The organism is Xenophilus azovorans DSM 13620, from assembly GCF_000745855.1.
Classification (GTDB): Bacteria; Pseudomonadota; Gammaproteobacteria; order Burkholderiales; family Burkholderiaceae_C; genus Xenophilus; species Xenophilus azovorans.
The window spans coordinates 1-53,740 of the sequence record NZ_JQKD01000036.1; the positions used below are offsets into that span (position 1 = coordinate 1).

Genomic DNA, 53,740 nt, shown 5'->3' on the forward strand with positions numbered 1-53,740 from the left:
GGCGTGTTCGGTGATGCGGTGGTCGCCACAGCGATCCTGGACCGGCTGCTGCACCACAGCCACGTGATCACGATCCGCGGCGACAGCTACCGCCTCAGAACGAAGCGCCGCGCTGGCCTGGTTAACCAGGCCAGCGCGAATACCGAAGCGACAACGAACTGATCATCAACCGGGGGGCAGAACTCAATGTCGTCAGGGGGCCAGATCTGGATGGCGCTTGACACTTTCCGAGCGTGGCATTCAGCCTTTCCCTCTCGCTCAGTTTCAATTGCTCGATTCCCTTGTCCAGCGTCCTGACTTCGTCATCGATTCTCTTCAGGGCATCCGACAGCTTCGCGGCATCCGAACGGGCCCGCTCCTGTTCCTGCGCCATGCCCGCCATGAGAACAGCCAGTCCGTTCAATTGCTTCCGGTTGCCCTCGATCTTGTTCTTGAGATAGTTCGCGACCATCAGCAGCAGAAGCGCGATCAACGAATAGCCGATCCAGCGGAGCCATGTGTTCTTCTTGTTCATCTCTTGGTGGGGAAGCGGTCGTTGCTCATCAAGGAGCCCGGTCAGCGGGGCGCGGCGGCAGCGCCGCCGGGGGAGTGTGCCGCCGCTCAGGTGTCCTTGCTGACCGTGATGGTCGGAAATTTTGCCGAGAAGTCCTTGGCCTTGAGCGCGATGCCCACCGCCACCTGGCGCGCCACCTCGCGGTACAGGGCGGCGATCTCGCCCTCGGGCTCGGCGACCACGGTGGGCCGGCCGCCGTCGGCCTGCTCGCGGATCGACAGGGCCAGCGGCAGCGCCCCCAGGTAGGGCATGCCGTAGTCGGCCGCCATCTTCCTGCCGCCCTCGGCGCCGAAGATGTGCTCCACATGGCCGCAGTTCGTGCACACGTGCACCGCCATGTTCTCCACGATGCCGAGGATGGGCACGCCCACCTTCTCGAACATCTTGATCCCCTTGCGCGCGTCCAGCAGCGCGATGTCCTGCGGCGTGGTGACGATGACGGCGCCCGTCACCGGCACGCGCTGGCTCAGCGTGAGCTGGATGTCGCCGGTGCCGGGTGGCATGTCGACGATCAGATAGTCCAGGTCCTTCCAGTTCGTCTGGCGGAGCATCTGCTCCAGCGCCTGGGTGGCCATGGGGCCGCGCCAGATCATGGCCTGGTCGGGCTCGACCAGGAAGCCGATGGACATGAGCTGCAGGCCGTGCGCCCGGATGGGCTCCATGGTCTTGCCGTCGGTGCTCTCGGGCTTGCCGCCGGCGCCCATCATCATGGTCTGGCTGGGGCCGTAGATGTCGGCGTCCAGCAGGCCGACGCTGGCGCCCTCGGCGGCCAGCGCCAGCGCCAGGTTGGCGGCGGTGGTGCTCTTGCCCACGCCGCCCTTGCCGGAGGCCACGGCCACGATGTTCTTCACGCCCGGCAGCAGCTGCACGCCGCGCTGCACGGCATGGCTGACGACGTTGAGCGTGAAGCCGACCGACACGTTGCCCACGCCGGGCACGGCCCTGGCGACATCGACCAGCGCGCGGCGCAGCGCGTCGTGCTGGCTCCTGGCCGGATAGCCCAGCTCGACCTCGAAGGCGACGTCGTCGCCGTCGATGCGGATGTTCTGGAGGGACTTGCCGGCCGCCAGAGGCTTGCCGGTGTTCGGGTCCGCGACGGCCTGAAGCGCGTCCGCAAGGACCCCTGGGGTGACTGCCATTGATGAAACTCCTCGTGGGCGCTTAGTCTACGGGTCCTCTCCATGTCCTCGGCCTCACCCTCCACAAGCCCCTCATCCCCTGTCGCCGGCCTGCTGCTCACGGGCGGCGGCGCGCGCGCCGCCTACCAGGTGGGCGTGCTGGAGGCGCTGGCCGAACTGCGGCGCGGCGCCCGGCGCAGCGGCAACCCCTTTCCCGTCATCACCGGCACCTCGGCCGGCGCCATCAACGCCGCCGCGCTGGCCTGCGGCACGGCGGACTTCGACCGGGCGGTGAGCCACATCGCCGAGGTGTGGCGCGACTTCCGGCCCGAGCAGGTCTACCGCACCGACCCGCTGACGCTGCTGGACGCACCCGGCCGCTGGCGCATGCTGATGGGCCTGGCGCGCCTGCTGGCGCGCTGGCGGCGGCGCCAGCCGCGCTCGCTGCTGGACAACGCGCCGCTGGCCGAGCTGCTGGCGCGCCTGGTGCCGCTGGAGCGGCTGCCGGCGCTGATGGCGGCCGGCCACCTGCGCGCGCTGGCGGTCACCGCCTCCAGCTACAACACCGGCGAGCATGTCACCTTCTACCAGTCGGCCCGGCCGATGCAGCCCTGGGTGCGCTCGCAGCGGCTGGCCGTGCCGGGGCCGATCACGCACGCCCACCTGCTGGCTTCCTCGGCGATCCCCTTCGTCTTCCCGGCCACCGCCATCGCGCGCGGCGACCATGTGGAGTACTTCGGCGACGGCTCGATGCGCCAGTCGGCCCCCATCGCGGCGGCCATCCATCTGGGCGCCGAGCGCATCCTGGTGGTGGGCGCCGGCCGCATGCGCGAGCCGGTGGACGCGGCCGGCCCCAACACCTTCGGCGGCGAGCCCAGCCTGGCGCAGATCGCCGGCCATGCGCTGTCGAGCATCTTCCTGGACGCGCTGGCGGTGGACGTGGAGCGCGCCGAGCGCATCAACCAGACGCTGGCGCTGATCCCGGAGGAGGCGCGGCGCCACACCCAGCTGCGGCCGGTGCAGCTGCTGGTGATCTCGCCCTCGGAGCGCGTCGACGTGATCGCCTCGCGCCACGTGGGCGCGCTGCCCGGCGTGGTGCGCCGCGCCTTCGGGCATCACAACGGCGGCAACGGCACCAGCGCGGCGCAGTCGGCCGCGCTGGCCAGCTACCTGCTCTTCGACAGCGGCTTCACGCGCGAGCTGATGGCCCTGGGCCGCGCCGACACGCTGGCCCGCCGCGACGAGGTGCTGCGCTTCTTCGGCTGGTGCGGCGCCGCGCCGCAGGGCTGACGGCAGCCCCTGTCCTCAGCCGGCGCCGCCCTGGCGCGCCTGCAGCATCGCGGCCATCTTCTGGTGGATGAGCTGGATCGCCTTGAGCGGGCGGATCATCACCTTGAACTCGGTGATGCGGCCCGCGGCGTTCCAACTGATGATGTCCACGCCGTTCACCTCGACGCCGTCGAGGGTGACGGCGAACTCCAGCACCGCATGGTCGGCCGCGACCGTCTCGCGCACGTAGCGGAAGCTGTCGTCGAAGAAGACCTGGAAGGCCGCACCCAGGTACGCGGCCGCCAGCGCCCTGCCGCGCTGCGGCGTGTGCACCACGGGCGAATGGAACACGGCATCGTCGTCGAGCAGCGCGGGCAGGCCGGCGGCATCGCGTTCGCGCACCAGGCGGTGCCATTCGGCGAGGGCGGTCGGGGTGGTCATCGGAGCGCCTCCTGCGGGCAGTGAAAGGCCGCACGGTAGCGCAGCCGGCGAGGCAGCGGCGTCCTGCAGGAGACGCCCGCCGCCGTCACGCCTTCAGCATCGCGACGGTGCGCCAGGCAGTGAAGACGATCGCCGCCACCAGCACGAGGGTGGCCACCAGCATGGGCCGGCTGCGGCGGCCGGTCGCCAGCTGCCATGTGCCGTTGGCCATGCTGAGCGCCCCGAACAGGCCGACCAGCACCAGCAGCCACAGCACCTGCCGCCCCTGGGGCGCCGTGCCGGTGAAGCGCGTGCCGCCCGCATCCGCCATGCCGGGATTCAGCAGGCCCGGCGCGAGGAGCCAGACGAGGACGGCCATGCCGGCCGCCAGCAGCAGGCCGAGCCCCAGCATCAGGCAGCCGAGCACGGCCACCCGGCGCGCGGACCAGGTGGGCCGGCCGCAGGCAGGGCATCGGTCGGCCGGCTCGGCCAGGGCGTGGCCGCAGCGCAGCGAGGAACAGACGGCAGCGGGCTTGGTCATGACGAGGACCTCCGGTGCGCCGTATTGAAGCGGCCGGCGGCGGCGCCGGCCATCCGACGGGCGCCATAGCCCGACCGGCAGCGCTCAGCCGGCCTCGATGCCCAGTTCGCCGCAGACCTTCGCCAGCGCGCCGCGCAGGGCGGCCACCTCGGCTTCCAGCCGGTCCACGCGCTCGCGCAGCGCCGCGAGTTCGCCCGCATCGGTGGCGCCGGCCGGCAGCGCCGCCGGCGCGGCGGCCAGTACCTCGGCCGCGACCGGGCCGCCCAGCAGGTGCGCCCAGCGGCTCTCGCGCGCGCCGGGCAGGCGCGGCAGCTTCACCACCAGCGCGCCGGCGGCGCGTTCGGCCATCTCGTCGAGGAAGGCCTCCACCGAGGAGATGTCGGCGAAGTTGTGCATGCGGTCGCTGGCGATGCGCAGCTCGCCCGCCGTCTGTGGGCCGCGCAGCATCAGCACTGTCAGCAGGATCAGCGACTGCGAGGGGATGCGCAGCACGCGGTCGGCGTTGTGGCCATAGCGCAGCACGCGGCCGCCGCTGGTCTCGTCGACCAGGCTGCGGCGGCGCAGGCTCTCCAGCGCATCCTGCACCTCGGCCTCGGACAGTTCCATCACCGGCTGCCGGCTGGTCTTCTGGTTGCAGCCGGCGAGCAGGCTGTTGAGCGTGAGCGGGTAGCTGTCGGGCACGGTGCGCTGCTTTTCCACCAGCACGCCGAGCACGCGGGCCTCGACGGGCGAGAGGATGGGCAGCGCCGGGTCCGTTGTCATCTCAGGCGCCGCCCTTGATGCGTGCGACCAGCGCCTTGGTGAAGGCCAGCGTGCCGGCACTGCCACCCAGGTCGCCGGTGCGCACCTGGTCCACGTTCAGTGTCTCGTCGATGGCGGTGCGCAGGCGCCCGGCCAGGTCGGCGCGCTTCACGTGGTCGAGCATCTGCGCCGCCGCCAGCATCAGCGCGATCGGGTTGGCGATGCCCTTGCCGGCGATGTCGGGCGCCGAGCCGTGCACCGCCTCGAAGATGGCCGCGTCGTTGCCGATGTTGGCGCCCGGGGCCATGCCCAGCCCGCCCACCAGGCCGGCCACCAGGTCGGACAGGATGTCGCCGAACAGGTTGGTCGTCACCAGCATGTCGAACTGCCACGGGTCGAGCACCAGCTTCATCGCGCAGGCGTCGACGATCATGGTCTGGAACTCGAACTTGCCCTGGTACTCGGCCGCGTACAGCCGCTCGGCCGTCTCCAGGAAGATGCCGGTCAGCGCCTTCATGATGTTGGCCTTGTGCACCACGGTGACCTTGCGCCGCCCCTGGGCGATGGCCGTGTCGAAGGCGTAGCGCAGGATGTGCAGGCAGCCCTGGCGGGTGTTGATGCCTGTGGCCATGGCCACGGCGTGCGGGTCGTCGTCGATGCGGATGTAGTGCTCGTGGCCGATGTACAGGCCCTCCAGGTTCTCGCGCACCACCAGCAGGTCGATGTTGTCGAAGCGGCCGCCGGGGACGATGGTGCGCGCCGGGCGCACGTTGGCGAAGAGCTGGAATTCCTCGCGCAGCCGCACGTTGGAGCTGCGGTAGCCGCCGCCGGAGGGCGTCTCCAGCGGGCCCTTGAGGGCCAGGCGGGTCTTGCGGATGGAGTCGAGCGTGGCCTGGGGCAGCGGATCGCCGGCGGCCTTCACGCCGCCCAGGCCGGCGATCTGGGCGTCCCACTCGAAGGGCGAGCCCAGGGCGTCGAGCGCGGCCAGGGTCGCCTCCATGATTTCGGGGCCGATGCCGTCGCCGGAGATCAGGGTGGCGGGGATGCGGGAGGTGGTCATGAGCGCGGTCCTTGTGTCGATGCGGCGCGGGCAGGAGTACCCCCGGCCGAGGCGCGGAGCATACGCCGTGCCGACGGACGCCCGGCAAAGCCCCCGCCTAAAATGACGGCCCCCGGCGCCCTGCCCCGCGGCACCTCGGCCGCCCCTGCCCGCCCGCCAGACAGCCTTCCTTCCCGCCCCATGCCCGCTCCGCGCAAGCTCTTCGTCACCACCGCCCTGCCGTACGCCAACGGCAAGTTCCACATCGGCCACATCATGGAATACATCCAGGCCGACATCTGGGTGCGCTTCCAGCGGATGACGGGCGCGGAAGTCAACTTCGTCGGCGCCGACGACGCGCACGGCGCGCCGATCATGATCGCGGCCGAGAAGGCCGGCAAGACGCCGCAGCAGTTCGTGGCCGACATCGCCGCCGGCCGCAAGCCGTACCTCGACGGCTTCCACATCGCCTTCGACAACTGGCACTCGACCGACGCGCCCGAGAACCACGAGCTGGCGCAGCAGATCTACCTGGACCTGAAAGCCAACGGCCTGATCGAGACGCGCACCATCGAGCAGTTCTTCGACCCCGAGAAGAACATGTTCCTGCCCGACCGCTTCATCAAGGGCGAGTGCCCGCGCTGCCACAGCAAGGACCAGTACGGCGACAACTGCGAGGTGTGCGGCGCCGTCTACGCGCCGACGGACCTGATCGAGCCCTACTCGGCTCTGTCCGGCGCCAAGCCGGTGCTCAGGAGTTCGGAGCACTTCTTCTTCAAGCTGTCGGACCCGCGCTGCGTCGCCTTCCTGGAGGAGTGGACGCAGAACGGCAAGCACGTGCAGCCGGAGGTGGCGCGCAAGGTGAAGGAGTGGTTCAGCGTGCGCGAGAACCCCGACGGCACCACCAGCGAGGGCCTGGGCGACTGGGACATCAGCCGCGACGCGCCCTACTTCGGCATCGAGATCCCCGACGCGCCGGGCAAGTACTTCTACGTGTGGCTCGATGCGCCGGTGGGCTACCTCGCCTCGCTCAAGAACCTGCTGGACAAGGCCCGCATCGAGACCGACATCGACGACGACACGCCCGCGCCGGCCGCCATCACCTACGAGCAGTACATGGCCCAGCCCGAGCTGGAGCAGGTGCACTTCATCGGCAAGGACATCGTCACCTTCCACACGCTGTTCTGGCCGGCGATGCTGAAGTTCAGCGGACGCAAGACGCCCGACCGCATCTGCGTGCACGGCTTCCTCACCGTCAACAACGGCGAGAAGATGAGCAAGAGCCGCGGCACCGGCCTGGACCCGCTCAAGTACCTCAGTCTCGGCATGAACCCCGAATGGCTGCGCTACTACCTGGCCGCCAAGCTCAACGGCCGCAACGAGGACATCGACTTCAACCCCGACGACTTCGTCGCCCGCGTCAACGCCGACCTGGTGGGCAAGTACGTCAACATCGCCAGCCGGGCGGCCGGCTTCATCGGCAAGCGCTTCGGCGGCGCGCTGGGCGAGCCGACGGCCGACGGCCGGGCGCTGCTGGTCGCGCTGCGCGCCGAGGCCGACGGCATCCGCGCCCTGTACGACGGCCGCGACTACGCCCGCGCGCTGCGCGAGACCATGGCGCTGGCCGACAAGGTCAACGAGTACGTGGACGCCAACAAGCCCTGGGAGCTGGCCAAGCAACCGGATTCCGAGGCGCGCCTGCACGACGTGTGCACGGTGTGCATCGAGGCCTTCCGCCTGCTCACGCTCTACCTCAAGCCGGTGCTGCCGGCGCTGGCGGCGAACGTCGAGGCCTTCCTGAAGATCGCGCCGCTGCAGTGGGCCGACGTGGACGCGCCGCTGCCCGCCGGCCACGCCATCGGCGAATACAGGCACCTGATGCAGCGGGTGGACGCCAAGCTGCTCGACCAGCTCTTCGAGCCGCCGGCGGCCGAACAGCCGGCTGCCGCCGCGGCAGCGCCGAAGAAGGCGGCCAAGGCGGCCGCACCGGCCGCCGACCCCGGCGCCCCCGGCGGCGAGGCGCTGGCCCCCGTCGTCGGCATCGACGACTTCGCCAAGGTCGACCTGCGCATCGCGAAGATCCTCGCCTGCGAGAAGGTCGAGGGCTCCACCAAGCTGCTGCGCCTGACGCTGGACGTGGGCGAGAAGGGCGAGGACGGCCAGCCGAGGACGCGCAACGTGTTCAGCGGCATCGCCTCCGCCTATCAGCCCGAGCAGTTGGCCGGCAAGCTGACGGTGATGGTCGCCAATCTGGCGCCGCGCAAGATGAAGTTCGGCCTCAGCGAAGGCATGGTGCTGGCCGCCAGCCACGCCGACGAGCAGGCGCAGCCCGGCATCTTCGTGCTGGAGCCCTGGCCGGGCGCGCAGCCGGGCATGCGCGTGCGCTGAGGCGCTGCCCCGGCCCTATTCGGGCCGGATGTTGCCCGCCTTCACCACCTTGCCCCAGCGCGCCAGGTCGGTGACCAGGAAGCTGCGGAAGTCCTCGGCCGTGCCGCCCCATGCCACCATCGCGTTCTGCCTGAGCGCCTCCAGGAAGGCCGGCGACTTCAGCGCCCGGTTGGCGTCGGCGTTGATCTTCTGCACCACCTGCGGCGGCATGCCGGCCGGCCCGAGCAGGCCGCCGTAGACGGGGAACTCAAAGTCCGGGAAGCCTGCCTCCGCCATGGTGGGCACGTCGGGCAGCAGCGGCAGGCGCTTGTCCGAAGTGATGGCCAGCACCTTGATGGTGCCCGTGTTCACGTGCGGCAGCAGCGCCGCCGCCGAGGTGAAGTAGGCCTGCACGTGCCCGGCGATCAGGTCGTTGAGGGCCGGCGCGGCGCCCTTGTAGGCGATGTGCGTGAGCGCCATGCCGGTCTGCTGCTTGAGCATCTCCATCGCGAAATGGCCGCTGTTGCCGATGCCCGGCGAGGAATAGCTCAGCGGCGTGCCCGCCCGCTTGGCGTAGTCCACGAATTCCTTGAGGTTGTTCACCGGCAGCTTGGCGTTGACCGCCAGCGCGTGCGGCGCATCCACCAGGTTGACGATGGGCGTGAAGTCCTTGAGCACGTCGAAGGGCAGCTTCTGCAGCGACTGGTTCATGGTCGTCGGCCCCGCCGTGCCGAGGCCGAGGGTGTAGCCGTCGGGCGCCGACTTGGCCACCTGCTGGAAGGCGATCGCGCCGTTGGCACCGGGCTTGTTCTCGACCACCACCGACTGGCCCCAGGCGTTGGTCAGCTCGGTGGCGATCAGCCGCGCGATGATGTCGTTGGCACCGCCGGGCGCGAAGCCGACGACGATCTTCACCGGGCGGGCCGGGTAGTCCTCGGCCAGCGCCGGCGCCGCGGCCAGGGCAGCGCCCAGCGCTGCCGCCGTCAGCCATCGGCCGGCGAGGTGGAACGGGTTCTTCATCGTTTGTCTCCTTTGTTGTTCCGGGTCGGGCGCGCCAGTGCGCGCTTCAGGTCTTGTTGGTCGTGTCGCGGATGCGCAGCAGCAGGGCGCGCGCCCCGCCTTCGGCGCGGATGGCGCGGCTGTCGGCGCGGCCGATGGAGAACACGTCCAGCCGCTCCATCTCGACCGGCCGCTCGTTCCACAGCACCACCGGCCGGCCCTCCAGCGCGACGAACACCTCGCGGCAGTCGCTGCCCGGCTGCGTGCTCGACTGTCGGCCCGGCGCGACCTCGAGGAAGTCGATCTCCAGCGTGTGCGGCGTGCGCAGCGCGGCGCGCGGGTCGCCGGTGGCGACCAGCCGGCGCAGCAGCAGTCCGCCGACCGGCTCGGCCCGCAGGTCGGCGAAGCGCGCGATGTGGGCCGCCTCCACTTCCTGAGGCGAACTGTCCACCAGGTCCTCGGACACCTCGAAGTCCAGCGGCAGGCCGGCCGCGGCGTCCGCGGCGGCGATCTGCGGCGTCACCTTGATGCCCTTGCGCGCGTCCTCCAGCGTGGTGTCGAAGACCGACAGCATCTGGCTTTCGCGCGGCGCATGCTCGGTGGCCTCGAACTTGCGCAGCACGTTCAGCGGCAGCGAGAAGGCATCGTAGGTGTCCAGCCGGGCGCGGTGGCGGCCCTCATGGCCGTAGTCCACGAAGTAGCCCGAACGCACCGGGATGAAGATCTCGGGATAGTCGTGCGCGTGCAGCGTCGGCCCGTTGCCGCTGGACGAGTCGATGGAGCCGATCTGGAAGTTGTGGCGCACCCGCACCGGCGCGTTGGGCGCGCGGCTGATCATGCGGATGATCTTGCGGCGCCGGCCCTCCTCGCTCACGTCGGAATAGGCGGCCCGGTCCCAGTCGAGGCTGGCGTGGCGCGCGAAGGCGCCTTCGGGCAGGAAGTCGGGCACGGGAAGGAAGTCGTGGGTCTGTGGCTGGGTCATGTCGGAGTCTGCATTGCTAACATGGGACGGAAGAAGGAAGACGGCGCGAAGCCTGGAGACGAACTGGATCGATGCGGAAGCTGGACCTCCATGCGTTGAGATGCCTGTGCGTACTGGTCGAGCAGTCCCACGTCTCCCGGGCGGCGGAGCAGCTGGGCATCAGCCAGCCGGCCATGAGCACGGCCCTGGGCCAGTTGCGCGAGGCCTTCGGCGACCCGCTGCTGGTGCGCACGGGCAGGGGCATGGCGCCCACACCCAACGCGCTGCGGCTGGCGACCAGCGCCCGCGCCGCGCTGGACCTGCTGCACGAGGCCGTGGCCATGACGCAGGCCTTCGATCCGGCCACCGCCGAGACGGTGTTCCGCATCAGCGCCACCGAGTCGGTCGGCTTCCTGCTGATGCCGCGGCTCACGCGGGCGCTGCAGCGGCTCGCGCCCTCGGTGCGGCTGGTGCTCAGCCCTTCCGAGCCGGCGCGGCTGCGCGAGCAACTGGAGGAAGGCCGCGCCGACCTGGTGGCCGGCTTCCTGCCCGATCCGCCGGGCGCCCTGTACGAGGCCACGCTCTACGAGCAGGAGCTGCGCGTGGTCGCGTCGCGCGGGCATCCCCGCATCCGCGGCTCGCTCTCGGCCGAGCAGTTCCTGGAGGAGCGGCACGTGCGCTACCAGCCGCTGCATGGCGAATCGACCATCGAGCGGCGCGTGGACGAGGCCTTCTCGGCGCAGGGCCGGGTGCGCCGCGTGGCCGTGACGGTGCCCTCCGCGCTGGCCTCGGCGCCGATCGTCGCCGCCTCGGCCCATCTCGCCACGCTCACGCGCGCGGTCGCCGAACACGCCGCCCGCGCCGACGCGCTGCAGGTGCTGGTGCCGCCGCTGCCGCTCGGGCCGGTGCGGGTGTCGCTGTTCTGGCACGAGCGCACGCATGCGAGCGCCGCTCACGTCTGGCTGCGCCGGGTGATCCGGCGGCTGTTCCATGGACAAGGGACATCGGCCAGGGGAACCATCGCCTCAGGCTGAGAGCTGCGAGGCGAGGAACTGCACGATGCTCTCGAGCCGGCGCCCGGCCGGATTGAGATGCCCGCCCGGGTAGACCAGCATGTGCTTGTCGGTGCAGGCCAGCGCATCGAACAGCTCGAACTGGCCCTCGCGCGTGAAGACCTCGTCGTCCCACTGCAGCGAGAACAGCGTGGGACAGCGCACCTGCCGGGCATCCGCCGCCAGCCGCGCGCCGTGCACGCGCGAGGTGCCCCACATGCCGATGGCCGCAGCGCGGATGCCGCCGCACGCGGCCAGCAAGGGCAGCCCGTACGCCGTACCCATCGACAGGCCGTAGTAGCCCACCCGATCCGCATCCACCTCCGGCAGCGCACGCAGCGTCTCCAGCGTGCACAGCCAGTCCTCGACCATCGGCTCGACGCTGCCGCCCTGCTCCCACAACCGGCGGAACTCGTCGCGCACCTCGAGCGGCGCCGCGGCGTCGCGGCGCCGCTCGCCGTGCACGGGCCCGTCGATGGCGGCCACGGCGAAGCCGCATCGCCCCACGAGCGTGGGCAGCACGTCGGTGACGAAGGCGGACCGCTTGTCGCCGGAGCCGCCGTGGCCCACCAGCACCAGGGGCCGGCCGAGGGCGCGCGCCGGCAGCCACAGGGCAGCGGGCACGCTGCGCCCGGCACTGGAAACGACGAGCGAGCGCTCGACGATGTCGAAGGCGGGGGCGCGGGAGGAACTGGCAGGGCCATCGCAGGGCATGGACGCATCATTGCGACGCGGCCCCGTCCGGACAAGGCGGCAGGCGCGATACGGATATCCGCTTTTCCCGATAGCGCGGAACGCCTCCGCCGCCACGAGCACAATGCGGGCCCATGCCTTGCGCTCCCCTTTCCCGTCTCCGCGGCTTCGCCCTAGCCTGCTGCATGCTGCCGGCGTTCGGCTCGCTCACCGGCTGCGCCGTCGTCACGGTGGCCGGCGCGGCGGTGAGCGTGGGCGCCGGCGCCGTCGGCCTGGCGGCCGATGCCGCCATCGGCACCGCGAAGCTCACCGGCAAGGCCGTGGGCGCGGCGGTCGATGCCGTCAGCGACAAGGACGACCACAGCGGCATCAGCGTGCGCTTCCGCGAGCCCACCGCGGCCGACCGCGAGAAGCGCCGCCTGGCCGAGCAGCAGGCCGAGGAAGAGGACCGCCGGGCGGCTGCACAGCAGCAACAGCAACAGCAGATGCAGGAAGAACGGCAGCCATGAGCACCCGCGGCCCGGTGCGCGTCGCCGACATCGGCGCCTTCGACGCACTCATCGACGCGCGCTCACCCTCCGAGTTCACGCTGGACCACATCCCCGGCGCCATCAACTGCCCGGTGCTGGACGACGAGGAGCGCCGCATCGTCGGCACGCTCTATCACCAGACCGGCGCCTTCGAGGCGCGGCGCATCGGCGGCGCGTTCGTCGCGGCCAACCTGGCGCGGCACCTGCGCGAGCACTTCGCCGACCGGCCTGCGAACTGGAAGCCGCTGGTCTACTGCTGGCGCGGCGGGCTGCGCAGCGGCTCGATGGTGGCGTGGATGCGCCTGGTGGGCTGGGACGCGCAGCAACTCGCCGGCGGCTACAAGAGCTGGCGCCGCCACGTCATCGACCGCATTGCCGAACGCTGCCCGCAACTGCCGCTGGTGGTGGTCTGCGGCGCCACGGGCAGCGCCAAGACGCGGCTGCTGCACCGGATGGAGACCCTGGGCGCGCAGGTGCTGGACCTGGAAGGCATGGCCCGGCACCGCGGCTCCCTGCTCGGCGCGTGGCGCGGCGTGCCGCAGCCGTCGCAGAAGCACTTCGAGACGCTGCTGGCCGGCAGGCTGGACGGCTTCGACCTGGCGCGTCCCGTCTTCGTGGAGGGCGAGAGCCCCCGCATCGGCCGCATCGCCCTGCCGCCCGAGCTGGTGGAGCGCATGCGCGCTGCGCCGGTCGTCGAGGTGCAGGCCACGCCCGAGGCACGGCTGGCCTACCTGCTGCGCGACTATGCCGACCTCGGCGAGGACCGCGAGGCGCTGGCCGCGCTGATGGCGCACTTCAAGGAAGCGCAGGGCAAGGAGACGGTCGCGCGCTGGCAGGGCTGGGCGCGCGAGGGCGACATGGCTTCCCTCTTCGCCGAGCTGATGGCGCTGCACTACGACCCGCACTACGAGCGGTCGCAGTCGCGGCACTTCGCCCGCTGGCAAGAGCGTGCCGGCGTGGCGGCGGAAGACCTGTCCGAAGCGGCGCTGCCGGCGCTGGCGCAGCGGCTGCTCGCCGGCCGCTGAAACCCTAGCCGAGCCGCTTTCGCATCAGCGCGTTGTGCAGCGTCACGCCGCGCCGCACCGGCCGCTGGCGCCGCACCACCACGAAGCCGTGGCGGGCGAAGAAGGGCTCGGCCGTGGCGCTCACGTCGGCATGCAGCTCGGCCAGGCCCCGGCGCGCCGCTTCCTCGTGGAGGCACGCCATCAGCCGCGTACCGATGCGCCGGCGCGGGTGCTCGCCCGAGACGAAGAAATGGTCGATGTGCCCGTCGGCCTGAACGTCGGCATAGCCCACGATGCCCTCGTCCAGCACGGCGACGAAGGGCTGGTTGCGGCGCATGCGCTCGGCCCAGGCAGCAAGGTCCGCGTCTTCCGGCGCCCAGGCGTCGATCTGCTCGGGCGTGTAGTCGCGGGCGGCGATCGTGCGGATGGCCGAGCGGTGGACGCGCAGCAGTGCGGCCTCGTCACCCTCGCGAAAGGCGCGGATCGCCAGCACGGGCGGCCTCAATCGACCAACACCCGCGCCGCGCCGGCCTCCATGCGGCCGACCACCGCCGCCTCGCCGAAGCCATCCCGAGCGAAGAGCGCCAGCACCTCGTCCACCGCTTCCGGCGCGCAGGCCGCCAGCAGGCCGCCGGAGGTCTGCGGATCGGTCAGCAGTGCACGCAGCGTCGCGTCGCCTTCGACCTTGCCGTCCACCGCATCGCCGTACGAGGCCCAGTTGCGGCCCGATGCGCCGGTGACGACGCCGCGCGCGGCCAGCGCCTGCACGCCCGGCAGCCAGCGCAGTGCATCGCTGTCGATGCGGGCCGTGAGCCCGGCGCCGCGCGCCAGCTCCAGCGTGTGGCCGAGCAGGCCGAAGCCGGTCACGTCGGTCAGCGCATGCACGCCGCCCAGGCGCGCCAGCTCGGTGCCGGGCCGGTTGAGCTGGGTGGTCGCCCTGATCATCGCGGCGTAGCCCGCGGCGTCCAGTTCGTTCTTCTTCAACGCTGCCGAGAGGATGCCCACGCCCAGCGGCTTGCCGAGCACCAGCACGTCGCCCGCCTGCGCGGTGGCGTTGCGCTTGAGGTGCGCCGGATCGACCACGCCGATGCCCACCAGCCCGTAGATCGGCTCGACGGAATCGATGGAGTGGCCGCCCGCCAGCGGGATGCCCGCTTCGCGGCAGATGGACTCGCCGCCTTCGAGGATCTTGGCGATGGTCTCGTGCGGCAGCACGTTGATGGGCATGCCGACGATCGCCAGCGCCATCAGCGGCCGCGCGCCCATGGCGTACAGGTCCGACAGCGCATTGGTCGCGGCGATGCGGCCGAAGTCGCGCGGGTCGTCCACGATGGGCATGAAGAAGTCGGTGGTGGCGACGATGGCCTGCCGGTCGTCGAGCCGATAGACGGCCGCGTCGTCGGCCGTCTCGCTGCCCACCAGCAGGTCGGGGAAGACCATCGGCGGCAGGCTGCTCTTCGCCAGCAGCGCGGACAGCACGCCGGGCGCGATCTTGCAGCCGCAGCCGCCGCCGTGCGAGAGGGAGGTGAGTCGGGGGGCAACAGGTGTGGTTTCGGAAGTCATGGAAACGGACTACATGAAATTGCGGGTGTGCAGTGCCGACAGGCGCTCGGCCTCGCCGCGCGCGAAGCCCAGGCGCAGCAGCCGGGTGAAGCGGCCGTCGGCCATCTCGCGCATGAGCTGCTGCACGCGCTCGAAGCCCTGGCGCACGGCCTCGGGCGCGAGACTGCCGGCGCCGATGAGGATGAGCGCATCGAACACCTCCTCGTTCAGGCCGGCGGTGCCCGCCAGGCTGTCGTGCCGCTGCTCCACCGCCTGCGCCAGGCGGCCGCGCAGGGCCGGCTCGCCCTGCAGCCGGTGCAGCAGGTGCGACATGCCCAGCGCCACGTGCCGCGCCTCGTCGCGCGCCGCCAGCTTCGCGATCTGGCGCGTCAGCGGGTCGGGCGCGTGGGCCGCGAGGAAGTGCAGCAGGTTGACGAAGGTGCCCTCGCCCAGCACCGAGAGCAGGAAGCCGGCGACGGAGAAATCCGGCTCGTCCAGCAGGCTCTTGAGCGAGGCCTGTCCGCCGGCGGTGGACAGGGCCGGCTCGCCGCCGCCTGCGCGGATGCGCCGCGTGAACACGTCGATGTGCCGCGCCTCGTCGGCCACCTGGATCGCCAGCGCCGCCTGCAATTCCCGGTAGTGCGGGTGGATCTGGCCGAGGAAGCGCGCCGGCACCAGCAGCGCGGCGTTCTCGTTCTCGACCATGTAGGTCATCACCTGGCGGATCGCGGCCTCGACCTCGGGCGGGTGCGTGAATTCGACATCCCAGTCCAGCGCGGTCTCGGGGTCCCACTGCGCGCTCACGGCCTGGGCATAGAGTTCGGCGGCGTTGTCGGCCCAGACCTCTTCCCTGCGGTCCAGCCGGAAGGCGAAGGCCGGCGAGCCGGCCTCGACCCGCGCGCCGCGCGCGGCCAGGCCCCAGGCGGGATCGGCCTGCGGCAGCACGGCGCCGGGCGCGCGCGGGTCGGCATGGCCGGTGCGGGCGGCGTCGCGCCAGCGGCCGGCCTCGGCGCTGCCGCGCGTCACGCGGGCGGCGCCGTGCGCGTCGTCTTCCCACGCCAGCGCATGGCCCTGCGCACGGCACCAGTCGGCGAGCTGCGCCTGCCAGCCGGGCGAGCGGCCCGTCACGCGCAGCGGCTCGCCGTCGGGCAGCGCCGCCAGCGCATGCTTGACCAGCAGGTGCGCGCCGGCGTCGAAGCCCAGCGACTCAATATCGATAGCCGTCGGCGACGATGTTTCCGCGGTCGTCATAGAAGCCCTGCTCGGTGGCCGCGCGCTCCAGCAGCCGGAAGCCGTTGGCGCGGCCGGGACGCCACTGGCGCAGGCCCTCCAGCTCCAGCAGCGGGCGCACCTGCGCGTCGTTCCAGTCCATCGCCAGCAGCAACTCGGCGAAGCGGCGCGACGCCTCGGCGTCCACGCCGGGGCTCACCGTCATCGTGCAGTGGTCGTACAGGCCCGTGGTCGCCAGCACGCGCGTGCCGCCGGCGGGGAGCGTGCCTTCCTTGGCGAAGGCGCGGTGGTTGCCGGCGATCATCCAGCTCGCCGCCACCTCGCCGGCCAGCAGGGCGACGGCCGCGTCGCGCTCGCCGCCGATGTGGTCGCCGTGCTTGCCGCCGAGCACGTCGAAGCGGCGCACCTCGTAGTCCTTGCCCGGCGCGAGGCCGCCTTCGTGCTGCAGGTGGTCCAGCGGGATCAGCGTGGCCTGCGGCGAATCGATGGCGCCGAAGCCCACCACCTTGCCCTTCAGGTCGGCCAGCGACTGCACCTGGCTGTCGGCCTTGACCACCAGCACCGACTGCAGGTCCTGGTCGGTGTCGCGCATCACCAGCGACTGCACCGCCTGACCGCGCGCGCGGGCCATGCGGTCGGCGCGCACCCAGGCCAGCGGCGAGTTCCAGGCGAAGGCGATGTCGCCCTCGAACTGCGCCTCCACCTGCGTCTCGTAGTTGGAGTAGAGGATGTAGTCCATCGCGAAGCCGCGCTCGCCCAGGTAGCTCTTGAAGCCTTCCCAGATGGTGACGACCTTGGGCGCGTAGGCGACGGCGCCGAGCAGGAGGGGTTGGGGCTGGGGCATGGGTTCAGTCCTTCTTGGCGACGGCGTCGCACAAGGCGTTGCCGATGAAGTCGTAGAGCACGTCCGATGTGGGCGCCATGATCGAGGCGGCGCGCGCGTCGCGGAACAGGCGCTCGATGCCGACGTCCTTGCGGAAGGCCGCCCCGCCGCAGATGCGCATGGCGGTGTCGGTCACTTCCAGCGCGGCCTCGGCGGCACTGGCCTTGACCTCCAGCACGCGCAGCATCGTGTCGGCGCGGCCGGCGGCCATGGCGGCGAGCGTGTCGTCGCGCAGCACGCGGGCCTGGTCGGCGCGGATCTGCGCGCGGGCCAGGTAGGCGCGCACGGTCGGCAGGTCCGACACGCTGGTGCCGCTCTCCTCGAAGCGGTTCTTCGTGATGTGCGCCGTGGCGCGCGCCAGCGCGCCGTCCATCGTTCCGATGGAGCACGAGGCGATCAGCGTGGCGAAGACCGGCAGCTCGTCGTTGTTCATCAGCTCGCCGCCGTTGCCGTCCTCGCCCAGCAGGCACGAGAAGGGGATGCGCACGCCCTCGGCCTTGACGGGCGCCGAGGCGTTGCCGCGCAGGCCCATGCCGTCGAACACCGCGGTGCGCGCGAGGCCGGGCAGTTGGCTGTCCACCACCCAGATGCTGGAGGCGCCCTCGCCCTGCGTGGGACGCGACGACCAGACGTACGAATCGGCCTCGACGGCCGAGGTGACCATGCTCTTGAAGCCGTCGAGCACCACGGCGTCGCCCTCGCGCCGCGCCGTTCCCACCGGCGCCCAGAAGTGGCTGCGCGTGCCCACCTCCGACCAGGCCAGCGTGGTGACGTGCCGGCCGGCCGCGATGGCTTCGCGCAGTTCGCGCCGGCCGTACTTCTCGATCAGCACCGTGCCGGCGTAGTGCATGGTCAGCACCATCGCGGTGGAGGGGCAGTCCTGCGCGATGCGCTGCACCGCCTGCGCCGCCTCGGCCAGCCCCAGGCCGAGGCCGCCCACCTCCTTGCTGCTCACCAGGCCCAGCAGGCCGGCGCGGCCCAGCGCATCGAGCGCCGCGCGCGGGAAGCGCGCCTCGCGGTCGGTGGCCTCGGCGGCCGGCGCGATCACGTCGCGGACGATGGGTTCGAGCAAGGACAGGAAGGACATGGCAGACAGGCCTTTCACGCAGATCAAGGGACGTTCGCTGCGGCGCCCTGCAGCGGCGGCCGGCCTCGCGCCCTGGGCATGGAAGGCGCCGACGCGGCCGGTGCGGGGCACGGGCGGCGGCTCGCCTTGCGCGACATCGGTGCAGACCTGCAACGGCGATTCACGAACAGGAAAAGTGCCGCCGAGGCGGCCACGCGGCATTATGCAGGGGCGGCCCCCGCCGCGCGGCATCACGTCGCCGCCGCCACCATCTTCGCCGCCACCTCCGCCAGCAGCCCGCGCAGCCAGCGGTGCGCGGCCTGGTGCTGCGAGCGGTCGTGCCATAGCTGGTAGAAGCGCATGCGCGGAAAGCCCTCGGGCGCCGGCACCGCCACCAGCGGCAGCGTGCGCACGAACTGCATGGCGAAGTGGCGCGCGGTGGTGAACAGCAGGTCGCTGTCGACCAGCAGGTGCGGCGCCACGGTGAAGTACGGCACCACGATGCGCGCGTCGCGCGCGAGCCGCAGCCCGGCCAGGTGCGTCTCGACCACGGCGCGCTGCGAGACGGCCAGCGGCACCGGCACCACGTGCGCGGCCGTGAGGTAGCGCGCCAGCGTCAGCGCGCCCGGCGCGGCCAGCGGATTGCGCCGGCTCATCAGGCACACCAGCTCGTCCTCCAGCAGCAGCGACAGGTGCAGCCGCTCCGGCGGCTCCGGCCAGTTGCCGATGACGACGTCGACCTCGCCCTGCGCCAGCGCGCGCTCGTAGTCGTAGCCGGCGTTCAGCGGATGCACCACCAGCCGCGCCTGCGGCGCCTCGACGCGGAAGCGCGCCACCACGTCCGCCATGAAGCTGGCCGCCAGGTAGTCGGGCGAGGCCACGGTGAAGGTCATCGAGCTGGAGGCCGGCTCGAACTGCTCCGGCCCGGCCAGCATGCGGTCGATCTCCGACAGCGCGCCGCGCGCCCGGTCGCGCAGTTGCAGCGCGCGCTCGGTGGGCACCATGCCGCTGCGCTCGCGCACCAGGATGGGGTCGGCGAAGGCCTCGCGCAGGCGGCGCAGGGCGGCGCTGATGGCAGGCTGCGTCTGGTTCATCCGCACCGCGGCGCGCGAGACGCTGCGCTCGGCCACCAGCGCGACCAGCACGCGCAGCAGGTAGGTGTCGATCGGGTCGCGGACGCGGGACATGGCGGCAGGCGCTGTGGCTCGGGGGACGCGCGGGGCATCACAAACCGTTATGCCGAACATTATGGAAGCCGCGCGCCGGGGCGGCCGATTCTGCCTACATTGCGCCGCAGCGGCGACGGCGCCCGCCCGCCCCCGGCACCGGACGCCCCGCCCAGAACGACACCCAGGAGACAACCCATGACCTCACAAGCCGCAGCCGCCCCCCGGCGCGAGCCGTCCGCCGCCACCGAGCTGGACGGCGTCTATCGCAAGATCATCTGGCGCCTCATCCCCTTCCTCATGCTGCTGTGGGTGCTGGCGTGGATCGACCGCGTCAACATCGGCTTCATCAAGCTCACCATGCTCGACGAGCTGAAGTGGAGCGAGGCGGTGTACGGCCTGGGCGCCGGCATCTTCTTCCTCGGCTACTTCTTCTTCGAGGTGCCCAGCAACCTGCTGCTGCAGAAGATCGGCGCCAAGAAGACGATCATGCGCATCACCATCGGCTGGGGCCTCACGTCCATCGCCACGATGTTCGTGCGGACGCCGGAGATGTTCTATTTCCTGCGCTTCCTGCTGGGCGTGTTCGAGGCCGGCTTCTACCCCGGCATCATCCTGTACCTCACCTACTGGTTCCCGGGCGACCGGCGGGCCAAGGCCTTCGGCATGTTCATGTCGGCCTCGGCCTTCGCCGGGGTGATCGGCGGGCCGCTGGCGGGCACCATCATGAACGGCATGCACGGCGTCAACGGCTGGTCGGGCTGGCAGTGGGTGCTGCTGATCGAGGGCATCCCCTCGGTGATCGCCGGCTTCGTGACCTACTTCTACCTGACCGACAAGCCCGAGCAGGCGAACTGGCTCACGGCCCGCGAGCGCCAACTGGTGCACGAAGACCTGGAGCGCGACGGCCGTGCGCAGGGCCACCGCGAGCACAGCATGCTGGCCTCGCTCAAGAGCGGGCGCATCTGGCTGCTGATCCTCATCTTCTTCTGCGTCATCGCGGCCAACTCCTCGCTCACCTTCTACGGCCCCACGCTGGTCAAGGAGGTCGGCTTCACCAACCCGGCCTCGGTCGGCTGGATCATGGCCGCCGCCTACCTGTGCGGCGCGGCCGGGATGATCTGGAACGGCTTCCACTCCGACCGCCACCAGGAATCACGCTGGCACTGCGGCCTGGCGGCCGCGCTGGGCGCCGTCTCGCTGGTGGTCGTCGCCCTCTTCCTCGGCCACAGCGCGCTGGCTGTGCTGCTGGGGCTGACCCTGGCCATCGTCGGCACCATGAGCGCCATCCCGGTGTTCTGGCAGATGCCCAACCGCTTCCTGGCCGGCACGGCCGCGGCCGGCGGCGTGGCGCTGATCAACTCCATCGCCAACCTGGCCGGCTTCGGCGCCCCCTGGATGCTCGGCCTGATCAAGACGCACACCGGCAGTTTGGCGCCCGGCCTGTACGTGGTGGCGGCGGTGGAGATCTGCGCCACGCTGCTGATCCTGGCCTGCGTGCCCTCCTTCCGCAAGCAGCCGGCGGGCGCCACCGTGCCGGCGCACTGAGCCACCGCCGCCCTGCGACCCACCTTCACCGAAGAACACCGCCCGATGACCGCCCTCACCGCCACCCGCCTGGACCTGGCCGCCCTCAACGCCATGGACCGCGACGCCTTCGTCGCCGCCGTCGGCCCCACCTTCGAGAACGCGTCCTGGATCGCGCAGGCCGCCTGGTCGCGCCGGCCCTTCGCCAGCGTCGACGCGCTGCACGCCGCGATGCTCGACGTGGTGCGCCAGGCGCCCGAGGAACGCCGGCTCGCCTTCCTGCGCGGCCACCCGGAGCTGGCCGGCCGCGAGGCGCAGGCCGGCACGATGACCGCCGAATCCACCGGCGAGCAGAGCAGCGCCGGGCTGGACGCGCTCAGCCGCGAGGAGCTGGACGAAATGCAGCACCTGAACCGCGTCTACCGCGAGCGCCACGGCTTCCCCTTCATCATCGCCGTGCGCCGCCACAGCCGGCAGCAGATCTTCGAGGCGCTGCGTGCGCGCGCCGCGGGCAGCACGGACGTCGAGCGCCGCACCGCGCTCGAGCAGATCGGGCTCATCACCCGCGGGCGCATCGACGCGCTGGTCGGCGGCTAGCCCCGCTGCCCCCATCCCAGGTTTCGTGCCGGCCGCGCCTGCGGGTGCCGGCCCGGCGTTCCACGCCCCCAGCGGGCACATGAAGGAGACGCGCTCAATCGCCGCCGACCGTTCACGCTGAGCCTGTCGAAGCGCCGCGCCCGGCTTCGACGAGCCCGGCCCGAACGGTGGCGACCGATCGAACGCAGATCCGCATCACAACTCGGAGACAACCATGCCAAATCAAGTCGTATCCCGCCCCGCGCGCAGGCAGTTCGCGCTCTCGGGACTGGCCCTGGGCGCGGCGGCGCTGGCGCCGCACGGCGCGCTGGCGCAGGCCGCCAAACCGGCCGGCCCCGCGCAGGCCAGCGGCCCGATCGTGCTGCACGGCGTGAGCCCGCGGCTGACGGTGCACGCGCTCGACACCTTCCACGGCGCGGCGGCCACCGGCCTGCGCATCGATTTCTCGAAGCTTGAAGGCGGCCAGTACAAGCTGCTGCGCAGCATCGTCGTCAACGCCAACGGCCGCTCCGACGACCCGCTGCTGCTCGGCGAAACCTACCAGGCCGGCGACTACGAACTGCTGCTGCACGTGGACGACTACTTCGCCGGCAAGCAGGCCAGGCTGCCCACGCCGCCCTTCCTGACCAAGCTGCCGGTGCGCATCCGCGTGGCCAACACCGCCGAGCGCATCCACCTGCCGATCCAGTTCGGCCCGTGGAGCTACACCTACTCGCGCGGTAGCTGAGCACCCTCGCCCGCCTCCTTCTTTCTCCCCGCACTCACGAAAGGAACCGCCATGACCGGCATCACGACGCACGTGCTCAACATCACCAACGGCCGCCCGCTGGCCGGCCTGCAGGTCGACCTGTACGACGTGGCGACCAACCCGCCCACGCGCATGAACACCACCCGCACCAACGCCGACGGCCGCACCGATGCGCCCATGCTCGCGGGCAAGGACGCGCGCACCGGCCACTTCGAGCTGCGCTTCCACGTCGGCGACCACTTCAAGGCCTCCGACGGCCTCTCGGACGTGGTGCCGGTACGCTTCTCCATCTTCGACGCCAAGCAGCACTACCACGTGCCCATGCTGTGCGCGCCCTGGTTCTTTTCCACCTACCGCGGCAGCTGACCGCAGGAGACCCCGACCGATGACCCACCCCGATCCCAACGCAGAGAAGTACCTCGTCGACGCCATCCGCGCCGCGATGCGCAACGTGCGCGAGCGCAGGACCTGGCCCTTCGGCGCCGTGATCGCGCGCGGCGGCGAGGTGATCGCCACCGCCGTCAACGAAGTCGATGCGCTGTGCGACCCCTCGGCCCACGCCGAGATGCAGGCCGTGCGCGCCGCCGCCAAGGCGCTGGGCACCACCGACCTCGCGGGCACCACCGTGTACGCCAGCGGCTACCCCTGCCCCATGTGCCTCACGGCCATGTACCTGGCCGGCGTGAGCGAGGTCTACTACGCCTACTCCAACGAGGACGGCGCGCCCTACGACCTCTCGGCCGAGCGCGGCTACGTCGAGATCGCCCGCCCGCCCGAGCAGCGCGAGATGAAGCTGCACGGCCTGCCCGCCCGCGACAAGGACGACGAGGACCTCTACGAAGCGTGGAAGCGCGTGGCGCCTGCGGCCTGAGCGCGCCGCAGGGAGGGCGCGCGGGCGCGGCGGCAGTCAGCGCTGCGCGAACTCCCTGAACCGTGCCATGTCCGTCACCTCGATGGCGCCGCGCGCGGTGCGCAGGTAGCCCTGGGCCTCGAACTCCTTGAGAAGCTGGTTGATCGTCTGGCGCGACATCGACAGCATCGTGCCCAGGTCGTCCTGCTGCACGCTGATGAGGCGCTGGTACGGCCCCTGCCAGGCCGCGTAGCCGTACGCCATCGCCACCAGCCGCTGCGCCAGGCGCCGTGCCGGCGACAGCAGCGCATGGCCTTCCAGCGCGCCCAGCGCCAGCCGCAGCGAATGCGCCAGCAGCCGGCCGAAGGACTTCCAGTGCTGCGGGTAGCGGCCCAGGAAGGCCAGCGTCTCGGCCTGCGGCAAGTGCAGCAGCCGGCTCTCGTGCGCGGCCCAGGCGTCGTGCGCGCGCGGCGCGCCGTCGAACAGGCCCGCCTCGCCGAACCACTGCGGCGCGCGGGCCACCATCAGCAGCGACTCGCGCCCGTCCTGCGCCAGGCTGCCCACGCGCACCGCGCCGCTGACGACGAAGTGCATCCCGTCCGGCGCATCGCCGCGCACGAACAGCCGCGCGCCCGCCGCCAGTTCGTGCGGGCGCACGTTCTCGGCGATCCATTGCGACAACTGGGGCGGCAGGTGGGCGAACCAGGGGCTCGCACCCAGCACCTGCAGCCGTTCGGCGGGCGAGTCCAACCAGGGAGGCATCCCCCGGTTTCTACCGCTTAAGTCGGCCGGCCGACACAGGGTTGGCGCGCGTTCTGGGAAGATGGAACCGGCCGCCGCCTCGCGGCCTCCCTCTTGTCTTCCCGCCAGCCAGCCAGCCCACGGAACCGCGCCCCATGACCGCCGCCGCCGACGCCAAGCCCCATCCCTACAAACGCGACCTGCCCGCCGCCTTGCGCGCCATGCGCGCGCTGCTGCGCGACCCCAACGACACGGCGCAGGTGTTCGTCATCATGCAGTCGCTCAACGGCCCCTCGGCGCCCATCAACTTCGACCGCCTGATGCGCGCCGAGGGCGGCCCGAAGCAGGCGTATCGCCGCGTCGAACTGGCCGAGCGCTTTTCCGACCCCGCCTACATCGCCGGCTTCGCGCCCGGCACCGTCGGCGCCGCGTACCGCGCCTTCCTGGAACAGACTGGCTACTCCGCCGCCGGCCTGGCCGACGTCTCCAACCCCGAGGGCCGCCCGCTGGTGGAGCACCCGCACGCCTGGATGGCCCGCCGCATCCGCGACGTGCACGACATCTGGCACGTGCTCACCGGCTACCAGGCCGACGAGCCGCTGGGCGAGGCGGCGCTGGTCGCCTTCAGCTACGCGCAGACCAAGGGCCTGGGCTGGGCTTTCATCGCTGGCGCCGCCGCGCTGAAGAGCCTGCGCGTGTCGCGCAGCGCCGCCTTCGCCCGCGCCGTGCTCGAAGGTTGGCAGCGTGGCCGGCGCGCGGCGTGGCTGCTGGGCGAGGACTACGACGTGCTGCTGAACGAGCCGCTGGAGGCCGCGCGCGCCCGGCTGAACATCGGCCTTGCGCTGGCCTACGCCAAGGCGCAGGACGAGTTGGCCGCCCTGGACAGCACCGACGGCACAGCCACGGCGTAACGCCGCATGCGGCTGGCGCCCGCCAAAAAAGTCCTGTCCCGATGCGACAGGACGGAAATTTGAATACCAACGTCTACTGGCCTGATCTGTAACGCCAACTTACATTTACTCTGCAGATCCGAAGAAGGAGGCAGGAGATGGGATGGCGAGAGGTCATCGGCGCGGTGCTCGATGAGGAGCCGCGGCCGGCCAAAGTACGACGCCAGCAGCCACCACGACGTAGTGAGCCACGCGCGGATGCGCCGGCCGAGCCGCCGGAGCGTGTGTGGAGCGGCAAGGTCTTCGATCAGATCGAATGGCGCCGCTTCGAGGCCGTGTGCGAAACCCTCTTCGCGCAAAGCGGCATGCGCGCGGAAAGCCAATCGCACGGTGCCGATGGCGGCGTGGACATCTGGCTCTGGTCCGCCCATAGCGACAAGCCGCTGATCGTGCAATGCAAGCACTGGAAGAAGCGCGTGGTGGGCGTGAAGGAAGTGCGCGAGTTCTATGGCGTGCTCAAGTCGCACGATCTCACGTACGGCACCTTTGCCACCAGCTCCAGTTTCTCGAATGACGCACTGGACTTTGCACGCGCCAATCGCATCAACGCACAGGACCGGAACGGTCTGCTTCGCTTGATCGCCGGACGCACTCAGGAGCAGCAGCGTGCATTACTTCAGACCGCCTATGAAGGCGAGTACTGGAAGCCGACGTGCGTGAAGTGCGGGGTGAAGATGGTGCTGCGGCAGAAGAAGGATGGCTCGGCCTCATTCTGGGGTTGCGCGAACTACGGGAGAACGCGGTGCAACAGCATGATGAAGATCGCTTGAAATCCTTGAAGTTGATCTAAACCGATTGGTCTTTTCAGACTGAATTCACATCTTCGCCAATCAGGAAAAAAGGGACGACTTCCGACCCGAAGCCGACGGCGCTCACCATTCTCCAAATCAGGCATTCATTCGCAACCCGGCTTGCTCACGCCCCGAAACGTGACGTCGAAAAAAGGCCCTCTTGCTTGCAAGCCATAGTTTGGTTAGCCGACGCCTGCCGGGTTTTCGAGGAATTCCTGAAGTTTGAACAGCCCTGCGGCAGCAAGCCAATTTTAGGAGAAGTCAATGCCTGAGTATTTCGCACGGCCCATTTTATCCCGCAGATTCTGTGATCTAAATTACGTTAAGCGATAAGGAGACAAAAGTGAAAATCAGCGAAAAATTCAATTTGGAAGCCACTCAATTTGAACTGGATTTTGTTGATATAGACACAGACGCCGATACGCCACTGTTCGTAGACCCATTTTTTCTTGGCTGCCGCACCGACTCTTGGTCCGTAAACGCAACCCGAACACTTCGAAGTTTCTTTCAAGCTTTTATTAACTTCATTCGAGATGGAGAAACAGATCGAGCAAGGGCTCTTTTTGACTATCTACACGAACCTAATGAAACGTGCTTGGGTCTGTCCAGCGGCAGGCCTCGTGGCAATGCGATTGGATCCATCGACAGTGAGAAGCTTTTTAATAGCATTGCTCAGAGTGAGGCTGTGGCGACTGGCATTGTTGAGGATTTAGAAGATTTTCGTCTTTTTATTGACGGCATCGATAAAGACAAAATATCAGATATGACCACAAATATAATTCGTGGTCACCTTGTCACTTACACGCAGGAGCAGTGCAAATTATGGGGAATTGCATTACATCAAAATGTCCAGTCTGGGTTCTATTGGGATCGAGCCACACACACCTGGAATAATCGATATGAATCGATGCTAATTATCGACGGGAGAAAGATACTGTTGACTCCCAAAGGCATTGTTTCCTACTCCAACAAATACACGCCTCAGAAATATTACAATCAATTCATTCTCGAATACCTGCAGCACGAACATCTTCGAAATTATTCGGCTCTTGTCCAATACCGTGTAGACGGTACGCCCTATGTGACAAAGAAATCTTTAAAGGAATCACAGGAATCAGCATACTCCAAAGAATTTCTTGCCTCTTTTACAGACGATCATCCCGAAGTATTTCGGGGTTTCAAAGAGTGGATTCAGCAAACGGCCTCAGCGATCTCCAATGAGGAAATAGATGATAGCGATCCCGTGCTTATTGCGCAGTATCTAATCACCAAACTTGGAGAGATTGCCCCGGGCGGGGAAGGTGCAACTAAATATCATAGATTGGCCGTTGGTATTCTTGAGTTTCTTTTCTATCCTGATGTTGTCTCGCCTATAGTTGAGAATGAGATCCATGATGGAAGAAAGCGAATAGATATCACTTTCGACAATTCCGCAAACAAAGGATTTTTCCATCGACTACATACTACCTATCAAACTCCAGCTCAATTCATTTTTGTGGAGTGCAAGAATTACTCTCGTGAAGTTGCCAATCCTGAGATAGATCAACTTTCTGGTCGATTTTCAATGAATCGAGGTAAGTTTGGGCTGCTCCTGTGTAGATCGGTAGATGACATGGATACGTTATTAGCGAGATGCAACGACACATATGTGGATGGAAGGGGCATTATGCTTCCAATAGTTGACAATGATTTGGTCGCAATGCTCAACAAGATCGCAGAGGGTGTTGCAAATCCACATGAAGAATTTTTAACCCAAAGATTCCGGGCTGTGGCATTAAATTGAATACACCTAACAATGCCATCAACGTGGACGCTTTTTTTTCGCTTTGCTCATTACAAATGCGCCCGTTACGGCAGGCATTGAGCGTTCGCTTTCGTTAGCCGCCACCGGCAGTTTCTAGCCGATAGCGCCCAACAGACTACGACCGCCGCAATACCGAAATTGCCCATCGCGTCAAGACAGACGCTCGATAACTCAGTGCCTGCGCTGTAAACAAGTAGCCGGGCTTTCAGTTCGTCCTTTGTGCATTGGCGGAAAGCAGCCGGAGTCGAACCGACCAGGAAGCGGCTGGCGCCCCCTACCGGGTTTGAAGCCCGGGCGCACCACCGGGTGCGTTTGCCTTCCTCTTGAAGAAGAGATTCTTCGTGCCTGTCCAAAGGCGCGGGGATTCTAGGGGCCGGTGACGGGGCCCTCCTCTTTCGTCCAGCGCGTGTTCGGCCGCGGCAGGTGCGCGTCGCCCACGCGGCGGGTGTAGCCGATGCGGTCGAAGAATTCGAGGATCTGGATGGCGCGCTTGCGGCCGAGGTGGGCGGCATCGCGGAAGGTGCGGGCTTCGACGGCGCCGGGGGGCGGGCCTTTGGGGGAAGCGGCGGTACCCGGCTTCGACAGGCTCAGCCCGAACGGGTGGGGGGTGTCGGAGGCCGATGGGGCGGTGGCGTCGGAGGCCGGCGAAGCCTTGGCGATGGCTGCAGCGGCATCCGGCGTGTCGGCCGTACTCAGCGCAGCAAAGGTCTGCGCCAGCTCGGCCATGCGCTCGGCCGGGTAGAACAAATCCTTCACCACCTGGTACAGCGCGCCCAGCCGGGCCTGCTTGCGCAGCAGGTCACGCACGGCGTCTTCGCGCACGCCGGTTTCGCGCGCCAGGTCGCGCACCCAGGGCGGATCGTTGCCGCCGGCCAGCAGCAGGGGGTGCAGGCGCTCGGCCAGGGCCTGCTCGGCGTCGCTCAGGCTGACGCGGTGGCCGGGCAGGTGCAGCCAGTGGCCGGTGCGCTCCAGCACGGGGCGGCCCTCGGCGTCGCGTTCGGCCAGCAGGCGCTCGATCCAGGCCTGCCAGCCCTGGGCGGGCAGGCGCGCGAAGCTGGCCTGGGCGCCGCTTTGCGCGGGGAAGGCCATGCGTTGCAGGCGGGCGCTGTTCAGGCCGGGCTCGTCGGGGGCGCGGGCGTGATGGCGTTGCAGGGCGTCGGTGATGCGCTCGCGCACGGCCGCCCAGGCGGCGGGGGCCAGCCACAGTTCGTCGGCATCGCCGCCGGTGCCGGGGGCGCCGAGCATCGATCCCGCGAGCGGGCCGGGCTGGCCGATGGGAAACGAGGGTGCATCGTCGCCGGCCCAGCCGGGCGCGGGCAGGCGGCCCAGCAGGCGCGCCAGCGCGCTGCGGGTGAGACCGGCCGGCGCGGCGGCCAGCAGCGGACGCGCGTCGCCGGTGGCGACCAGGGTGTCGAGCGCGTCGAGCCACTGCATGCGCTCGGCGCTGCGGCGCCGGCGCTCGGGCGCCAGCGGGTCGAGCACGACGCCGCCGCCCACGGTGCGCGTGCCCTGCGCGTTGCGCACGATGAAGCGGTCGCCGGGCACGACGAACACGGGCGCATCGAAGACGAGCTGCACGCGCGCCTCGGCATCAGGCGCGAGGGTGTCGGCCTGCAGCGGCACGGCGTGCGCCTGCCGGTGCGCGGCGCCCAGATGCACGTGCAGCGGCGCCCACGAGCCGAGCGGCGCGGCGCCCGGCAGCAGGCGCAGGCGCGCGTCGATGCGCTGCGTGGGCTGCAGCACGCGGGCGTCGGCGATCCAGTCGCCGCGGGCGATCTCGTGCTTGTCGATGCCGGCCAGGTTGAGGGCGACGCGCTGGCCGGCGCGGCCGACTTCGGCGGCGCGGTTCTGCGCATGCAGGCTGCGGATGCGCACGCCGCGCCCGGTGGCCGAGTGGGTGAGCGTGTGGCCCGCCAGCACGTGGCCGCCGAAGACGGTGCCGGTGACGACGGTGCCGCGCCCCGGCAGGGTGAAGACGCGATCGACGGCAAGGCGGAACAGGCCGCCGCCGCGGCGCCGCTCGCTCGCTTCTTCTTCCCAAGCGCGGGCCTGGGCGAACAGGTGCTCGCGCAGCGCGTCGATGCCGAGGCCGGCAGCATCCACCTCGGGCGCGATGGCGGTCTCGAAGACAGGCGCGTCGCGCAGCGGCGTGCCGGCCAGCAGCGCGGCGACCTCTGCGCGTACGGCGGCGATGCGTTCGGCATCGACGCGGTCGCACTTGGTCAGCGCCACGGTGCCCTGGGTGATGCCGAACAGCAGAGCGATGGCCAAATGCTCGCGGGTCTGAGGCATCACGCCGTCGTCGGCGGCCACCACCAGCAGCGCGTGGTCGATGCCCGAGGCGCCGGCGGCCATGGTGTGGACGAACTTCTCGTGGCCGGGCACGTCGATGAAGCCCAGCACGTTCGCGACGGCCGTTGCCTCACCGCCATTGCCCTGCCGGCCTTCGGACGGCACGGGGATGTAGGCGTAGCCCAACTCGATGGAGATGCCGCGCGCCTTCTCTTCCTTCAGTCGGTCGGTGTCCACGCCGGTGAGCGCGCGCACCAGCGTGGTCTTGCCGTGGTCGATGTGGCCGGCCGTGCCGATGATCATGGCCGGGCGGCGAGCGCGGCCTGCAGCGCAGGCAGTTGCGCGGTGAAGGCGGCCTCGTCGTGCGCCTCCAGGCAGCGCAGGTCCAGCCACAGCGACTGGTCGGCGATGCGGCCGATGACCGGGCGCGGCAGGCCGCGCAGCGCGGCCTCGAGCCGGGCGAGCCGGCGGCCGGCGCGCCTGGCTTCGCGCGGCGCGATGCGCAGGCCGGCGCTGGGCAGCGTCTCCACGGGCAGCGCGCCGCTGCCGATCTGGCTGGACATCGGGGCAACGCTCGCCTCGAAGTCCGCACCCAGCGCCTGCTGCACGGCGGGCAGCAGGCGCTCGGCCTGGGCCTGCATCTGCTCGCGCGGGCGGGTGAAGAGGCGCAGCGTGGTCAACCGCTCGGCCAGGTGCTCGGGCGCGAGGTAGAGGCGCAGCACGGGCTCCAGCGCGGCCAGGGTGAGCTTGCCCACGCGCAGGGCGCGCTTGAGCGGGTTCTTCTTGATCTTCGCGATCAGGTCCTTGTGGCCGACGATCAGGCCGGCCTGCGGGCCGCCGAGCAGCTTGTCGCCGCTGAAGGTGACGAGGTCGGCGCCGGCGGCCACCACGGCGCGCACGGTGGGCTCGTGCGGCAGGCCCCATTGCGCCATGTCGACCAACGTGCCGCTGCCCAGGTCGACTGCCAGCGGCAGGCCGCGCTCGTGGGCGATGGCGGCCACCTCCGCCTCGCTCACCGTCTTGGTGAAGCCGCTCACGGCATAGTTGCTGGTGTGCACCTTCATCAGCAGCGCGGTGCGCGCCGTGACGGCCTCGGCATAGTCCTTGGCGTGGGTGCGGTTGGTGGTGCCGACCTCGACCAGCTTCGCGCCGGCGCGCGACATGATGTCGGGGATGCGGAAGGCGCCGCCGATCTCGACCAGCTCGCCGCGCGAGACGATCACCTCCTTGCGCGCCGCCAGCGCGTTGAGCGTGAGCAGCACGGCGGCGGCGTTGTTGTTGACGACGGTGGCGGCCTCGGCGCCGGTCAGCTCGCGCAGCAGGCCGTCGACGAGGTCGTCGCGGTCGCCGCGGCCGCCGGTGGCGAGGTCGAACTCCAGGTTGGCCGGCGCGGTGAGCGCGCGCAGCACCGACTGAGCGGCCTCGTCGGGCAGCAGCGCGCGGCCCAGGTTGGTGTGCAGCACGGTGCCGGTGAGGTTGAACACGGCCACCAGGCGCGGCGCGAAGCGCGCGGCCAGGCGGCGCTCGCAGGCGGCGGCGAGGGTGTCGTCGGCGATGGCCTCGGCAGTGAGCTGGCCGGCCAGGGCTTTCGGGCGCAGGGCGTCGAACTCGGCGCGCAGGGCGTCCGTCAGCGCGCCCTGGCCGTAGCGCTCCGCCAGCGCCTGCATGGCCGGCGCGGCGAGCGCGCGGTCGACCGAGGGCAGGCGAAGGGCGTGGGGAACGGCGGACATGCTTCGGATGTTCCTGCTGAAACTGAACACACCTCGTTCACGCTGAGCTTGTCGAAGCGCTGCGCAGGGCTTCGACAGGCTCAGCCCGAACGGTCCGGGACAAGCGCAGCTCGATGGCGCGCCGCATCACACCGCCAGCGGCTTCTCGATCGCCAGCAGCGGGTTGCCGCTGGCCCGCGAGAACGCGGTCTCGCCCATCAGCAGGTCGAGCGTGAGGCTGGCCAGGTCGTCGGCCAGGGGTTCGGCATAGGGGTCCTGCTCCTGGTTGACGATCTTGCGGTAGGTGTGGCACTGCGTGCAGGTCTCGGCCAGGACGACCTGGTCCTTCACCTTCGCGGCGTCGCCGGCCTCGGCCTCCTCCACACCCTGGTAGCGCACGCCCTGCGTCGATTCGCAGTGGCTGCACTTGACGCGCACCATGTGCCATTCGGTGGCGCACAGGCCGCAGTGCAGGTAGCGGTGGCCGCCGGCCTCGCCGCCGATGCGCAGCACGCTGGCCACCGGCGCGCTGCCGCACACGGGGCAGACGGTGGCGGGCTCGGTGTAGGGCATGCTGCGCTCGTCCTGCGCCGCGGCGCGGGCGGCGAAGACGACCTGCAGCGCGGCCATGACCAGCGTCGCGGCAGCGATGTCCTCGCGGCCGAGGTTGTCGGCCAGCGCCTGGCGGGCCAGGGCGTCGAGCGCATCGTCGTCATGCGCGGCCAGGCGGTCGAGCACCGGGCGCAGCACTGCGGGTACGGCGGGGTCGGCCTGCACGTCGGCGACCAGCGCGCGCAGGGTGGCGCGCCAGCCGGCGGGCAGCGCGTCGGAGGCCGGCATGAGCGGCATGCCGTTGGCGCTGGCGCGCTGCACGGCGTCGGCCGGCAGGGCCTCGGCGGCGGGCGCCTGCGCCGCCAGCCGCTGCTGCGCCTCGACCAGCCGCGCCGCGAAGCGCAGGTAGTCGGCGATGGGATGGCCTTCGGCCAGTTGCCGCATGCGCGCGGCGCGCTCCTGGAACAGCAGCGCCGGCTGCGGCAGGCGCACGCGCGGGAAGCTCACGCGGTCGAGGGCTTCGATGTCGCCGGGCTGGAGGATGCGTTGCACGGTGCGAGGAAAGCTGAGGGGCCAAAGAGAAGCGCCGGGACGGACCCGGCGCTCTGGATGCAGGTGGGCTGCGGCAAGTCTATGCCAGCCCCCGGTCGATCGGCATGGGAAGAAGCCTCATCCCCTGGGCGCCGCGCGGTCGCGTGCCAGCGCGCTTTCGCGCTCGACCACCTCGCCGTACCAGCCCCGGTGATGACGCCGGGCCCAGGCGTAGCTCACCGTGCCGCGGGTCATGGCCTTGATGGAGCCCTTGACCCAGATCGCCGCGTAGATGTGGACGATGATGGCGCAGACGATCACGAAGCCGAAGAAGGCGTGCAACAGCGAGGCCAGCCGGACGATGCCGATCGGGAACAGGTGGCTGAAGTACGCGCGCCACATCACCAGCCCCGTGAGCAGCAGGCACAGCATGCTGATGACCAGCACCCAGAACAGCAGCTTCTGCCCCGCGTTGTAGCGGCCCACCGGCGGCAGGCGCTCCTCGCGGTTGTTCACCACGTCGCCGGTCTGCCGCAGCCACTGCCGGTCGTTCGCGTCGAGGAAGTTGTGGTGCCAGAAGCGGATCACCAGCACGAGGAACGAGACGAACATCACCACGCCGATGAAGGGATGCAGGATGCGCGTCCACGGCCCGCCGCCGAACAGCGCCGTCAGCCAGTACAGCGCCGGGTGGAACAGCGCCAGCCCCGACAGCGCCAGCAGCACGAAGCAGATGGCGGTGATCCAGTGGTTGCTGCGCTCGTTGGGCGTGTAGCGCTCGATGGCCGGGCGGCCCTGGTTGTCGAGCACGAAGTCGGCGTGCGTCGGACGCCTGGCCTTGCTGCTGCTCATGACCGCACCTCCTGTTCGCGCTGCGCCTCGGGCGGCACGCCCGCATCGTCGCGCCGGGCCAGGGCGTTGGCCTCGGCGTCGATCTCTTCTTCCTCGCTCACCTCGTTGGGGCCGACGCGGGTGTAGTGGAAGAAGCCGGCCAGCGCGGTGAGCGCGATGCCGGCCAGCGCCAGCGGCTTGGTCACGCCCTTCCACAGGCCGACCATCGGGCTGATCGTCGGCGCCTCGGGCAGGCCGCTGTACAGCGAGGGCTTGTCGGCATGGTGCAGCACGTACATGACGTGCGTGCCGCCGACGCCCGCCGGGTCGTACAGGCCCGCGTCCTTGAAGCCGCGCTCCTTCAGGTCGGCGATGCGCTCGGCCGCATGCTCCTTCATGTTCTCCTTGGTGCCGAACACGATGGCGCCGGTCGGGCAGGTCTTGACGCAGGCAGGCTCCTGGCCGACCGCGACGCGGTCGGAGCACAGGGTGCACTTGTAGGCCTTCTTGTCCTTCTTGGAGATGCGCGGCACGTTGAAGGGGCAGCCGGTGATGCAATAGCCGCAGCCGATGCAGGCTTCCTCGTGGAAGTCGACGATGCCGTTGGCGTACTGCACGATGGCGCCGGGCGAGGGGCAGGCCTTCAGGCAACCCGGGTCCTCGCAGTGCATGCAGCCGTCCTTGCGGATCAGCCACTCCAGGTTGCCGCTTTCCTCGTTCTCGTACTCGGTGAACCGCATGACGGTCCAGGAGTTCTCGGTGAGGTCAGTCGGGTTGTCGTACACGCCGGTGGTGGTGCCTACCTCGTCGCGCAGGTCGTTCCACTCCATGCACGCCGTCTGGCAGGCCTTGCAGCCGATGCACTTGGAGACGTCGATGAGCTTGGCGACCTCGCCCGCATAGGCGCTGCGCTGGCTGGGCGCGGGCGTGGTGGTGGCCGAACGGCGCTTGATGTCCAGGGATTGCATCGACATGGCGCTACACCTTTTCCACCTTGACCAGGAAGGTCTTGAACTCGGGCGTGTTGGTGTTGCCGTCGCCCACGAAGGGGGTCAGCGTGTTGGCCAGGAAGCCCGGCTTGGTCACGCCCTTGAAGCCCCAGTGGATGGGCACGCCCACGTGGTGCACCGTCTTGCCCTCGATGGTCATGGGCTTGATGCGCTTGGTCACCACCGCCACGGCCTTGATGTAGCCGCGCTTGGAACTGACCTTGACCATCGTGCCGTTGACGATGCCCAGGCTCTGCGCCAGGGCTTCGCCGATCTCGACGAACTGCTCGGGCTGCGTGATGGCGTTGAGCAGCGCGTGCTTGGTCCAGTAGTGGAAGTGCTCCGTCAGCCGGTAGGTGATGCCCACGTGCGGGAATTCCTCGGCCTTGCCGAAGGTGTCCCAGATCGGCTTGAACACGCGCGCCGCGGGCGAGCTGGTCGCCTTGGCGTTCTTCGGGTACAGCGGGTTGTAGCCCAGCGGCGTGTCGAAGGGCTCATAGTGCGTGGGGAAGGGCCCCTCGTTCAGCCCCTTGCGGGAGAAGAAGCGCGCCACGCCCTCCGGGTTCATGATGAACGGGCCGGCGCCGGTGGCCGGGGCCAGGGTCGGGCCCATGTCGGGCACGTCGGCGCCGCCCCAGGACGCGCCGCTCCACTTGACGAGCTGCCGCTTCGGGTTCCACGGGTTGCCCGCCGGGTCGCACGAGGCGCGGTTGTAGAGCACGCGCCGGTTGGCCGGCCAGGCCCAGGCCCAGTTCAGCGTGTTGCCGATGCCGGTCGGGTCGGAGTTGTCACGGCGTGCCATCTGGTTGCCGGCCTGCGTCCAGGCGCCGGCATAGATCCAGCAGCCGCAGGTGGTGCTGCCGTCGTCGCGCAGTTCGCCGAAGCCGGCCACCTGCTCGCCGGCCTTGCGCAGCACCTTGGCCGGGTCGGCCGGGTCCTTCAGGTCGGCCAGCGCGCGGCCGTTGTACTCCTTGGCCAGTTCGGCCGGCGTGGGCTCGTCCGCCCGTGCGTAGGGCCACCACAGGTTGAGGATGGGATCGGGGAACTTGCCGCCCTGCTTGGCGTACATCTCCTTCATCCGCAGGTGCAGGCCCGACATGATGCGCACGTCGGTCCAGGCCTCGCCCGGGGCGTCGGCCGCCTTCCAGTGCCACTGCAGCACGCGCGAGGAACTGACCACCGCGCCCTCCTCCTCGGCGAAGCAGGTGGTGGGCAGGCGGAACACCTCGGTCTGCACCTGCGCCGTGTCGATGTCGTTGTGCTCGCCGAAGTTCTTCCAGAACTCGGAGGTCTCGGTGGCCAGCGGGTCCATGATGACCAGGAACTTGAGCTTGGCCAGCCCGTCGCGCACCCGCCGGCTGTTGGACAGCGAGGCGATCGGGTTGAAGCCCTGGGCGATGTAGCCGTTGACCTTGCCCTCGTTCATCAGCTCGAAGATCTGGAGCATGTCGTACTCCTTGTCGAGCTTGGGCAGAAAGTCGTAGGCCCAGTTGTTCTCGGCCGTGGCGGCCGGGCCGTACATGGACTTCATGAGGCTGACGTGGAACTTGGGATAGTTCTGCCAGTAGCTCATCTGGTTGGCGCGCAGCGGCTTCTGCGTGCGCGCGGTGATGTAGCCCTGGTAGTCCTGTTCCCCGTCGCGCGGCAGCGTGAGGTACCCCGGCAGGCTGGACGAGAGCAGCCCCAGGTCCGTCAGGCCCTGGATGTTGGAGTGCCCGCGCAGCGCGTTCATGCCGCCGCCGGCCACGCCGATGTTGCCGCACAGCAGTTGCACCATGGCCGCGCAGCGCAGCGTCTGCGCGCCGGTGGAGTGCTGCGTCCAGCCGAGCGCATACATGATGGTGGCGGCGCGGCCCGGCACCGCCGTGGAGGCGAACTGCTCGCACACGTGCAGGAACTTCGCCTTGGGCGTGCCGCACACGCTCTCCACCTTCTCGGGCGTGTAGCTGGCGTAGTGCTTCTTCAGGAGCTGGTAGACGCAGCGCGGGTGCTGCAGCGTCGGGTCGGTCTTGACGAAGCCGTCATCGCCCAGCTCGTAGTCCCAGCTCGTCTTGTCGTAGAGGCGCTTTTCCTCGTTGTAGCCCGAGAAGTAGCCCTCCTCGAAGCTGAAGTCCTCGCGCACGATGAAGGTGAAGTCGGTGTACGCCTTCACGTACTCGTGGTGGATCTTGTCGTTGGAGATCAGGTAATTGATGATCCCGCCGAGGAAGGCGATGTCGCTGCCCGAGCGGATCGGCGCGTAGAAGTCGGCCACCGACGCCGAGCGGTTGAAGCGCGGGTCGACCACCATGAAGTGCGCCTTGTTGTGCGCCTTCGCCTCCGTCACCCACTTGAAGCCGCACGGGTGCGCCTCGGCGGCATTGCCGCCCATGACCAGGATCACGTCTGCGTTGCGGATGTCGACCCAATGGTTCGTCATCGCTCCACGGCCGAACGTCGGGGCAAGACCTGCCACCGTCGGGCCGTGTCAGACACGCGCCTGGTTGTCGAATGCGAGCAGGCCCCAGGAACGGGCGACCTTGTGGGTGATGTAGCCGGCTTCGTTGCTGGAGGCCGAGGCGGCCAGCATGCCGGTGGAGATCCAGCGGTTGACCTTCTTGCCGTCGTCCGTGGCCTCGATGAAGTTGGCGTCGCGGTCGGCCTTGAGCAGCTTGGCGATGCGGTCCAGCGCCTCGGGCCAGGACATGCGCTTCCACTCGTTGGAGCCGGGCGCGCGGTACTCGGGGTACATGAGCCGGTTCGGGCTGTGGACGATGTCCATCAGGCTCGCGCCCTTGGGACACAGCGTCCCACGGTTGACCGGGTGGTCCGGGTCGCCCTCCACGTGGATGAGCGAGGAGCGCACGTTCTTGGCGCCGTCGCCCAGCGAGTACATCAGGAGGCCGCAGCCGACCGAGCAGTAGGTGCAGGTCTGGCGCGTCACGGTGGCGGCAGCGAGCTTGTACTGCCGGACCTCTGCCAGCGCGGTGGCCGGCGAGAAGCCCATCAGTGCCAGACTCGAGCCCGCCAGGGTGGAGCCAGTCACTTTCATGAACTGGCGGCGGGAGAGTTGCATCGTGGTTGCCTTTATCTTTTATAAGTAGTGCGAGCCATTCTAGGGACGCACCCCAATAGTGCAATACCGGCCCGATGCCCTTTGCAAACGGCTCGCTGCACTGCACCATGACGCCATGTCCGCTCCATCGCTGATGCCCTTCCGCCCCCGCCTGCTCGACGTCCTGCGCGACTACGACCGGGACCGCTTCGCCAGGGACGTGGGCGCCGGTCTCACGGTGGGCATCGTGGCGCTGCCGCTGGCGATGGCGTTCGCCATCGCCTCGGGCCTGAAGCCCGAGGCCGGCATCTGGACGGCCATCATCGCGGGCTTCATCATCTCTGCGCTGGGCGGCTCGGCGGTGCAGATCGGCGGACCGGCAGGCGCCTTCATCGTCATCGTCTACGGCATCGTGGACCGCTACGGCGTGGCCAATCTGCTGATCGCCACCGCCGGCGCCGGCGTGATCCTGTTCGTGGCCGGGCTGACCGGGCTGGGGCGGCTGGTACGCTACGTGCCGCTGTCCATCGTGGTGGGCTTCACCAACGGCATCGCGGTGCTGATCCTGCTGTCGCAGCTGCGGGACGTGCTGGGCCTGGCGGTGCCGCACATGCCGGCGGACTTCTTCTCGCAGATCGGCACGCTGTGGCGCCACGCCGCCACCTTCAACCCCTACGCCTTCGGGTTGGCGCTGGCCTGCGTGCTCGGCCTGTTCGCCTGGCCCAACGTGGCCAGCGGCGGCTCGCGCATCGGCATGGCGCTGCACCGCGTGGCCGGCCTGGCCCGCGCGACGCGCGCCTTCCGCCTGGGCATGCGCCTGCCGGGGCCGATCGTGGCGCTGGTGTCGCTCACGCTGGTGTCCTGGGGCTTCTCGCTGCCGGTGGAGACCATCGGCACGCGCTTCGGCGGCATCCCGCGCGGGGTGCCCGCCTTCGCGCTGCCGGACTTCTCGTGGGAGAGCGTCAAGCAGTTGGTGACGCCGACGCTCACCATCGCGCTGCTGGGCGCCATCGAGTCGCTGCTGTGCGCTCGCGTGGCCGACCAGCAGAGCGGGCAGGCCCGCCACGACCCCAACCAGGAGCTGATGGCCCAGGGCGTGGCCAACTTCGTGGTGCCCTTCTTCGGCGGCATGCCGGCCACCGGCACCATCGCGCGCACGGTGACCAACATCCGCGCCGGCGCCACGTCTCCGGTGGCAGGCATGGTGCATGCCGTAACGCTGCTGGTGGTGGTGCTGGCGGCCGCGCCGCTGGCGCAGCACGTGCCGCTGGCGGTGCTGGGCGGCATCCTGCTGCACGTGGGCCTGAACATGGGCGAGTGGCGCGAGTTCAGCCCCACGCACCTGCGGCATTTCAGCAGCCACTACCGCACGCTGATGCTGGGCACCTTTTTCCTGACGGTGGTGTTCGACCTGACGGTGGCGGTGCAGGCCGGCATCGTGCTGGCCTGCGCGCTGTTCATCCGGCGCATGAGCCAGCTCTTCTCGGTGGAACTGGTGTCGCTGCAGCCGCCGGTGCTGACCTACCGGCTGTACGGCGCCCTGTTCTTCGGCGCCGCCGCCAAGCTGGACGAGGCGGCGCAGGCGGTGGAGCGAGCGCCGCGCGGCATGACGGTGGTGCTGGACGCCACCCACCTGATCTCGCTGGACGCCACCGGCGTGGACGCGCTGCGCCAGCTGCTGCGCACCGTGCGCGCCAAGGAGGGCAGCCTGCGCATCGAGTCGCTGCAGGGCCAGCCGCGCGAAGCGCTCGAGCGCGCCGGCCTGCTGGACGAACTGGCCGGGGGCTAAGGGGCTTCGACGCTGCGATCGGGCGAAGAGCCGCTGCGCAGCACGTACTGCTGGTCGTTCAGCACCGCCGTGAAGACCATGGCCGTGTCGGGCGGCTGCAGCCAGCGCCACTCCCACTCCGTCTCCTGCTTCAGCGCATAGCGTGTGACCTTGGCCGGCTTGCCCAGCAGCCTGCGCAGGTCCTCCATCGGCATGCCGGGCTGCACCCTGGCGAAGTTCTCGGGCGTGAGCACCTGGCGCAGGGCGCTCATCTTCCCGTCCGCGCCGATGGTGATCATGTAGTTCTTCTGCCCGGCCGGCTGGCGGTTGTATTCGAGCACGCGGCCGCCGGGCACGTCCCATACGGCCTCGGGCTCGCCGAACTGGGCGCGCACGTCGGCCTCGGTGGACACGCCCTCCTCCAGCCGGTCGATGCGCTGCGGATCGCAGCCGGCCAGCAGCGCCAGCAGGCCCGCCAGCCCGGCGCCGGCCGCCAGCCATCCCATGCGTCGTCCCTTCATGCCATCTCCCCGTCGGTAAAATCCGGGCCTGGAACAGACCCGCCATGCCCATCTTCGCACGCCCCCACTACACCTCCGACACGACCCAGTTCATCGAGCAGATGCGCAAGGCCAAGCCGACGCTCGAGGCCGAGCAGCGCGCCGGCCGGGCCCTGCTGTGGGACAAGGCCATCGACCGCGAGGTGCAGGCCGAGTTCCAGGCGGCCGAGGTGCCCCAGCAGCCCTACGTCTACCAGACCCAGGCGTCCTGAGCCTTCATTCATGACCGGTCCTGAAGCGCCCGCCGCACGCGGCGGCGGCCACGGCGAGGAGGACGCCGACACCGTCGTCGCCGCCATGCCCGAGGTGGTCGACCAGGTGGCGCTGGCGCGCCTGTACGGCGAGCCGCTGTTCGCGCTGCCACAGGACCTGTACATCCCGCCCGACGCGCTGGAGGTCTTCCTCGAGGCCTTCGAGGGGCCACTGGACCTGCTGCTCTACCTGATCCGCAAGCAGAACTTCAACATCCTCGACATCCCGATGGCCGGCGTGACGCGCCAGTACCTGGTCTACGTGGAGGAGATCCGCACCCGCAACCTGGAGCTGGCGGCCGAGTACCTGCTGATGGCGGCGATGCTGATCGAGATCAAGTCGCGCATGCTGCTGCCGCCCAAGAAGACGGCCGACGGCGAGGAGGCGGAAGACCCGCGCGCCGAGCTGGTGCGCCGCCTGCTGGAATACGAGCAGGCCAAGATGCAGGCCGCCGCGCTGGGCGCCCTGCCCCAGTACGGCCGCGACTTCTGGCGCGCCCAGGTCTACATCGAGCAGTCGCTCAAGCCGCGCTTCCCGGAGGTGAGCCTGGACGACCTGCGCGGCGCCTGGGCCGACATCCTCAAGCGCGCCAAGCTCGTGCAGCACCACAAGATCTCACGCGAGGAGCTGTCGGTGCGCGAGCACATGAGCATCGTGCTGCGCACGCTGCAGGGCCGCCGCTTCGTGGAGTTCGAGGAGCTGTTCGACGCCTCGCGCGGGGTGCCGGTGATGGTGGTCACCTTCATCGCCCTGCTGGAGCTGGCCAAGGAAACCCTGGTCGAGATCACGCAGGCCGAGGCCTTCGCCCCGATCTACGTGCGCCTGGCCTACGCGCCGGCCTGAGCGCCGCCGGCGCCGATCTCCGCGCCCGGCTCGCGCTCCATCAGCGCCCGCACGGCATCAGCCGGGGCGAGGCGCCCGTCCAGCAGCGCCACCACACCCTCGGCGATGGGCATGTCCACGCCCAGGTGGCGGGCCCGCTGCACCACGGTACGGGCGCAGTAGACGCCCTCGGCCACGTGGCCCAGCGACTCGACCGCCTGCGCCAGCGTGCGCCCTTCGGCCAGCAGCAGGCCCACCCGCCGGTTGCGCGACAGGTCGCCGGTGGCGGTGAGCACCAGGTCGCCCAGGCCGGACAGGCCCATGAAGGTCTCGGGCCGCGCGCCCAGCGCCACGCCCAGCCGCGTCATCTCGGCCAGCCCGCGGGTGATGAGCGCGGCGCGCGCGTTCAGTCCCAGCGCCAGCCCGTCGGCCAGGCCGGTGGCGATGGCCAGCACGTTCTTGACCGCGCCGCCGACCTCCACGCCGACCAGGTCGTCGTTCGCGTAGACGCGCAGCGTGGGGCCGTGGAAGGCCGCGACCAGCGCGTCGCGCACGCCGGCGTCGGCGCTGGCCGCCACCAGCGCGGTGGGCTGGCCGCGCGCGACCTCCTGCGCGAAGCTGGGGCCGCTGAGCACGCCGCAGCGCAGTCCCGGCGCGACCTGCGCCTGGACCTCGTGCGCCAGCAGGCCCTGCCCGGCGCCGCCGGCCGGCTCCACGCCCTTGCACAGCCAGGCGACCGGCATGCGCAGCGCGTGCAGCGCCGCCAGCAGTTCGCGCAGCGCCGCCATGGGGGTGGCGACGATGACCAGGTCGGCCGCCTGCGCGAGCGCCTCGGGCGCACCGCCGCGCACCTCGAGCGCCGCCGGGAAAGGGATGTCGGGAAGGTAGCGCGCGTTGCTGCACGCCTGGGCCATCGCGGCGACCTGCCGGTCGTCGCGCGCCCAGAGGGTCACGCCGTGCGCCGCCGCGGGGTGGCTGGCGGCGCTGATGGCCATCGCCGTGCCCCAGGCGCCGGCGCCGAGCACGCAGATGCGCATCGGCGTCGTGGAAGCGGGGTTACTGGGCGTTGGCCGGCACGCCCTCGCCGGCCGCCTGCGCCTGCTGCTGCTCGTACATGGCCTGGAAGTTGATCTCGGCCAGGTGCACGGGCGGGAAGCCGCCGCGCTGGACGACGTCGGCCACGTTGCCGCGCAGGTAGGGGTAGACGATCTGCGGGCAGGCGATGCCCAGGATCGGGCCCATCTGGTCGTCGGGCAGGTTGCGGATCTCGAAGATGCCGGCCTGCTTGGCCTCGACCAAGAACACGGTGCGGTCGTCGATCTTGGTCTGCACGGTGGCCGAGACGCACACCTCGAAGATGCCTTCGGCCACGTTCTGCGCCTCCACGCCGAGCTGGATGTCGACGGTGGGCTGGGTCTGTTCCAGCAGGATGGCCGGGGAGTTCGGCTGCTCCAGCGAGAGGTCCTTCAGGTACACGCGCTGGATCTGGAATACGGGGTCTGCGGCTTGCTGGTCGGCCATGGTGTGTCTGTGTCGGTCGGTGGGATCGGGACGCGGCAGCCTGGGGCTGCGCGGCGCGCCCGAAGAAGGGTGAATCGCGGATTATCGCCTGCGGGTCTCAAGAAGACGCCGGGCCGCTCCCGAGTCTTCTTGTCCCCCTCGGGGGGCGGGCCGGGCGCAGCCCGGCCCTGGGGGCGCTCAGGCCGCGCCGCCCTGCAGCAGGGGCTCGAGCCCGCCGCGGCCGTCCAGGGCGATCAGGTCGTCGCAGCCGCCCACGTGGGTGTCGCCGATGAAGATCTGCGGCACGGTGCGGCGGCGGGTGAGCTCCATCATCTGCTGCCGCGCGGCGGGGTCGGCGTCGACGCGGATCTCCTCGATCTGCTCCACCCCCTTGGACTTGAGGATCTGCTTGGCGCGGATGCAGTACGGGCAGACCGCGGTGGTGTACATCTTGACGGATTGCATGGCGGCTGGGCTCTCAGGTGTTCTCGATGGGCAGGTTAGCCTCTTTCCACGCCTTGAGTCCGCCGGCCACGGCTTGGGCCTTCTCGTAGCCCAGCTTCTTGGCGATGGCCACCGCGCGCGACGCCCGGTTGCCGCCGGCGCAGATCAGCAGCAGCGGCACGCCCTTGTTCTTGACGGCGCCGGGCAGCTTCGCCTCGAACTGGTCCAGCGGCAGGTTGCGGGCGCCCACCGGGTGGCCGGCGGCATATTCCTGGGGATCGCGTACGTCCACCAGCACGCCCTTCTCGCGGTTGATGAGCTGCACCGCGCCCTGCACCGACAGGCTGCCCTGGCCGGCGCCGCGCAGCATCGGCCAGAACAGCATGCCGCCGGAGCTCAGGGCGATGAGGATCAGGACCCAGTTGTCGACAAGGAATTTCACAGGGGGCGCTCGGGAGTGGCAAAGCCGGCAATTCTAAAATGCCGCGTTTTCCCTTCCTCCAACGAAAAGGCCTCCATGCACAAACTGGTGCTGATCCGCCATGGCGAGTCGACCTGGAATCTCGAGAACCGCTTCACCGGCTGGACGGACGTGGACCTCACGCCCACCGGCATCGAGCAGGCCAGGCAGGCCGGCCGGCTTCTCCTGGCCGAGGGCTACGACTTCGACGTGGCCTACACCAGCGTGCTCAAGCGCGCCACGCGCACGCTGTGGCACGTGCTGGACGAACTGGACCGCACCTGGCTGCCGGTGATCCATTCCTGGCGCCTGAACGAGCGCCACTACGGCGCGCTGCAGGGCCTGAACAAGGCCGACATGGCCAAGGAATACGGCGACGAGCAGGTGCTGGTCTGGCGCCGCAGCTACGACACGCCGCCGCCGGCGCTCGAGCCCAGCGACCCGCGCAGCGAGCGCGGCGACGTGCGCTACGCCAAGCTCTCGCCCGAGCAGGTGCCGCTGACCGAGTGCCTGAAGGACACGGTGGCGCGCGTGCTGCCGTTCTGGAACGAGTCGATGGCGCCGGCCATCCGCGCCGGCCGCCGCATCGTGGTGGCAGCGCACGGCAACTCGATCCGGGCGCTGGTGAAGTACCTGGACGGCATCTCCGACAGCGACATCGTGGGCCTGAACATCCCCAACGGCATCCCGCTGGTCTACGAGCTGGACGACGACCTCAAGCCGCTGCGCCACTACTACCTGGGCGACGCGGCCGCCGCCGAGAAGGCCGCCGCGGCGGTGGCGTCGCAGGGCAAGGCCTGAGCGCCGCCCGGCCGCCCGAAGGCGCTCGCACCGCAGCGCGTCGGCGCGAAGGTTGTCCAATGAGCCGCCCGCCAGCGTCCGACTGCCGCGCGGGGCTACGGAACCGGGGCCGCGAACTTGTTTCCAAGCTGTGTATATTGACCTGAACAGGTCGCCAGAAGGAACCCCATGGGCCAGAAACTGAAGATCACCGGCTGGGTCGCCGCAGGCGCCGTGGCCGGTGCGCTGACCACCGTATCGCTGCAGACGGTGGCGCGCGGCGCGCTCGCGCCGCTGCCGCTGGAAGAACTGCAGCAGCTCGCCGCGGTGTTCGGCATGATCAAGAGCGACTATGTCGAGCCGGTGGACGAGAAGAAGCTCATCTCCGACGCCATCTCCGGCATGGTCTCCGGGCTGGACCCGCACTCGCAGTACTTCGACAAGAAGGCCTTCAAGGAATTCCGCGAGGGCACCACCGGCCGCTTCGTCGGCGTGGGCATCGAGATCACGCAGGAAGACGGCCTGGTCAAGATCGTCTCGCCCATCGAGGGCTCGCCGGCCTTCCGCGCCGGCCTGAAGACGGGCGACCTGATCACCAAGATCGACGACACCGCGGTCAAGGGCCTGACGCTGAACGAGGCCGTCAAGCGCATGCGCGGCGAGGCCGGCACCAAAGTGCTGCTGACCATCTTCCGCAAGGACGAGAGCCGCACCTTCCCGGTGACCATCACGCGCGAGGAGATCCGCACCCAGTCGGTGCGCGGCAAGGTGATCGAGCCGGGCTACGGCTGGATCCGCCTGTCGCAGTTCCAGGAGCGCACGGTCGACGACTTCGTCAAGAAGGTCGAAGAGATCTACAAGCAGGAGCCCAACCTCAAGGGCCTGGTGCTCGACCTGCGCAACGACCCGGGCGGCCTGCTCGACGCGGCGGTGGCGGTGTCGGCCGCCTTCCTGCCGGCGCAGTCCACCGTCGTCACCACCGACGGCCAGCTCGCCGAGAGCAAGCAGGTCTACAAGGCCATTCCCGAGGACTACCAGCGCCGCGCCGGCTCCGACCCGCTGCGCGGCCTGCCGGCGGCGCTCAAGACGGTGCCGCTGGTGGTGCTGGTCAACGAAGGCTCGGCCTCGGCCAGCGAGATCGTGGCCGGCGCCCTGCAGGACCACAAGCGCGCCACCATCATGGGTAGCCAGACCTTCGGCAAGGGCTCGGTGCAGACGGTGCGCCCGCTCGGCCCCGACACCGGCCTGAAGATCACCACCGCCCGCTACTACACGCCCAGCGGCACTTCGATCCAGGCCAAGGGCATCGTGCCGAACGTGCTGGTGGACGAGAGCGCCGAGGGCAGCCCCTACGCCGCGCTGCGCATGCGCGAGGCCGACCTGGAGAAGCACCTGTCCAGCGGCCAGGGGCCCGAGGTGAAGGACCCGGAGCGCGAGAAGGCCCGCGACGAGGCCCGCAAGCGCCTGGAGGAAGAGGCCAAGAAGCCGCCGCAGGACCGTAAGACGCCCGAGTTCGGCACCGACAAGGACTTCCCGCTGATCCAGGCGCTGAACCAGCTCAAGGGCCAGACGGTGGTCGTGAGCAAGACGCAGGTGATCGTCGAGAACAAGGAAGAGAAGAAGGACAACTGAGGACGGCCCGCCCGCGCCGCATCGGCCTCCCCCGGGAGGCCGATCGCGCTTTGAGGACCCCGCGCCGCGCAAGGCCACCATGGACGACGAGCAACTGCTGCGCTATTCGCGCCACATCCTGCTGGAGGAATTCGGCATCGACGGCCAGGAGCGCCTGGCCGCGGCGCATGTGCTGGTGATCGGCGCCGGCGGCCTGGGCTCGCCCGTGGCGCTGTACCTGGCGGCCGCGGGCGTGGGCCGCATCACGCTGGTGGATGACGACGAGGTCGACCTGACCAACCTGCAGCGCCAGATCGCCCATGCCACCGCCCGCGTGGGCCAGGCCAAGGTCGCCTCGGCCGCCGCCGCCATGGCCGCCATCAACCCGGCGGTGCAGGTCGCCGCCGAGGTCGCGCGCGCCGACGCCGCCTTGCTCGAGCGGCTGGTGCCCACGGCCGACGTGGTGCTGGACTGCAGCGACAACTACGCCACCCGCCACGCCATCAACGCCGCCTGCGTGCGCCACCGCAGGCCGCTGGTGGCCGGCGCGGCGATCCGCTTCGACGGGCAGTTGAGCGTGTACGACCTGCGCGACGACGCCTCGCCCTGCTATGCGTGCCTCTTTCCGCCCGACGCCGCCTTCGAGGAGACGCGCTGCGCCGTGCTGGGCGTGTTCGCGCCGGTGGTCGGCACCATCGGCACGCTGCAGGCGCACGAGGCGCTGAAGCTGCTGGCCGGCGGCATCGGCGAATCGCTGGCGGGACGGCTGCTCATGTTCGACGGCCGCGGCAGCCGCTTCGAGACGATGCAGGTCGCGCGCGATCCCGGCTGCCCGGTGTGCGGACACCGGCCCGCGGGCTGAGGGGAGATCAGGGGTTCACACCCACGGCCGGGCTGGCGCCGGCCTCCGCGGCCCCGCTCAGCCAGCGCAGTTCGGCCGGGCCCGCCTCGCCGTGCATCACCACGACGGCGGCCAGCAGCGCCAGCGCGCTGGCGAGGACGAAGATGCCGAACCCTTTCCTCATCACGGCTCCTGGGTGGATTGGAACGCCATGGACGGACACGCTTTCCGTCCCATCCGGCTGAGCCTACCCGGATCCCGGAGCCCGCGTTGTCGGCGGTCTCCTACGACTTCAAGCCATGCGCGCTTGCATTGCAACCCGGCAGGGCCTCGGTAGCATCCACGCCATGTGTTCTCGGTGGTGGCGATGGGGTCTTTCTGCGTACCTGAAGAGGAAATCAGCACCGGAGCGCGTGCCATGATCGGGCGGCTTCACACGTACATCGTGGAAGACAACCAGACCATCCGCGAGAACCTCGTGGGCACGCTGGAAGAGCTGACCCACGTCAGCGCCATCGGCTTCGCCGAGACCGAGCAGGAGGCGCGCCGCTGGCTCGACGAGAACGCCGGCACCTGGCAGCTGGCCATCGTCGACCTCTTCCTCAAGCAAGGCAGCGGGCTGGGCGTGCTGCAGGCCTGCATGGGCCGGCAACCCAGCCAGAAGGTCGTGGTGCTGAGCAACTACGCAACCCCGGACATCCGCAGGCGCTGCGCCCAGCTGGGCGTGGATGCCGTGTTCGACAAGTCCAACGAGATCGACGCGCTGGTGGAGTTCTGCCTCGCGCATGGCCAGGGAAGCCCGTCGCCCGACACGGCCCGGGGCGCCGACGCCTGAAGGCCGGGAAGACGTGCGGTGCCCCGCGTCAGTCGATCAGCTTGTTCTTCAGCGCGTAGTAGGTCAGGTCGCTGTTGGAGGAGAGGTTCATCTTCTCCATCAGCCGCGTGCGGTAGGTGCTGACCGTCTTGACCGACAGCGACAGCGTCTTGGCGATCTCCCCCGCCGTCTCCCCCTTGGCCAGCTTGAGGAAGACCTGGAACTCGCGCTCCGAGAGCTGCTCGTGCGGCGCCGCGTCGTCCTTGCGCTCCAGTTGCCGCGCCAGCAGCTCGGCCACCGCGGGCGTGATGTAGCGCTTGCCCAGCGCGATGGTGCGGATGGCGTTGACGATCTCGATCGGCTCGCATTCCTTGTTGAGGTAGCCGCTGGCGCCCTGGCGGATCAGGTTCATGGCGTAGTGCTCCTCGGGGTAGGCGCTGAGGATCAGGATGCCCACGTCCGGCGCCTTGGCGCGGATCATGGCCAGCGCGTCGATGCCGCTCTGGCCGGGCATGGACAGGTCCATCACCAGCACATCGAGTTCAGTGTTGCGCACCAGGTCGATGGCCTCGCGGCCGGAAGCCGCCTCGCCGGCGACGCGCAGATCCACGTGTTCCGAGAAGAACTGGCGCAGGCCGGAACGCACAATCGCGTGGTCGTCCACAATGCCGATCTTGATCATGTGTCGCTCTCGTCGTTGCGCGGCGCACCCAGGCACCGCAGAAATGTTACGGGTCTGGAAAACATTATTGATTAACTGAGAAACCGAGCAAGGAGCGGCGGCGGCCGGCGAGGGCGAATGCACAGACTGTTCTCTTCCAAGTGGCTCTGGAGCCTGGTGCTGGCCGTGCTGGCGGCGCTGGTGCTGGTCGGCATCAACGAGGCCGGCCACCGGCAGTCGAGCAAGGCGCTGGCCGACATGGAGCGCGCCCAGCAGGCCCGGGTCGCGGTCGACCTGCTGCTGCAGGCCATGCTCGACGCGGAAACCGGCCAGCGGGGCTTCATGCTGACCGGCGACGCCAACTACCGGGAGCCCTACGACCAGGCCCTCAAGGAGATCGACCTCCATCTGGCCCGGCTGCGCCTGCTGTACGCCGACCGGCCGACGCAGGCCGCGCAGGTGGGGCAGCTATCGAACCACGTGGCGCGCAAGCTGGCCGAGATGGAGATGAGCCTGCGCCTGATGCGCGAGGGCAACGAGGACGCCACCCGCTTCGTGCTGACCACCGACGTCGGGCGCGAGGAGATGACCCGCATCCGTGAGCAGGCCGAGAGCCTGGCCGAGGCCAGCGCACGGATGTGGCTGGCCGGACAGCAGCAGATCGACCGTTCGCTGCAGTTCGCGCGCGTGGGCATCGAGGCGATCGCCCTGGTGGCGCTGCTGGCCTTCGTGCTCTACCTGCGCCAGAGCCAGGCCCTGCAGCGCGCCGGCGAGCGCCAGCAGCTGGCGCTGCAGAAGGAGCGCAACTCGCTGGAGATCGAGGTGCGCGAGCGCACCGCCTCGCTGGCCGAGCTGGCCACTCACCTGCAGGAAGTGCGGGAGAACGAGCGCGGCTACCTGGCGCGCGAGCTGCACGACGAGCTGGGCGCCCTGCTCACCGCCGCCAAGCTGGACGTGGCCCGCCTGAAGTCGCGCCTGGCCGACGCGCCCGACGCGACGCAGCGGCTGGCGCACCTGACGGAGCTGCTGAACTCCGGCATCGCGCTGAAGCGGCGCATCATCGAGGACCTGCGGCCCTCCTCGCTGTCCAACCTGGGGCTGGTCGCATCGCTGGAGATCCTGGGGCGCGAGTTCGGCGAGCGCTCGGGCATCCAGGTGGACATGGTGCTGGAGCCGGTGACGCTGGACGAGGCGCGCCAGCTCACCATCTACCGCATGGTGCAGGAAGCCCTGACCAACGTGGGCAAGTACGCGAAGGCCACCGAGGCGACCGTGGTGCTGAAGAACTACGACAACCACGTCACGGTGGACATCAGCGACAACGGCAGCGGCTTCGACGTGCAGCAGGTGCGCCCCTCCACCCACGGGCTGGCCGGCATGCGCCACCGGGTCGAGGCCGCCGGCGGCAAGCTGAGCGTGGCCTCCACCCCGGGCCAGGGCACGCATCTGCACGCCATGCTGCCGGCGCGGTCGCCGCGCACGGAGGCGATTCGGCCCGTTCCTACGTACCCTGCCCCCGGGCCGCTGACAGGCCCGGCCAAGGACGTCGCCTAAGCTGGGGCATCGGCCACGCCGAAGGCGGCCGGCATCGTCCGGCCCCGGTTCGTGATCTTCGCCATTGCGCAGGCTGCGGACTTCATCGCAGAGATGATGCGGCGCGGCGCCGGCGAGCTAGCATTCCGTTTGCCGCAAACAGTTTCTTTTCCAGCCCAAAGGACGTTGTCACCATGAACTCCACCGCCAAAACCCCTTCGCAGATCGCCGACGACCTGCGCAGCACGGCCCAGGACGCCGTCGAAAGCACCCGCGCATACGCCCAGAACGCCGTGGACGCGGCGGGCCAGAAGGTGCGCCATCTGCGCAGCGACATGGAACCTGCGGTCGAGCAGATCGCCTCGCGCGTGCAGCAGGCAGTGCAGCGCGGGCTGGAGGCGGCCTCCAAGACCGGCGTGCGCGCCCAGGAGCGCTTCGGCGAGGCGGCCCAGGTCACCAGCCGCTACATCGCCGACCAGCCGGTGCGCTCGGTGCTGGTGGCCGCGGCCGCCGGCGCTGCCATCACCGCGCTGCTGGTGCTGGCCACCACCCGCCGCCGCGACGACTACTGATCGCGGGCCGCACGCCGGCCATGCGCCAACCGCTCCCGCCGACGGCGCCGAGGCATCGGCCCGTCGGCGTTTCCTCTTCTGCGCAGCGCCCCGCCGAAGCCGGCGGCGCGACGGAATCCTGGCCGCCTTTTTCTCCGCTGGCCGTCGGCATCGCGCGGCGCTGGTGGCGCCGGCACCCGGTGCACGCGGCCGCCCAACTGGCCCGGCCGGTGCTCGGGCACTATGCCCGCACCCGCCCGACGCAGTTGATGCTCGGCTCGGCCGCGCTGGGCTCCGCCCTGGTGCTGCTGCGCCCCTGGCGCCTGCTCTCGGCCGGTGCGGTGCTCGCGCTGGTGCGCCAGAGTTCCGACGTCGCCGATGTCGTGAACACCCTGCTGGACCCGCGCGGGCCGTTCAGGCGCTGACGATCCAGCCCTCCAGCGGATCCATGCCGGCCGGCAGGCCGTAGCCAGGCCCAGGCGTGCCGCTGCGCGCGGCGCCCCAGGCGGCCTCGACCAGGCACAGGGCGGCATCCAGCCGGTCGCCCTGCGCGTCGGCCGCCAGTTCGGCGGACTGGGCCGGCGACAGTTCGAGGCGCAGCCCCAGGCGCGGACTGCCGCGCTGCAGCGCCCCCAGCAGGTCGGCCCGCGCCGCGGCGCGCTCGGCGGTCTGGCGCTGCGGGTCGTCGCTCTTGTAGCTGCGGCGGCCGATGAGTTCGCGCGCCAGCAGGCCCGGATAGCCCTCCAGCGCGACGCGGGGCGACCCCGCCCGGCCTCCCAGCCCCGGCAGCCGGGCGCCCGCGTCCAGCAAGCGAGGCACGCCGGCATGGAGCATCCAGGCCACCGGCGGGTTGACCCATTTCATCGAGGGACTGGCGCCGGCGGGCCCGTCGGTCGCACGGTGCGCGAACTTGCCGCCGGCCGGACGCGCCGCGCAGAAGGCGGCGAAGGTGCTGCGCAGCTCGGCTCGGCCGAGGCCGGCATAGTGCCGCACGCAGGCCTCCCAGGCCAGCGGCCAGCCCAGCGCCTGCACCAGCTCGCGCGGCAGGCCGAAGGGGAAGTCGAAGGCGCCCACCCAGGCCGGCTGGGCGGCCAGCCACTGCTGCCAGCCGTCGAGGGTGGCGAAGGTCTCGATGCGGTCGAGCCGGACGGCGTCGCCGCCATGCGCCCGGCCCACCGCCACCACGACCGGCTTGCGCCGCGTCGGAGCACTGGAGAAGTCGCAGCCCAGCAGCACCCGTGCGCCGCGTCGGACGGGGCGATCAGCAGCGCCCGACGATGGCCGCGGTGGCCATCAGTTCCTCCAGCAGCGCCAGCGACACCTGGCCGGAGACCGCGTACGGGTCCAGCGTGGCCTTCTCCGAATACTTCAGCAGCGTGGAGGCGTTGAGCTTGCCCAGGTTGACCTGGCCCATGGTCCAGCTTCCGAAGCGGCGCTCCAGGATCTCCTCGTAGTGCAGCAGCACCACGTCCTTGTGGCGCGCATCGCGCTGGATATGGCCGTACAGCTCGTTGACGGCCATGCGCCCGCCCTCGATGGCCTGCAGGAAGGTGCCGGCGCCGTAGCACAGGATGCCGGTGATGCCGTTGGCCGTGTTGTGCGTGCGCGCTTGCGCCAGGATGGCCTCGATGGTCTGCGCGCTGGTGTCGGTGGCGCGGCTGGCGTAGAGCAGGCGGACGAGCATGATCAGTCCTTCCGGCGGGGCAACAGGGACAGGAATTCGCGGCGCAGGCTCGGGTCCTTGAGGAACACGCCGCGCATGACCGAATTGATCATCTTGCTGTCGGTCTCCTTCACGCCGCGCCACTGCATGCAGAAGTGCTCGGCCTCCATGACCAGGGCCAGGCCGTCGGGCTGGGTCTTCTCCTGGATCAGGTCGGCCAGCTGCACCACGGCCTCCTCCTGGATCTGCGGCCGGCCCATCACCCACTCGGCCAGGCGCGCGTACTTCGACAGCCCGATCACGTTGGTGTGCTCGTTGGGCATCACGCCGATCCACAGCTTGCCCATGATCGGGCACAGGTGGTGCGAACAGGCGCTGCGCACGGTGATCGGGCCGACGATCATCAGCTCGTTCAGCCGCTCGGCATTGGGAAACTCCGTCAGGCCGGGCGCGTTCACGTAGCGGCCGCGGAAGACCTCCTGCAGGTACATCTTGGCCACGCGGCGCGCCGTGTTGGCGGTGTTGTGGTCGTTCTCGGTGTCGATCACCAGGCTGTCGAGCACGCCGCGCATCTTGTGCTCGACCTCGTCGAGCAGGGCCTCCAGCTCGCCGGGCTGGATGAACTCGGCGATGTTGTCGTTGGCATGGAAGCGCTGGCGGGCGGCAAGGATGCGCTCGCGGATCTTCACGGAGACGGGCGTACCCTCGTCGTCGGGGGCCTGCGGTGCGTCGTTGGCGCCCGCGGCGGCTTCGGCTTTCCTCAACATGGCGGTCATCGTAGCAGTGCGCCTGGCGCAGGGTTCGTCATTCCACGGCCAGCTCGGCCACCAGCGGCAAGTGGTCGGACATGCGGCCCCAGATGCGGCCACGCGGCACCGTCAGCGACACCGGCTTCAGGTGGCGGGCATAGACGAAGTCCAGTTGCGTGAGCGGCAGCCGCGAGGGATAGGTGGGCGTGCGCCGGCCCTGCAGGTCGGCCAGGCCCATGGCGTTCATCGCGTCGCGCAGGCGGGTGCCCCAGTCGTTGAAGTCGCCGGCCACCACCAGCGGCTCGTCGGGCGGCACCTCGCGCGTGATGAAGTCGCCGAGCTGCGCGATCTGGCGCACCCGGCTGCCCTTGATCAGGCCGAGGTGCACCACGATGGCATGGACCGGCCGATGGGCCACGACCAGTTCCACGTGCAGCAGCCCGCGCTGCTCGAAGCGGTGGTCGGACATGTCCTCGTGCCGGTGGCGCACCACCGGCCAGCGCGACAGCAGCGCGTTGCCGTGCTCGCCGTGGCGGGTGTAGGCGTTGGTCTCGTAGACGGCACAGTAGCCCTCGGGGCAGAGGAAGTCCGCCTGCGGCTGCTGCGGCCAGCGGGCGAAGCGGCGCTCGCCCTGGCGGTTGAGCTTGCGCACCTCCTGCAGGCAGACGATGTCGGCGTCGAGCTGCTCGATGGCATGGCCCAGGTTGTGGATTTCCAGCCGGCGCGCCAGGCCGACGCCCTGCACGCCCTTGTGGATGTTGTAGGTCGCCACGCGCAGCGTGTCCATCGAGGCGAAGCCCGAGTCATCGCCGCCGCTGAGCGCGGCCGACGCCACCTGCAAGCCGTGTCGGTCGGAATTCATCATCCTAGGATGGGGTGAATTCTGGCAGCAACAAGATGGCTTCGGCGTTGGAGGGAGAAAAGCAGGCGTCGGCCGCCTCCCGCCAGGGCAGCCAGCGCCAGGCCGTGTGCTCGCGCGGGCTGAGCGTAGGGACCGCCGCCTCGGGCACGCACAGGCCGAACAGGTGCTCCGTGTTGCGCGTCACGCCCGGGGCGTAGCGGCCCAGGTAACGCGGGTAGATGTCGTAGACGTTGGTCAGGGCCCAGTCGCGCAGGCCCGCCGCCAGCGGCGTGCCGGGACGGCAGTCGAAGGCGGTCTCCTCCAGCACCTCGCGCGCGGCGGTCAGCGCCAGCGGCTCGTCCTCCGCATCCTTGCTGCCGGTGACGGACTGCCAGTAGCCGGGCGTGTCGGCCCGCTCGATCAGCAGCACCTCCAGCGCCGGCGTGTGGATCACCACCAGCACCGACTCAGGGATCTTCCAGCGCGGTGCGGCGGCCGCCACGGTGCCCTCCGCCGCCGACGTCAGGCCGGCAGGGGGTTGCGCAGCCGGATGTGCAGCTCGCGCAACTGCTTCTCGTCCACCGGGCCGGGGGCCTGGGTCAGCAGGTCCTGGGCGCGCTGGGTCTTGGGGAAGGCGATCACGTCGCGGATCGACTCGGCGCCGGTCATCAGCATCACCAGGCGGTCCAGGCCGATGGCGATGCCGCCGTGCGGCGGCGCGCCGTACTGCAGCGCGTCGAGCAGGTAGCCGAACTTGAGCTGGGCCTCCT

The 53,740-nt window shown here is 69.9% G+C and carries 59 protein-coding genes and 1 tRNA gene (1 of these 60 cut by a window edge); 24 read left to right on the forward strand and 36 right to left on the reverse strand.

Going from position 1 to position 53,740, the window contains the following annotated elements; genetic code table 11:
* Positions 1–162, forward strand: a 162-nt coding sequence (locus Q392_RS18405; protein WP_038210831.1) for an ATP-binding protein, incomplete at its 5' end; no start/stop codon positions are given.
* Here the strand turns inward: Q392_RS18405 and Q392_RS32870 are convergent.
* Positions 122–514 carry a hypothetical protein gene (locus tag Q392_RS32870; protein ID WP_157008057.1) on the reverse strand — a complete coding sequence of 131 codons (393 nt, stop codon included), beginning with the start codon at positions 512–514 and terminating at the stop codon, positions 122–124. The genes Q392_RS18405 and Q392_RS32870 overlap by 41 nt on opposite strands.
* 86 nt (positions 515–600) lie before the next feature.
* Positions 601–1,692 carry an iron-sulfur cluster carrier protein ApbC gene (gene apbC / locus Q392_RS18410; protein ID WP_038210832.1) on the reverse strand — a complete coding sequence of 364 codons (1,092 nt, stop codon included), beginning with the start codon at positions 1,690–1,692 and terminating at the stop codon, positions 601–603.
* Between the two features lie 42 nt (positions 1,693–1,734).
* Between apbC and Q392_RS18415 the strand changes: the two genes are divergently transcribed.
* Positions 1,735–2,961, forward strand: coding sequence for a patatin-like phospholipase family protein (locus tag Q392_RS18415; RefSeq protein WP_038210834.1), 1,227 nt, complete (start codon positions 1,735–1,737; stop codon positions 2,959–2,961).
* Positions 2,962–2,976: 15 nt separating this feature from the next.
* Here the strand turns inward: Q392_RS18415 and Q392_RS18420 are convergent, their stop codons facing one another.
* The 4 genes from Q392_RS18420 to Q392_RS18435 all read right to left on the reverse strand — a co-directional run bounded on the left by Q392_RS18420 (position 2,977) and on the right by Q392_RS18435 (position 5,702).
* Positions 2,977–3,381, reverse strand: coding sequence for a nuclear transport factor 2 family protein (locus Q392_RS18420; protein ID WP_038210835.1), 405 nt, complete (start codon positions 3,379–3,381; stop codon positions 2,977–2,979).
* Positions 3,382–3,466: 85 nt separating this feature from the next.
* Positions 3,467–3,901, reverse strand: coding sequence for a hypothetical protein (locus Q392_RS18425; RefSeq protein ID WP_038210836.1), 435 nt, complete (start codon positions 3,899–3,901; stop codon positions 3,467–3,469).
* Between the two features lie 84 nt (positions 3,902–3,985).
* Complete coding sequence (locus tag Q392_RS18430; RefSeq protein WP_038210837.1) at positions 3,986–4,663, reverse strand: YceH family protein; 678 nt, start codon at positions 4,661–4,663, stop codon at positions 3,986–3,988.
* Position 4,664: 1 nt separating this feature from the next.
* Complete coding sequence (locus Q392_RS18435) at positions 4,665–5,702, reverse strand: isocitrate/isopropylmalate dehydrogenase family protein (protein ID WP_038210839.1); 1,038 nt, start codon at positions 5,700–5,702, stop codon at positions 4,665–4,667.
* A gap of 180 nt (positions 5,703–5,882) precedes the next feature.
* Between Q392_RS18435 and metG the strand changes: the two genes are divergently transcribed.
* Positions 5,883–8,069 (forward strand): methionine--tRNA ligase, encoded by a 2,187-nt coding sequence (gene metG / locus Q392_RS18440; protein WP_038210840.1) that lies wholly within the window; start codon positions 5,883–5,885, stop codon positions 8,067–8,069.
* A 15-nt stretch (positions 8,070–8,084) separates the two neighbouring features.
* Here metG and Q392_RS18445 read toward each other — a convergent pair whose 3' ends face one another.
* Together Q392_RS18445 and Q392_RS31380 are read right to left on the reverse strand one after the other, a co-directional pair.
* Positions 8,085–9,068, reverse strand: a complete 984-nt coding sequence (locus Q392_RS18445; protein WP_038210842.1) for a Bug family tripartite tricarboxylate transporter substrate binding protein — start codon at positions 9,066–9,068, stop codon at positions 8,085–8,087.
* 46 nt (positions 9,069–9,114) lie between these two features.
* Positions 9,115–10,029, reverse strand: a complete 915-nt coding sequence (locus Q392_RS31380) for a cupin domain-containing protein (RefSeq protein ID WP_051953705.1) — start codon at positions 10,027–10,029, stop codon at positions 9,115–9,117.
* Between the two features lie 71 nt (positions 10,030–10,100).
* Between Q392_RS31380 and Q392_RS31385 the strand changes: the two genes are divergently transcribed.
* Positions 10,101–11,042 (forward strand): LysR family transcriptional regulator, encoded by a 942-nt coding sequence (locus Q392_RS31385; protein WP_051953708.1) that lies wholly within the window; start codon positions 10,101–10,103, stop codon positions 11,040–11,042.
* On the opposite strand, the gene Q392_RS18460 is transcribed toward Q392_RS31385, so the two are convergent.
* On the reverse strand, positions 11,034–11,774 hold the full coding sequence (locus Q392_RS18460; protein WP_051953710.1) for a dienelactone hydrolase family protein: 741 nt from the start codon (positions 11,772–11,774) through the stop codon (positions 11,034–11,036). The genes Q392_RS31385 and Q392_RS18460 overlap by 9 nt on opposite strands.
* A 164-nt stretch (positions 11,775–11,938) precedes the next feature.
* Here Q392_RS18460 and Q392_RS32045 point away from each other — a divergent pair, with 164 nt between their 5' ends.
* Positions 11,939–12,262, forward strand: coding sequence for a hypothetical protein (locus Q392_RS32045; RefSeq protein WP_084217167.1), 324 nt, complete (start codon positions 11,939–11,941; stop codon positions 12,260–12,262).
* Entirely contained in the window at positions 12,259–13,308 is a 1,050-nt protein-coding gene (gene mnmH, locus Q392_RS18470; RefSeq protein ID WP_038210844.1) for a tRNA 2-selenouridine(34) synthase MnmH, read from the forward strand. Before Q392_RS32045 ends, mnmH begins: the two co-directional genes overlap by 4 nt.
* A 4-nt stretch (positions 13,309–13,312) precedes the next feature.
* Here mnmH and Q392_RS18475 read toward each other — a convergent pair whose 3' ends face one another.
* The 6 genes from Q392_RS18475 to Q392_RS18500 all read right to left on the reverse strand — a co-directional run bounded on the left by Q392_RS18475 (position 13,313) and on the right by Q392_RS18500 (position 19,195).
* The gene (locus Q392_RS18475; RefSeq protein WP_342665616.1) at positions 13,313–13,780 is read right to left on the reverse strand and encodes a GNAT family N-acetyltransferase; all 468 of its coding nucleotides are present in this window, start codon (positions 13,778–13,780) and stop codon (positions 13,313–13,315) included.
* A gap of 8 nt (positions 13,781–13,788) precedes the next feature.
* Entirely contained in the window at positions 13,789–14,850 is a 1,062-nt protein-coding gene (selD, locus tag Q392_RS18480) for a selenide, water dikinase SelD (protein WP_038210845.1), read from the reverse strand.
* Positions 14,851–14,859: 9 nt separating this feature from the next.
* Complete coding sequence (locus Q392_RS18485) at positions 14,860–16,080, reverse strand: ferritin-like domain-containing protein (protein WP_038210847.1); 1,221 nt, start codon at positions 16,078–16,080, stop codon at positions 14,860–14,862.
* Positions 16,037–16,903, reverse strand: a complete 867-nt coding sequence (locus Q392_RS18490) for a phosphate/phosphite/phosphonate ABC transporter substrate-binding protein (RefSeq protein WP_038210849.1) — start codon at positions 16,901–16,903, stop codon at positions 16,037–16,039. The genes Q392_RS18485 and Q392_RS18490 overlap by 44 nt, the downstream gene beginning before the upstream one ends.
* 4 nt (positions 16,904–16,907) lie before the next feature.
* Positions 16,908–18,029 (reverse strand): acyl-CoA dehydrogenase family protein, encoded by a 1,122-nt coding sequence (locus tag Q392_RS18495; RefSeq protein ID WP_038210917.1) that lies wholly within the window; start codon positions 18,027–18,029, stop codon positions 16,908–16,910.
* A 230-nt stretch (positions 18,030–18,259) separates the two neighbouring features.
* Complete coding sequence (locus Q392_RS18500) at positions 18,260–19,195, reverse strand: LysR family transcriptional regulator (protein WP_038210851.1); 936 nt, start codon at positions 19,193–19,195, stop codon at positions 18,260–18,262.
* A gap of 177 nt (positions 19,196–19,372) precedes the next feature.
* Here Q392_RS18500 and Q392_RS18505 point away from each other — a divergent pair, with 177 nt between their 5' ends.
* The 5 genes from Q392_RS18505 to Q392_RS18525 all read left to right on the forward strand — a co-directional run bounded on the left by Q392_RS18505 (position 19,373) and on the right by Q392_RS18525 (position 22,917).
* The gene (locus Q392_RS18505; protein WP_038210852.1) at positions 19,373–20,722 is read left to right on the forward strand and encodes an MFS transporter; all 1,350 of its coding nucleotides are present in this window, start codon (positions 19,373–19,375) and stop codon (positions 20,720–20,722) included.
* A 45-nt stretch (positions 20,723–20,767) separates the two neighbouring features.
* On the forward strand, positions 20,768–21,298 hold the full coding sequence (uraD, locus tag Q392_RS18510) for a 2-oxo-4-hydroxy-4-carboxy-5-ureidoimidazoline decarboxylase (RefSeq protein ID WP_038210854.1): 531 nt from the start codon (positions 20,768–20,770) through the stop codon (positions 21,296–21,298).
* Between the two features lie 214 nt (positions 21,299–21,512).
* Positions 21,513–22,025, forward strand: coding sequence for a hydroxyisourate hydrolase (locus tag Q392_RS18515; protein WP_038210855.1), 513 nt, complete (start codon positions 21,513–21,515; stop codon positions 22,023–22,025).
* A gap of 51 nt (positions 22,026–22,076) precedes the next feature.
* Positions 22,077–22,412, forward strand: coding sequence for a hydroxyisourate hydrolase (gene uraH, locus Q392_RS18520; RefSeq protein ID WP_038210857.1), 336 nt, complete (start codon positions 22,077–22,079; stop codon positions 22,410–22,412).
* Between the two features lie 19 nt (positions 22,413–22,431).
* Positions 22,432–22,917 carry a nucleoside deaminase gene (locus tag Q392_RS18525; RefSeq protein WP_038210859.1) on the forward strand — a complete coding sequence of 162 codons (486 nt, stop codon included), beginning with the start codon at positions 22,432–22,434 and terminating at the stop codon, positions 22,915–22,917.
* Between the two features lie 36 nt (positions 22,918–22,953).
* On the opposite strand, the gene Q392_RS18530 is transcribed toward Q392_RS18525, so the two are convergent.
* Positions 22,954–23,658 carry a Crp/Fnr family transcriptional regulator gene (locus Q392_RS18530; protein WP_051953712.1) on the reverse strand — a complete coding sequence of 235 codons (705 nt, stop codon included), beginning with the start codon at positions 23,656–23,658 and terminating at the stop codon, positions 22,954–22,956.
* A gap of 134 nt (positions 23,659–23,792) precedes the next feature.
* Between Q392_RS18530 and Q392_RS18535 the strand changes: the two genes are divergently transcribed.
* The 3 genes from Q392_RS18535 to Q392_RS32050 all read left to right on the forward strand — a co-directional run bounded on the left by Q392_RS18535 (position 23,793) and on the right by Q392_RS32050 (position 27,161).
* On the forward strand, positions 23,793–24,548 hold the full coding sequence (locus Q392_RS18535) for a Coq4 family protein (protein WP_051953715.1): 756 nt from the start codon (positions 23,793–23,795) through the stop codon (positions 24,546–24,548).
* Between the two features lie 137 nt (positions 24,549–24,685).
* Positions 24,686–25,357 (forward strand): restriction endonuclease, encoded by a 672-nt coding sequence (locus tag Q392_RS18540; RefSeq protein ID WP_084217168.1) that lies wholly within the window; start codon positions 24,686–24,688, stop codon positions 25,355–25,357.
* A gap of 364 nt (positions 25,358–25,721) precedes the next feature.
* Positions 25,722–27,161 carry a hypothetical protein gene (locus tag Q392_RS32050; protein ID WP_084217175.1) on the forward strand — a complete coding sequence of 480 codons (1,440 nt, stop codon included), beginning with the start codon at positions 25,722–25,724 and terminating at the stop codon, positions 27,159–27,161.
* Between the two features lie 246 nt (positions 27,162–27,407).
* Here Q392_RS32050 and Q392_RS32875 read toward each other — a convergent pair.
* The 7 genes from Q392_RS32875 to fdnG all read right to left on the reverse strand — a co-directional run bounded on the left by Q392_RS32875 (position 27,408) and on the right by fdnG (position 37,141).
* Positions 27,408–27,503, reverse strand: a tRNA-Sec gene (locus Q392_RS32875).
* Between the two features lie 45 nt (positions 27,504–27,548).
* Entirely contained in the window at positions 27,549–29,777 is a 2,229-nt protein-coding gene (selB, locus tag Q392_RS18545) for a selenocysteine-specific translation elongation factor (RefSeq protein ID WP_038210860.1), read from the reverse strand.
* Positions 29,774–31,204, reverse strand: a complete 1,431-nt coding sequence (gene selA, locus Q392_RS18550; RefSeq protein ID WP_038210863.1) for an L-seryl-tRNA(Sec) selenium transferase — start codon at positions 31,202–31,204, stop codon at positions 29,774–29,776. Before selA ends, selB begins: the two co-directional genes overlap by 4 nt.
* 126 nt (positions 31,205–31,330) lie before the next feature.
* Positions 31,331–32,287, reverse strand: a complete 957-nt coding sequence (fdhE, locus tag Q392_RS18555; RefSeq protein ID WP_038210865.1) for a formate dehydrogenase accessory protein FdhE — start codon at positions 32,285–32,287, stop codon at positions 31,331–31,333.
* A gap of 117 nt (positions 32,288–32,404) precedes the next feature.
* A complete protein-coding gene (locus Q392_RS18560; protein WP_084217169.1) occupies positions 32,405–33,118 on the reverse strand; it encodes a formate dehydrogenase subunit gamma in 714 nt (237 codons plus the stop codon).
* Positions 33,115–34,071, reverse strand: coding sequence for a formate dehydrogenase subunit beta (gene fdxH / locus Q392_RS18565; RefSeq protein ID WP_038210867.1), 957 nt, complete (start codon positions 34,069–34,071; stop codon positions 33,115–33,117). Before fdxH ends, Q392_RS18560 begins: the two co-directional genes overlap by 4 nt.
* Positions 34,072–34,075: 4 nt before the next feature.
* Positions 34,076–37,141: a formate dehydrogenase-N subunit alpha gene (fdnG, locus tag Q392_RS18570; RefSeq protein ID WP_157008059.1), complete on the reverse strand. Its 3,066-nt coding sequence runs from the start codon at positions 37,139–37,141 to the stop codon at positions 34,076–34,078.
* Positions 37,142–37,256: 115 nt separating this feature from the next.
* Between fdnG and Q392_RS18580 the strand changes: the two genes are divergently transcribed.
* A complete protein-coding gene (locus Q392_RS18580) occupies positions 37,257–38,909 on the forward strand; it encodes a SulP family inorganic anion transporter (RefSeq protein ID WP_038210874.1) in 1,653 nt (550 codons plus the stop codon).
* Here the strand turns inward: Q392_RS18580 and Q392_RS18585 are convergent.
* Positions 38,906–39,409 (reverse strand): outer membrane protein assembly factor BamE, encoded by a 504-nt coding sequence (locus tag Q392_RS18585; RefSeq protein WP_399686378.1) that lies wholly within the window; start codon positions 39,407–39,409, stop codon positions 38,906–38,908. The two genes, Q392_RS18580 and Q392_RS18585, sit on opposite strands and share 4 nt — an antisense overlap.
* 44 nt (positions 39,410–39,453) lie before the next feature.
* Here Q392_RS18585 and Q392_RS18590 point away from each other — a divergent pair, with 44 nt between their 5' ends.
* A complete protein-coding gene (locus Q392_RS18590; protein ID WP_038210876.1) occupies positions 39,454–39,660 on the forward strand; it encodes a DUF3460 family protein in 207 nt (68 codons plus the stop codon).
* Between the two features lie 85 nt (positions 39,661–39,745).
* The gene (locus Q392_RS18595; protein ID WP_245610751.1) at positions 39,746–40,543 is read left to right on the forward strand and encodes a segregation and condensation protein A; all 798 of its coding nucleotides are present in this window, start codon (positions 39,746–39,748) and stop codon (positions 40,541–40,543) included.
* On the opposite strand, the gene Q392_RS18600 is transcribed toward Q392_RS18595, so the two are convergent.
* The 4 genes from Q392_RS18600 to Q392_RS18615 all read right to left on the reverse strand — a co-directional run bounded on the left by Q392_RS18600 (position 40,528) and on the right by Q392_RS18615 (position 42,908).
* Entirely contained in the window at positions 40,528–41,559 is a 1,032-nt protein-coding gene (locus Q392_RS18600) for an NAD(P)H-dependent glycerol-3-phosphate dehydrogenase (protein ID WP_038210880.1), read from the reverse strand. The two genes, Q392_RS18595 and Q392_RS18600, sit on opposite strands and share 16 nt — an antisense overlap.
* 19 nt (positions 41,560–41,578) lie before the next feature.
* Positions 41,579–42,043: a protein-export chaperone SecB gene (gene secB / locus Q392_RS18605; protein WP_038210882.1), complete on the reverse strand. Its 465-nt coding sequence runs from the start codon at positions 42,041–42,043 to the stop codon at positions 41,579–41,581.
* Positions 42,044–42,220: 177 nt separating this feature from the next.
* On the reverse strand, positions 42,221–42,487 hold the full coding sequence (gene grxC / locus Q392_RS18610; RefSeq protein WP_038210884.1) for a glutaredoxin 3: 267 nt from the start codon (positions 42,485–42,487) through the stop codon (positions 42,221–42,223).
* 13 nt (positions 42,488–42,500) lie between these two features.
* Entirely contained in the window at positions 42,501–42,908 is a 408-nt protein-coding gene (locus Q392_RS18615; protein ID WP_038210885.1) for a rhodanese-like domain-containing protein, read from the reverse strand.
* Positions 42,909–42,983: 75 nt separating this feature from the next.
* On the opposite strand from Q392_RS18615, the gene gpmA reads away from it, so the two are divergent.
* From gpmA to Q392_RS18630, 3 genes are all read left to right on the forward strand, one after another.
* Positions 42,984–43,727, forward strand: coding sequence for a 2,3-diphosphoglycerate-dependent phosphoglycerate mutase (gpmA, locus tag Q392_RS18620; protein ID WP_038210886.1), 744 nt, complete (start codon positions 42,984–42,986; stop codon positions 43,725–43,727).
* A gap of 168 nt (positions 43,728–43,895) precedes the next feature.
* Positions 43,896–45,338 (forward strand): S41 family peptidase, encoded by a 1,443-nt coding sequence (locus Q392_RS18625; RefSeq protein WP_038210887.1) that lies wholly within the window; start codon positions 43,896–43,898, stop codon positions 45,336–45,338.
* 79 nt (positions 45,339–45,417) lie between these two features.
* A complete protein-coding gene (locus tag Q392_RS18630) occupies positions 45,418–46,179 on the forward strand; it encodes a HesA/MoeB/ThiF family protein (RefSeq protein WP_038210888.1) in 762 nt (253 codons plus the stop codon).
* A 7-nt stretch (positions 46,180–46,186) separates the two neighbouring features.
* Here the strand turns inward: Q392_RS18630 and Q392_RS32880 are convergent, their stop codons facing one another.
* Positions 46,187–46,342 carry a hypothetical protein gene (locus tag Q392_RS32880; RefSeq protein ID WP_157008061.1) on the reverse strand — a complete coding sequence of 52 codons (156 nt, stop codon included), beginning with the start codon at positions 46,340–46,342 and terminating at the stop codon, positions 46,187–46,189.
* A 234-nt stretch (positions 46,343–46,576) separates the two neighbouring features.
* Here Q392_RS32880 and Q392_RS18635 point away from each other — a divergent pair, with 234 nt between their 5' ends.
* Positions 46,577–46,993: a response regulator gene (locus Q392_RS18635; protein ID WP_038210889.1), complete on the forward strand. Its 417-nt coding sequence runs from the start codon at positions 46,577–46,579 to the stop codon at positions 46,991–46,993.
* Between the two features lie 28 nt (positions 46,994–47,021).
* Here Q392_RS18635 and Q392_RS18640 read toward each other — a convergent pair whose 3' ends face one another.
* Complete coding sequence (locus Q392_RS18640) at positions 47,022–47,654, reverse strand: response regulator (protein WP_038210890.1); 633 nt, start codon at positions 47,652–47,654, stop codon at positions 47,022–47,024.
* Positions 47,655–47,771: 117 nt separating this feature from the next.
* Here Q392_RS18640 and Q392_RS18645 point away from each other — a divergent pair, with 117 nt between their 5' ends.
* From Q392_RS18645 to Q392_RS18655, 3 genes are all read left to right on the forward strand, one after another.
* Positions 47,772–49,187 carry a CHASE3 domain-containing protein gene (locus tag Q392_RS18645; RefSeq protein WP_084217173.1) on the forward strand — a complete coding sequence of 472 codons (1,416 nt, stop codon included), beginning with the start codon at positions 47,772–47,774 and terminating at the stop codon, positions 49,185–49,187.
* A gap of 173 nt (positions 49,188–49,360) precedes the next feature.
* Complete coding sequence (locus Q392_RS18650; protein ID WP_038210891.1) at positions 49,361–49,738, forward strand: hypothetical protein; 378 nt, start codon at positions 49,361–49,363, stop codon at positions 49,736–49,738.
* A 20-nt stretch (positions 49,739–49,758) separates the two neighbouring features.
* Positions 49,759–50,142 (forward strand): hypothetical protein, encoded by a 384-nt coding sequence (locus Q392_RS18655; RefSeq protein WP_051953718.1) that lies wholly within the window; start codon positions 49,759–49,761, stop codon positions 50,140–50,142.
* Here the strand turns inward: Q392_RS18655 and Q392_RS18660 are convergent.
* The 6 genes from Q392_RS18660 to aspS all read right to left on the reverse strand — a co-directional run.
* A complete protein-coding gene (locus Q392_RS18660) occupies positions 50,132–50,953 on the reverse strand; it encodes a hypothetical protein (RefSeq protein ID WP_038210892.1) in 822 nt (273 codons plus the stop codon). The two genes, Q392_RS18655 and Q392_RS18660, sit on opposite strands and share 11 nt — an antisense overlap.
* 25 nt (positions 50,954–50,978) lie before the next feature.
* A complete protein-coding gene (locus Q392_RS18665) occupies positions 50,979–51,401 on the reverse strand; it encodes a BLUF domain-containing protein (RefSeq protein ID WP_038210893.1) in 423 nt (140 codons plus the stop codon).
* A gap of 2 nt (positions 51,402–51,403) precedes the next feature.
* Positions 51,404–52,147 carry a GTP cyclohydrolase I gene (gene folE / locus Q392_RS18670; RefSeq protein WP_038210930.1) on the reverse strand — a complete coding sequence of 248 codons (744 nt, stop codon included), beginning with the start codon at positions 52,145–52,147 and terminating at the stop codon, positions 51,404–51,406.
* Between the two features lie 37 nt (positions 52,148–52,184).
* The gene (locus Q392_RS18675) at positions 52,185–52,916 is read right to left on the reverse strand and encodes an endonuclease/exonuclease/phosphatase family protein (protein WP_038210932.1); all 732 of its coding nucleotides are present in this window, start codon (positions 52,914–52,916) and stop codon (positions 52,185–52,187) included.
* 79 nt (positions 52,917–52,995) lie between these two features.
* Positions 52,996–53,472, reverse strand: coding sequence for a dihydroneopterin triphosphate diphosphatase (nudB, locus tag Q392_RS18680; protein WP_038210894.1), 477 nt, complete (start codon positions 53,470–53,472; stop codon positions 52,996–52,998).
* A gap of 20 nt (positions 53,473–53,492) precedes the next feature.
* Positions 53,493–53,740 carry the end of an aspartate--tRNA ligase gene (gene aspS, locus Q392_RS18685; RefSeq protein ID WP_038210895.1) on the reverse strand. The gene runs 1,555 nt beyond the window's last position, so only the last 248 of its 1,803 coding nucleotides appear in the window; its start codon lies off the right edge, out of view — the gene reads right to left on this strand; it ends in the stop codon at positions 53,493–53,495.

Excerpts from the sequence above, each read along its gene's own strand:
- Q392_RS18485 (WP_038210847.1), bottom strand. The coding sequence starts at position 16,080 with ATGACGACCGCGGAAACATCGTCGCCGACGGCTATCGATATTGAGTCG.
- selD (WP_038210845.1), bottom strand. The coding sequence starts at position 14,850 with ATGACTTCCGAAACCACACCTGTTGCCCCCCGACTCACCTCCCTCTCG.
- Q392_RS31380 (WP_051953705.1), bottom strand. The coding sequence starts at position 10,029 with ATGACCCAGCCACAGACCCACGACTTCCTTCCCGTGCCCGACTTCCTG.
- Q392_RS18505 (WP_038210852.1), top strand. The coding sequence starts at position 19,373 with ATGACCTCACAAGCCGCAGCCGCCCCCCGGCGCGAGCCGTCCGCCGCC.
- folE (WP_038210930.1), bottom strand. The coding sequence starts at position 52,147 with ATGTTGAGGAAAGCCGAAGCCGCCGCGGGCGCCAACGACGCACCGCAG.
- Q392_RS18595 (WP_245610751.1), top strand. The coding sequence starts at position 39,746 with ATGCCCGAGGTGGTCGACCAGGTGGCGCTGGCGCGCCTGTACGGCGAG.
- Q392_RS18675 (WP_038210932.1), bottom strand. The coding sequence starts at position 52,916 with ATGGACACGCTGCGCGTGGCGACCTACAACATCCACAAGGGCGTGCAG.
- Q392_RS18445 (WP_038210842.1), bottom strand. The coding sequence starts at position 9,068 with ATGAAGAACCCGTTCCACCTCGCCGGCCGATGGCTGACGGCGGCAGCG.
- mnmH (WP_038210844.1), top strand. The coding sequence starts at position 12,259 with ATGAGCACCCGCGGCCCGGTGCGCGTCGCCGACATCGGCGCCTTCGAC.
- Q392_RS18430 (WP_038210837.1), bottom strand. The coding sequence starts at position 4,663 with ATGACAACGGACCCGGCGCTGCCCATCCTCTCGCCCGTCGAGGCCCGC.
- Q392_RS18535 (WP_051953715.1), top strand. The coding sequence starts at position 23,793 with ATGACCGCCGCCGCCGACGCCAAGCCCCATCCCTACAAACGCGACCTG.
- uraH (WP_038210857.1), top strand. The coding sequence starts at position 22,077 with ATGACCGGCATCACGACGCACGTGCTCAACATCACCAACGGCCGCCCG.
- Q392_RS18585 (WP_399686378.1), bottom strand. The coding sequence starts at position 39,409 with ATGAAGGGACGACGCATGGGATGGCTGGCGGCCGGCGCCGGGCTGGCG.
- secB (WP_038210882.1), bottom strand. The coding sequence starts at position 42,043 with ATGGCCGACCAGCAAGCCGCAGACCCCGTATTCCAGATCCAGCGCGTG.
- fdxH (WP_038210867.1), bottom strand. The coding sequence starts at position 34,071 with ATGTCGATGCAATCCCTGGACATCAAGCGCCGTTCGGCCACCACCACG.
- Q392_RS18590 (WP_038210876.1), top strand. The coding sequence starts at position 39,454 with ATGCCCATCTTCGCACGCCCCCACTACACCTCCGACACGACCCAGTTC.
- Q392_RS18655 (WP_051953718.1), top strand. The coding sequence starts at position 49,759 with ATGCGCCAACCGCTCCCGCCGACGGCGCCGAGGCATCGGCCCGTCGGC.
- Q392_RS18630 (WP_038210888.1), top strand. The coding sequence starts at position 45,418 with ATGGACGACGAGCAACTGCTGCGCTATTCGCGCCACATCCTGCTGGAG.
- Q392_RS18495 (WP_038210917.1), bottom strand. The coding sequence starts at position 18,029 with ATGTCCTTCCTGTCCTTGCTCGAACCCATCGTCCGCGACGTGATCGCG.
- Q392_RS18625 (WP_038210887.1), top strand. The coding sequence starts at position 43,896 with ATGGGCCAGAAACTGAAGATCACCGGCTGGGTCGCCGCAGGCGCCGTG.
- Q392_RS18650 (WP_038210891.1), top strand. The coding sequence starts at position 49,361 with ATGAACTCCACCGCCAAAACCCCTTCGCAGATCGCCGACGACCTGCGC.
- metG (WP_038210840.1), top strand. The coding sequence starts at position 5,883 with ATGCCCGCTCCGCGCAAGCTCTTCGTCACCACCGCCCTGCCGTACGCC.
- Q392_RS18490 (WP_038210849.1), bottom strand. The coding sequence starts at position 16,903 with ATGCCCCAGCCCCAACCCCTCCTGCTCGGCGCCGTCGCCTACGCGCCC.
- selB (WP_038210860.1), bottom strand. The coding sequence starts at position 29,777 with ATGATCATCGGCACGGCCGGCCACATCGACCACGGCAAGACCACGCTG.
- Q392_RS18515 (WP_038210855.1), top strand. The coding sequence starts at position 21,513 with ATGCCAAATCAAGTCGTATCCCGCCCCGCGCGCAGGCAGTTCGCGCTC.
- Q392_RS18640 (WP_038210890.1), bottom strand. The coding sequence starts at position 47,654 with ATGATCAAGATCGGCATTGTGGACGACCACGCGATTGTGCGTTCCGGC.
- Q392_RS31385 (WP_051953708.1), top strand. The coding sequence starts at position 10,101 with ATGCGGAAGCTGGACCTCCATGCGTTGAGATGCCTGTGCGTACTGGTC.
- selA (WP_038210863.1), bottom strand. The coding sequence starts at position 31,204 with ATGTCCGCCGTTCCCCACGCCCTTCGCCTGCCCTCGGTCGACCGCGCG.
- grxC (WP_038210884.1), bottom strand. The coding sequence starts at position 42,487 with ATGCAATCCGTCAAGATGTACACCACCGCGGTCTGCCCGTACTGCATC.
- Q392_RS32045 (WP_084217167.1), top strand. The coding sequence starts at position 11,939 with ATGCTGCCGGCGTTCGGCTCGCTCACCGGCTGCGCCGTCGTCACGGTG.
- Q392_RS18635 (WP_038210889.1), top strand. The coding sequence starts at position 46,577 with ATGATCGGGCGGCTTCACACGTACATCGTGGAAGACAACCAGACCATC.
- Q392_RS18580 (WP_038210874.1), top strand. The coding sequence starts at position 37,257 with ATGTCCGCTCCATCGCTGATGCCCTTCCGCCCCCGCCTGCTCGACGTC.
- Q392_RS18665 (WP_038210893.1), bottom strand. The coding sequence starts at position 51,401 with ATGCTCGTCCGCCTGCTCTACGCCAGCCGCGCCACCGACACCAGCGCG.
- Q392_RS18415 (WP_038210834.1), top strand. The coding sequence starts at position 1,735 with ATGTCCTCGGCCTCACCCTCCACAAGCCCCTCATCCCCTGTCGCCGGC.
- Q392_RS18460 (WP_051953710.1), bottom strand. The coding sequence starts at position 11,774 with ATGCCCTGCGATGGCCCTGCCAGTTCCTCCCGCGCCCCCGCCTTCGAC.
- Q392_RS18525 (WP_038210859.1), top strand. The coding sequence starts at position 22,432 with ATGACCCACCCCGATCCCAACGCAGAGAAGTACCTCGTCGACGCCATC.
- Q392_RS18500 (WP_038210851.1), bottom strand. The coding sequence starts at position 19,195 with ATGTCCCGCGTCCGCGACCCGATCGACACCTACCTGCTGCGCGTGCTG.
- gpmA (WP_038210886.1), top strand. The coding sequence starts at position 42,984 with ATGCACAAACTGGTGCTGATCCGCCATGGCGAGTCGACCTGGAATCTC.
- Q392_RS18435 (WP_038210839.1), bottom strand. The coding sequence starts at position 5,702 with ATGACCACCTCCCGCATCCCCGCCACCCTGATCTCCGGCGACGGCATC.
- Q392_RS32880 (WP_157008061.1), bottom strand. The coding sequence starts at position 46,342 with ATGAGGAAAGGGTTCGGCATCTTCGTCCTCGCCAGCGCGCTGGCGCTG.
- Q392_RS18645 (WP_084217173.1), top strand. The coding sequence starts at position 47,772 with ATGCACAGACTGTTCTCTTCCAAGTGGCTCTGGAGCCTGGTGCTGGCC.
- Q392_RS18425 (WP_038210836.1), bottom strand. The coding sequence starts at position 3,901 with ATGACCAAGCCCGCTGCCGTCTGTTCCTCGCTGCGCTGCGGCCACGCC.
- Q392_RS32870 (WP_157008057.1), bottom strand. The coding sequence starts at position 514 with ATGAACAAGAAGAACACATGGCTCCGCTGGATCGGCTATTCGTTGATC.
- apbC (WP_038210832.1), bottom strand. The coding sequence starts at position 1,692 with ATGGCAGTCACCCCAGGGGTCCTTGCGGACGCGCTTCAGGCCGTCGCG.
- uraD (WP_038210854.1), top strand. The coding sequence starts at position 20,768 with ATGACCGCCCTCACCGCCACCCGCCTGGACCTGGCCGCCCTCAACGCC.
- Q392_RS18560 (WP_084217169.1), bottom strand. The coding sequence starts at position 33,118 with ATGAGCAGCAGCAAGGCCAGGCGTCCGACGCACGCCGACTTCGTGCTC.
- Q392_RS18420 (WP_038210835.1), bottom strand. The coding sequence starts at position 3,381 with ATGACCACCCCGACCGCCCTCGCCGAATGGCACCGCCTGGTGCGCGAA.
- Q392_RS18530 (WP_051953712.1), bottom strand. The coding sequence starts at position 23,658 with ATGCCTCCCTGGTTGGACTCGCCCGCCGAACGGCTGCAGGTGCTGGGT.
- Q392_RS18540 (WP_084217168.1), top strand. The coding sequence starts at position 24,686 with ATGGGATGGCGAGAGGTCATCGGCGCGGTGCTCGATGAGGAGCCGCGG.
- Q392_RS18600 (WP_038210880.1), bottom strand. The coding sequence starts at position 41,559 with ATGCGCATCTGCGTGCTCGGCGCCGGCGCCTGGGGCACGGCGATGGCC.